Genomic DNA, 57671 nt, shown 5'->3' on the forward strand with positions numbered 1-57671 from the left:
CACTACCGCCGCCATCATGATAAACAGATGATCGGAGAGGCCGATGGCGGTAATCACCGAGTCGAGGCTGAAAATAATATCCAGCAGCATGATCTGTACGATCGCGCCGAGGAACGAATGGACGTTGGATTTCTGTTCCGCTTCGTTACCTTCGATGGTTTCGTGGATCTCCATGCTCGATTTCCACAGCAGGAACAGACCACCGAACAGCAGAATCAGATCGCGGGCAGAGAAGGCGTGGTCCATCAGCGTAAACAGCGGATTGGTCAGTCTGGCCACCCAGGCGATAGAGGCCAGCAGTCCCAGACGCATTAACATCGCGCCCAGTAAACCGATGCGGCGTGCGCTGGCTTGCTGGTGCTTAGGCAGTTTAGCGACCACTAACGACAGGAAAATAATGTTATCAATACCCAGCACCACCTCAAGGATGGTCAGGGTTCCCAGTGCCAGCCAGGCGTTGGGATCGGCAATCCACTCAAACATACCTACATTCAATCCTAAACGAAAATTAAACGGGGATTATACGCACTGAATTTGCTTCTCTCCCACAAAATTGCGCCACGTCAGGTGAGAATGTCATTGCTACAGCAGAAAGTGGCGCGCCAGCAGCGGTCCGGTAAAACTCTTCTTCAGGTAAAAGCCGCGCGGTAAGGTTAGGATCGGTTGACCCTGATCGCCAATCCCTTCGGTCAGCGCTTTACTGTTGGCGGCTTTGGGACGGATCTGCAGCCAGGCGCCGTGGCGGGCGGTGATCTGATCTACCTGACCCAGCACGATCATATCCATCAACTCTTCCCAGTCCTGACGCAGCATCTCATCTTCTTCTGCGTTCGGGCTCCATAACAGCGGTGCCCCGACCCGACGCTGCCGCAGCGGAATATCACGCTGGCCTTCGACCGGGATCCACAACACCCGCGCCAGTTTGTGACGTACGTGGCTGGTCAGCCAGGTAACGCCACTGTTACCGGTAAGCGGGGCAACGCAGACAAAGGTGGTTTCCAGCGGTTTCCCTGTGGCATCAATCGGAATGGTTTTTAGCTCAATACCGAGATGGGCGAAGTCCTGCTCGGCTTTGCTGCCGGCACTGGCCCCGAGCAGCAGTTCCAACAGCATACCGACCCAGCCTTTATCGCGTTTCAGGTCGGGAGGCATCGTCAGACCGGCCCGATCGGCCAGCGTTTCCAGCGTTAATCCGGCTAACGCCTGCGCCCGGGCCAGCAGGATAGCTTCATCTTCAGGCGGTGCTGGCAGGTGGCTCATGGTGATTACTCATGTTGCTTAAAATTTGTACAGGATGTTGCGCAGTGGGGTTAACTGAACAATTCACTGCGCTGAGTGAGGATAATAACATGATAGATCGTGCTTTTTTCAGCGGATCTCGCGGGCAATGAAAGGGGTGCTTGCAGGTTATCCCAACTTACTCGCAACAATGAACAGGATCTCATACCCGGTTATCCACAGAAAAGTGGGATAACCCGCCAGCCTGTGCGGTACTGGTTCCATTTACAGCCTTGACTTTGCCGTTTTTGACGCTAATTTCACCGCTCTGACCTAAGGCTGAGCGATCTGTTGTGGATAACCTGCTAAGCGCTTAAAATTCATCCAACTGTAAAGAGTGGACAGTTTTGTCGGGGGTTAATCGCCGTGATAATTTGTTTATTTTTCAATTTTATCTATTATAATCAATCTTATATGGAATAATGGATTTTTCATCTGCCTGAAACGTTCAGCAAGGTTATTCAGTTAACTCCCGCGTTCTGCACAAAGCTATCCACAGAAAAGGTGAATAAGATCGATTTTTCTGACGGGGATTGTTCATAACTAGCGGCTTCTCTGTGAGTTATCCCGGAGTTTTACGCTTAACACCCCGTGAATCCAGTGGTTTACCGCCTGTAAGGAGTGTGAAACAATCAGCCTATTCAAATTTAGCTTTGAGGTAGTCCGGTGATCGATGATGATGGCTACCGCCCGAATGTTGGTATCGTAATTTGTAACAGGCAGGGACAAGTGTTATGGGCCAGGCGCTTTGGACAGCACTCCTGGCAATTTCCTCAGGGAGGCATCAATCCCGGTGAAACCGCTGAACAGGCGATGTATCGCGAACTGTTCGAAGAAGTGGGGTTACACCGTAAAGATGTTCGAATACTTGCATCTACCCGTAACTGGTTGCGCTACAAGTTGCCAAAACGTTTGGTGCGTTGGGACACAAAGCCGGTATGTATCGGCCAGAAACAAAAGTGGTTTCTTCTGCAGTTAATGTCTAATGACGCGGATATCAATGTGCAGCACAGCAGCACGCCTGAGTTTGACGGCTGGCGCTGGGTGAGCTTCTGGTATCCGGTGCGTCAGGTTGTCTCCTTCAAACGCGACGTCTACCGTCGGGTGATGAAGGAATTCGCTGGCGTGGTGATGTCTATGCAGGAGAGTGCGGGGCAGCGAAACAATCCTGCCCATCGACGTAAGAGAGGATAGGCCACGCCCTTTATGCTCACTCAGTTGCGCGAAATTGTAGAAAAAGTGGCGAGTGCGCCGCGTCTGAATGAAGCACTCGACATTCTGGTCAATGAGATCTGTCTGGCGATGGAAACGGAAGTCTGTTCCGTTTACCTCGCCGATCACGATCGTCGCTGCTATTACCTGATGGCGACGCGCGGCCTGAAAAAGCCGCGTGGCCGCACCGTGACGCTGGCGTTCGACGAAGGCATCGTCGGTTTAGTCGGTCGTCTGGCCGAGCCGATCAACCTCGCCGACGCGCAAAGTCATCCCAGTTTTAAATATATCCCCGCGGTGAAAGAGGAGCGCTATCGCTCCTTCCTCGGCGTGCCGATTATCAGCCGTCGCCAGCTACTGGGCGTGCTGGTGGTACAGCAGCGTGAACATCGTCAGTTTGATGAGAGCGAAGAGTCGTTTCTGGTCACGCTGGCCACGCAGATGGCGGCGTTGCTGTCGCAATCCCAGATGGGGCAGCTGTTTGGTCAGTTCCGTCAGACCCGGATACGTGCCATCGCCGCCGCGCCAGGCGTGGCGGTAGCACCGGGCTGGGTCGATGAGACGCAGCCGCTGCTCGATCAGGTCTCCGCGGCCTCAACGCTGGATGTTCAGCGTGAGCGTGAACGCCTGTCGCTCGCCATGAGCGAAGCCGCCAGCGAATTTCGCCGTTTCAGCAAGCGTTTCAGTGCCAGCGTGCAGAAAGAGAGCGCGGCGATCTTTGACCTCTATTCCCACCTGTTAACCGATGCCCGCCTGAAGAAAGATCTGTTCGATGAGATCGAACGCGGATCGGTGGCGGAGTGGGCGGTTAAACAGGTGATCGAGAAGTTTGCCGAACAGTTCGCCAGCCTGACCGACAGCTATCTGCGGGAACGCGCGGGTGATCTGCGCGTGCTGGGTCAGCGTCTGTTATTCCATCTCGATGATTCGCTGGTCGGCACCAACGCCTGGCCGGAGCGGTTTGTGCTGGTGGCGGATGAACTGACTGCCACCTCGCTGGCGGAGCTGCCGCACGAGCGGCTGGCTGGCGTGGTGGTGCGCGACGGTGCCGCTAACTCCCATGCGGCGATCCTGACGCGTGCCATGGGTATCCCGACGGTCATGGGTGCCGATATCCTGCCGCATCAGCTGAATAAACGGCTGCTGATCGTCGATGGTTACCGTGGCGAGCTGTTAATCGATCCCGAACCGGTGCTGGTGCAGGAGTATCAGCGGCTGATCAGCGAAGAGAACGCGCTGAGCAAAACGGCCGAAGGGGTCGTCGATCAACCCGGTGAGCTGAAAAGCGGCGAGCGGGTGCAGGTGATGCTGAACGCCGGATTAAGTCCGGAGCATGAACAGGCGCTCGGCAGCTGGGTTGACGGCATCGGCCTCTATCGCACCGAAATCCCCTTTATGCTGCAGAACGGCTTCCCGTCAGAAGAGGAGCAGGTGGCACAGTATCAGGGCATGTTGCAGCTGTTTCACAACAAGCCGGTCACGCTGCGCACCCTTGATGTGGGCGCGGATAAACAGCTGCCCTACATGCCGATCAGTGAAGAGAATCCCTGCCTGGGCTGGCGCGGTATCCGCCTGACGCTCGACCAGCCGGAAATTTTCCTGGTCCAGGTGCGTGCCATGCTGCGGGCGAATGCGGCCTCCGGCAACCTCAGTATTCTGTTGCCGATGATCAGTCATATCGACGAAATCGACGAGGCGAAACGGCTGATCGAACGCGCCGGTCGCGAAGTGGAAGAGATGCTGGGCTACACCATCCCCACGCCGCGCATCGGTATCATGATTGAAGTGCCGTCGATGCTGTTTATGATCCCGCATCTGGCGTCGCGCGTCGACTTTGTCTCGGTCGGCACCAACGATCTGACCCAGTATCTGCTGGCGGTGGACCGCAACAACACCCGCGTGGCCAATCTCTACGACTCGCTGCACCCGGCGATGCTGCGCGCCCTGCACGCTATCGCCCGCGAAGCCCGTCAGGCCAATCTTGAACTCTGCCTGTGTGGTGAAATGGCAGGCGATCCGATGTGTGTCGCGCTGCTGGTGGGGATGGGGTATCACCATCTCAGCATGAACGGTAAAAATGTGCCGCGCGTGAAATACCTGCTGCGCCATCTGGATCAGGAAGAAGCGCAGAAGCTCAGTGAACAGGGAATGAATGCGCATACCGCTACCGAGGTTCGCCATCTGGTCTCTACCTTTATGGAGCGGCGTGGACTGGGCGGTCTGATCCGCGGAGGCCGCTAAGCGTTATCCGCATTTACATTTCGGCGTCAACTGACAAAACCGGCTGTGCTATGATGCGCAGCCTTAATTTATGTGCCTGTTAACGCCCTTTTTTCAGGGCCGAAGAATAGACGGTGAATGATGAATAACGGCTATATTGCATTTCCGCAGTTCGATCCGGTGATCTTCTCGATCGGACCGGTTTCGCTGCACTGGTACGGTCTGATGTATCTGGTCGGCTTTGTTTTCGCCATGTGGCTGGCGGTGCGTCGCGCCAACAAGCCCGGCAGCGGCTGGAAAAAAGAGGAAGTGGAAAACCTGCTGTATGCCGGTTTCCTCGGCGTGTTCCTTGGCGGCCGTATCGGTTACGTGCTGTTCTACAATTTACCGCTGTTCCTGGAAAATCCGCTCTATCTGTTCAAAGTCTGGGATGGCGGCATGTCATTCCACGGTGGCCTGATTGGGGTGATTGTGGTGATGCTGGTCTTCGCTCGCCGCACTAAACGCCATTTCTTCCAGGTGGCTGATTTCATCGCCCCGCTGATCCCGTTTGGTCTCGGTGCAGGCCGTCTTGGCAACTTCATTAACGGCGAGCTGTGGGGCCGTGTCGATCCGGGGTTCCCGTTTGCTATGCTGTTCCCGGGCTCACGCAGCGAAGATGTCGCGCTGGCCGCCACCAACCCACAATATCAGGCGCTGCTCAATACCTACGGCGTGCTGCCACGTCATCCTTCGCAGCTTTATGAACTGATTCTTGAAGGGGTGGTGCTGTTCATCATTCTTAACCTGTTTATTCGTAAGCCGCGCCCGATGGGCAGCGTCTCTGGCCTGTTCCTGATCGGTTACGGCGCATTCCGTATTATCGTCGAGTTCTTCCGCCAGCCGGATGCCCAGCTTGGCCTGTTTGAAGGCGGAATCAGTATGGGGCAGATTCTCTCCGTCCCCATGATTATTGCCGGTATCGCCATGATGATCTGGGCCTATCGTCGTCGTCCACAGCCACAATTTCGTGAGGAAAAATGAAACAGTATCTGGACCTGATGCAACATGTGCTGAATGAAGGCACGCCAAAAGCTGACCGTACCGGAACCGGCACGCTTTCAATTTTTGGTCACCAGATGCGTTTCAATCTGCAGGATGGGTTTCCGCTGGTCACCACGAAAAAATGCCATATCCGATCCATCATTCATGAGCTGCTGTGGTTCCTGAAAGGTGACACCAACATCGGTTACCTGAAGGAGAATAATGTCTCAATCTGGGATGAGTGGGCGGATGAACAGGGCGATCTTGGCCCGGTTTATGGCAAGCAGTGGCGTAGCTGGGGCACCGCCAGCGGCGAAGAGATTGACCAGATCAGCAAAGTGATCGAGCAACTGAAACGCGACCCTGACTCACGGCGGATCATCGTCTCAGCCTGGAACGTGGGTGAACTGGATCAGATGGCGCTGGCACCGTGCCACGCCTTCTTCCAGTTCTACGTGGCTGACGGCAAGCTCTCATGCCAGCTTTATCAGCGCTCCTGCGACATCTTCCTGGGTCTGCCGTTCAACATTGCCAGTTATGCGCTGCTGGTGCATATGGTGGCGCAGCAGTGCGACCTGCAGGTCGGTGACTTCGTCTGGACCGGCGGAGATACTCACCTCTACAGTAACCATCTGGAGCAGGCGCGCCTGCAGCTGACCCGCGAGCCGCGTCCGCTGCCGAAGCTGGTCATTAAGCGTAAACCCGCTTCGTTGTTTGACTATCAGTTCGATGATTTCGACATTGAAGGTTACGATCCGCATCCGGCCATTAAGGCGCCGGTCGCGATTTAACCCATGCAAATGAAAAAGCCCCGGTGATGCTCTGCACGCCGGGGCTTTTTTTATGCCTGAGCGGTAAAAATATGCGGCACGGCTCGCAGCGTCATGCCACTGAATGTCTGATGATCGTTTTCTCTGCGATGTCGCTTCCAGCCTCCCAACAGCCCGCTTGTTCCCGCTTTCATCACCCGGCACGCTAGCGCCATGAAAAGATACCCGTTACGCGGTTTTACCCTGCCGGAACTGCTGGTGGTGATGGTGATCGCCGGCATCCTGAGCCTCGGTGCACTTCACGGCTGGCAGCGCTGGCAGCAACGGCAGCAGCTGCGCGATACCGCCCAGCAGCTGCAGGGATTTCTGTTGCGGCTGCGTGCTCAGGCGTTCCGGCAAAATCGTGACCTGATCCTCTGGTCACGTGCGGGCCAACCCTGGTGTCTTGGCAGCGGCAGTCCGCCATCAGGGCCATGTCAGGCAGGAAAGCGGCTGCATTTCGTCGCACCGTACTCTGACGTAACCTTGTACGAATTACGCGGTGAGCCGGGTTTTTACGGTCGTCGCAACGTAGCCAGAGCAGGCAGCCTTGAGCTGGGTAATGACGCAGGCCGGCTGCGGCTGATTATTTCGGCCCGGGCGCGCATCCGTTTTTGCTTTACCGAAGATGAGGCGTGCCGTTGAAAGCGGCCGGATTCAGCCTGCTGGAGATGCTGATCGCAATGGCGATTGGCGCGGTGCTGATGGTCAGCGCCGGACGTTTCTTGCCGCTGCTGCTGGGCGAAAACGTCGAATTGTTGCAGCGGGCGCAGCTGCGTCAGGAGCTTCAGCAGATCATGGCCACGCTGGAAAAGGCGGTGCGGCGTGCCGGCTATTGCCACGGCGAGTGTGGCAGCGGCGCGCTGACAATCAGTGAAAACTGTCTGCTGCTGCGCTGGGATGAGAACAGCAACGGTCAGTGGGAAGGCGTTAACCAGGCGGACAGCGATCACTACGGCTATCGCCTGCGGTTGCAACAGCTGGAGATGCAGCGTGGGGTTGGTGACTGCGGTTCTGGCGGCTGGGAACGGCTCTCCGATCCGGCTTTCCTGACGCTGGAGCAGTTCAGTGTGACCCGCCAGCAGAAGCTAATCCGGTTACGGTTGCAGGGACGAGCCGGACGCTGGCTGGAAACGGTGGAAAGCTGGGTAGAGGGTGAAAACCTGTGAAGCAGCGGGGCAGCAGCACGCTGGGCATGGTGTTAATGCTGTTAGTGATCGGCAGCCTGACGCTGCATGCCAGCCGGAAAATGCTGGAGCAGGGGATGCTGTTACTGGCTGACGAGCAGCAGTTCATACAGGATTTCTGGCGGGCGCAGTCGGCACTGCAATGGGGCTTAACCCAACGCTGGCCGGCGGGCGAAACGGCCGGTTGCCAGCTTAACGAAGGCGAGGGCTGGCGCAGTTGTCTACAGCGAGGTGAAGATGGAAAAGGGCTGCTCAAAGGTGAGGCCAGCGGCAGTGGCACCGCGGTGTGGCAGTGGGTCACACGCCAGCAGGGCCAGATTCAGGCGCTGCCGCACGGCTGGATTGACTACTGTCCGCTCACCAGGCCAGGCGACTGTCTCTGAGAACGGCGGATTCAGCCTGCCGGAAGCGTTATTTGCTCTGCTGTTAATGGCATTAAGCAGCAGTGCGCTTTTACAGTATCATCGCGCGCTGGTTCGCGGGTTCAGCCAGCAGTGGGAGCAGCGCGAGGCGTGGCGGGTAGCGGAACAACGTCTGGTCGGGCAGGCGGTCGCAGGCTGGCATTCCACCCTGCAACGCCAGAGCAGCCCGACAGGCTGTGTGCAGGAACGGGCCGATGTCCAGGGGCCGCAGCAGCGTACGGCTACCCTGACGCGATTACGCTGTTAAACCGCAGTCGCAAACGCCCTTTTGATGGGCTTCAACCACGATCCGCGGTAGAGTTACCGGGCCGCAATACCGCAGTTATGTTCTGAGTTACCACAGGAGTTTTCATGTTTCACGTTTATCACTCAAATCAGCTTGATGTGCTGAAGATTCTGGCGGCTGCGGTGATTAAACATGATCCACTGGATGACCCTTTCGCCTCAGAGATGGTGCTGGTGCAAAGCCCGGGGATGGCGCAGTGGCTGCAAATGGAGCTGGCCCAGACCTTTGGTATCGCCGCCAACATCGAATTTCCACTGCCGGCCAGCTTTATCTGGGAGATGTTCGTTCGGGTGCTGCCCGACATTCCGGTAGAGAGCGCGTTCAGCAAAGCCAGCATGAGCTGGAAGCTGATGCATCGTCTGCCGGAAATGCTGGAGCACGAGGAATTTATCTCGCTGCGCCACTACCTGCATGACGATGGCGACAAACGTAAACTGTTCCAGCTGAGCTCGCGGGTGGCGGATCTGTTTGACCAGTATCTGGTCTATCGCGCCGACTGGCTCAACAGCTGGGAGCGCGGTGAAACCATTGAGGGACTGGGCGAGGCGCAGCGCTGGCAGGCGGCGCTGTGGCGCGATCTGGTCAGCTATACCGAAACCCTGCGCCAGCCTAAATGGCATCGTGCCAACCTCTATGCGCGTTTTATTCAGACGCTGGAGCAGGCGCAGCACACGCCAGAAAATCTGCCGAAGCGGGTCTTTATCTGTGGCATCTCCGCCTTGCCACCGGTCTATCTTCAGGCGTTGCAGGCGCTGGGACGCCATATCGATATCCATCTGCTGTTTACCAATCCCTGCCGCGATTACTGGGGCGATATTCAGGATTATGCCTTTCTGGCGAAGCTGCAAAGCCGTCAGCGTCGGCGTCATGGCGCGGATGAACAGCGCGGACTGTTCCGTGACGTGGAACAGGCGCCTGCGCTCTTCAATGAGGCGGGTGAACAACAGCTGACGAACCCTCTGCTTGCCTCATGGGGCAAGCTGGGGCGTGACAATCTTTTTCTGCTCAGCCAGATGGAAGATAATGACGACATCGACGCCTTTGTTGAGGTGGAAGAAGACAATCTGCTGCACTGCCTGCAGTCCGATCTGCTCAACCTGCAGGACAACGCGGTCATCGGGCTGAACGCCGCCGAACTGGCGCACAGCGATCAGAAACGCCGGCTCGATCCCGCCGATCGCTCAGTGGCGGTACAGGTGTGCCACAGTGCCCAGCGTGAAGTTGAAGTGCTGCAGGATCACCTGTTAGCGTTGATGGAGGCCAACCCGGCGCTGAAAGCGCGTGACATTATTGTCATGGTGGCCGATATCGACGCTTATGCGCCCTTTATTCAGGCCGTTTTCGCCAACGCGCCTGCGGACCGTTATTTACCCTTTGCCATTTCAGATCGCCGCGCCAGCCAGGCACATCCGGCGATTGTCGCGTTCCTGCACCTGCTGGCGCTGCCGGATAGCCGCTTTGTCTCAGAAGATGTACTGGCGCTGCTGGATGTGCCGGCGCTGGCCAGCCATTTCGCCATCGATGAAAGCGGTCTGCGCCTGCTGCGACGTTGGGTTAGTGAGTCGGGGGTGCGCTGGGGGCTGGATGACGCCAGCGTGGAAGCCCTGTCATTACCGATTACCGGCCAGCACACCTGGCGCTTTGGTCTGCAGCGTATGCTGCTGGGCTATGCGATGGAAAGCCACAACGGTGACTGGCAAGGCATTCTGCCGTATGACGAATCGAGTGGTCTGGTGGGCGAACTGGCCGGGCATCTGGCGGAGCTGTTGTCGCGGCTTAACCACTGGCGGCAGCGGCTGGCCGAACCACGACCGCTGCAGGCCTGGCTGCCGCTATGCCGCGAGTTGCTGAACGCCTTTTTCAGCCCGGATGCGGAGACCGAAGCGGCGTTGCTGCTGGTTGAAGAGCAGTGGCAGGCGCTGATTGAATATGGCATGGACGCCCGCTTTGAAGAGGCGATACCGGTCACCCTGCTGCGTGACGATCTCCGCAGCCGGCTGGATCAGCAGCGTATCAGCCAGCGTTTTCTTGCCGGACAGATCAACTTCTGTACCCTGATGCCGATGCGGTCGATTCCGTTCCAGGTGGTTTGTCTGCTGGGGATGAATGATGGCGTTTATCCGCGCACCTTAGCGCCGTTAGGTTTTGATTTGATGCAACAAAAGTCACGCAAAGGCGATCGCAGCCGCCGTGACGATGACCGTTATCTGTTTCTGGAAGCGCTGATCTCTGCACAGCAGCAGCTCTACATCAGCTATATCGGGCGGGCTATTCAGGATAATACGGAACGCTACCCGTCGGTGCTGGTCACAGAACTGCTGGACTATATCGGTCAGAGTTTTTATCTGGAGGGTGATGAAGAGCGCGATCTGGATGAGAGTGCGGCGCGGGTGCGGGAGCATCTGCAGCATCTGCACAGCCGGATGCCGTTTGCTGCCGATAACTTCCAGCCAGCCGCCAGACTGCAGAGCTTTGCCCGCGAATGGCTACCGGCCGCGCAGGGAACGGGAGAGCCACAACCCGATTTTGTCCAGCCGCTGGCGGCACCGACGATTGAGACGCTGACGCTGGAGGCGTTTCTGCGCTTCTGGCGCCATCCGGTGCGGGCATGGTTTCATCAACGGCTCGGGGTCAATTTCTGGCTGGAAGAGAACGAACTGCCCGACAGCGAACCCTTTGCTCTTGATAATCTGGAGCGTTATCAGATTAACGCGCAGCTGCTGAATGCGCTGGTGGAAGGGGAGGATACCCAGCGGCTCTATGCGCACCACCGTGCGGCGGGTAATCTGCCTTACGGTGCGTTTGGTGAACTGTTCTGGCAGGCGCAGCGTGACGAGATGCAGGAAGTGGCGGCAGAAGTGGTTACCCAGCGCAGCGAAGGCGAGAGCTGGGAAGTCAATCTGCAGCTGGAACAGGTCAGCCTGACCGGCTGGCTGACGCAGGTGCAGAGTGACGGACTATTGCGCTGGCGGCCAGGTGTGCTGAACATGAACGACGGCCTGCTGCTCTGGCTGGAGCATCTGGTCTACTGCGCACTGGGCGGAACCGGCAGCAGCCGGATGTATGGCCGGCAACACAGTCGCTGGTGCTTTCTGGCGGTAAGTCAGCAGGAGGCTCTTACGGCGCTGAATGATTATGTCGCGGGCTACCTGGCCGGTATGCGCCAGCCGCTGATGCTGCTTAACAAAAGCGGCGGCGCCTGGTTAACGGCCAGCTATGACAAAAAAAACCAGCAACTTCTGACTGATGAGGCGACCCAGCTTAAAGCGCGTAATCGCCTGCTGACGGCGTGGTCAGGCAGTTATCAGGTAGAGGGTGAAGGCAGCGATCCCTACCTGCAACGCCTGTGTCGCGTGCTGGAAGAGACACAGCTACACCAGATAACTGAGGCGGCACAGCGCTGGTATTTACCGGTGCTGGCTGCACATCAGGATGATGAATAGCAGGCCAGGCAGCAGATTTGTTTACTGGCTAATTACACAGAAAGTTTGCTCTGCGTTGAGCCGCGGTGTCAGACACTGACGGTTTATTGGGTAAGGTAAGGGGTTTACATGCGGATATACGCACGCTGGCTGGCAACGCTGCTGATGAGTCTGGTGGCTTTCACAGCACTGGCGCAGACAGAAACGGGCTGGCAGCCGATTAATGAAGTCATTCGCAAGAGTGAACACGATCCTCGTCAGTATCAGGCCATCCGGCTCGACAACGGAATGACGGTATTACTGGTTTCCGATCCGGTGGCACCTAAGTCGCTGGCGGCGCTGACCTTACCGATTGGCTCTCTGGACGATCCCGATCAGCAGCTTGGTCTGGCGCACTATCTGGAGCATATGGTGCTGATGGGCTCTGCCCATTACCCGCAGCCGGACAATCTGGCTGAGTTCCTGAAAAAGCACGGTGGCAGCCACAATGCCAGCACCGCCTCTTACCGCACCGCCTTCTATCTGGAAGTGGAAAATGCTTCGCTGGAGCCAGCAGTGGATCGCCTGGCCGATGCAGTTGCCGCGCCGCTGCTGGACCCGGTGAACGCTGATCGGGAACGCCATGCGGTCAATGCTGAACTGACGATGGCGCGCTCGCGCGATGGTTTACGTATGGCGCAGGTTGGGGCGGAAACCCTTAACCCGGCTCATCCTGCTTCGCGCTTTTCCGGCGGTAACCTCGACACGCTGAAAGATAAGCCCGACAGTAAACTGCATCAGGCGCTGCAGGACTTTTACCACTCGCATTACTCCGCCAATCTGATGAAGGCGGTCATTTACAGCAATAAAACGCTGCCCGAGATGGCATCGATTGCCGCGAAAACCTTTGGTCGGGTCGCTAACCACAACGCCACTGTGCCGGCGATTACCGTGCCGGTGGTGACCGCGGAACAGCAGGGCATCCTGATCCACTATGTTCCGGCTCAGCCGCGCAAACAGCTTAAAATTGAGTTTCGTATTGGCAATAACAGCGATCGTTTTCGCAGCAAAACAGACACCCTGATCAGCTACCTGATCAGCAATCGCAGTAAAAATACCCTGACCGACTGGTTGCAAAAGCAGGGACTGGCCGATGGCGTCAATGCCGGTGCAGACCCGATGACCGATCGTAACGGCGGCGTTTTTGCCATTACCGCCTCGCTGACCGACAAAGGTCTGGCGCAACGTGACGAAGTGGTTGCAGCTATTTTTAGCTATATCAATCTGTTGCGTGAGCAGGCGGATGATAAGCGCTATTTCGATGAGGTCTCGCGCGTCCTGGCGCTCGATTTCCGCTATCCCTCCATCACCCGGGATATGGACTACATCGAATGGCTGGCCGACACCATGCTGCGGGTACCGGTTGAACACACGCTGGATGCGCCCTATCTGGCGGATCAGTACGATGCTGCGGCGATCAAAGCACGGCTCGATGAGATGACGCCGCAGCAGGCGCGTATCTGGTATATCAGTCCGCAGGAACCGCACAATAAACAGGCTTACTTTGTGGATGCGCCGTATCAGGTTGAAAAAATAGCGCCACAGATGTTTGCTGACTGGCAGCAACGCGCCAGCCAGATTGCGCTGTCGATGCCGACGCTGAACCCCTATATTCCGGATGACTTCACCCTGCTGCCAGCGGACGGGAAACAGTATCCGCATCCGGTCAGGCTGGAAAATGATGCCGGGATGCGCATTTACTGGATGCCCAGTCAGTTTTACGCCAGTGAGCCAAAGGCTGCGATCACGCTGGCGCTGCGCAACAAACATGCCATCAGCGACGCGCGCCAGCAGGTCCTGTTTGGCCTGAATGACTATCTCTCCAGTCTGGCGCTGGATGAGCTTAATTCACAGGCGTCGGTGGGCGGCATCAGTTTCTCCACCGGCGAGAATGAGGGGCTGGTATTCAGCGCCAGCGGCTTTACCCAGCGTCTGCCCACTCTGCTGAAGAAGCTGGTGGAAGGGTATGCCACTTTCCAGCCCACGCCACAGCAACTGGAGCAGGCCAAATCCTGGTATCTGGAACGGCTTGACGCGGCAGAGAAAGGAAAAGCCTTTGAACAGGCGATTCAGCCGATGCAGCTGCTATCACAATTGCCCTATACCCAGCGCGAGACGCGTCGCAAGCTGGTGAGCACGATCACACTTAACGACGTCACGGCTTATCGCGATCAACTGTTCCGCGCGGCAACGCCGGAAATGATGGTGGTAGGCAACCTCAGCGCCGATAGCGTGATTCAGCTGGGTCGCGAACTGAAACAGCAGATGCAGAGTAACGGGACCGACGCCTGGCGCAGCAAATATGTGACCTTCGAAAAACCGCTGAAAGCGAACCTGCAGCAGAAGGGCAGCAGTACCGATTCTGCCCTGGCGGCGCTTTATATTCCGCTGGGCTATGGCGAATATCAGAGCATGGCGAACAGCTCGATGCTGAGCCAGATTGTGCAGCCGTGGTTCTACAACCAGTTACGTACTGAAGAGCAACTCGGCTATGCGGTATTTGCCTTCCAGATGCCGGTGGGACGCCAGTGGGGAATTGGCTTCCTGCTGCAGAGCAACAGCAAACAACCCGCCTTGCTGCTGCAGCGTTATCAGGCCTTCTATCCGCAGGCGGAAAAACGCTTACGCAACATGAGCCAGGCCGACTTTGCTCAATACCAGCAGGCGATGATCAACGATCTGCAACAGCGGCCTCAGACCCTCGACGAGGAAGCGGATCGCTACAGTCGCGACTTTGACCGCCAGAACGACGCATTTAATACGCGCCAGAAAGTGATCGCCCAGATTAAACAACTGACGCCCGCCAGCCTGGCCGATTTCTTCCAGCAGGCGGTGATAGATCACACGGGTATGGTGATGACCTCGCAGATTGCGGGCAACAGTGATGAAAAAGTGGCCTTTGCCGCGTTGCCAGGCTGGAAAACCTGGAGCGAAGTGGCACAGTTGCAGCAGTCGCTGCCGGTAAAGAGTGAGACCCAATGACGCAGTTACCGCCTGAATCGCTGAACCCTTTAACACTGCCGCTCAGAGGCGAGCGGCTGATTGAGGCCTCAGCGGGCACCGGAAAAACCTTTACCATTGGCTTACTCTATCTGCGCCTGCTGCTGGGCCTTGGCGGTGAGAACGCCTACAGCCGGCCTCTGTCGGTTGAAGAAATTTTAGTCGTAACCTTTACCGAGGCCGCCACCGCTGAACTGCGCGGGCGTATCCGGGAGAATATCCATCAGCTGCGGCTGGCCTGCATCCGCGGTAAAAGCAGCGATTCGATGCACCAGTTGCTGCTTGATCAGATACCCGACTTAACGCACGCCGCCGCGCAGCTGCTGGCGGCAGAGCGACAGATGGATGAAGCCGCCATCTTTACCATCCACGGCTTCTGCCAGCGGATGCTCAACCTCAATGCGTTTGAATCCGGCATGCTGTTTGAGCAGGAGCTGATTGAGGATGAACAGGCGTTGCTGAAGCAATCCACCGCTGATTTCTGGCGTCGGCAGTGTTATCCGCTGTCGCTTGACGTGGCGCGAGTGATTGCCGCGGAATGGAGCGGACCGGACAGTCTGCTGACCACGCTGCGCCCCTGGCTCCAGGGCGAATCGCCCAGCCTGAAACGTCCGCCAGCCGCCGATGAAACGCTGGCGTCACGTCACGCCCGCAATCTGGCACGCATCACCTCAATCAAGCAGCAGTGGCAGTCGCTCAGTGCTGATGTTGAAGGCATCATCGGCGCTTCCGGCGTCGATAAGCGCAGCTACAGCAGCAAGAATCTGCCGATCTGGGTTGCGAAAGTGACACAGTGGGCCAACAGCGAAACGCTGGATTACCAGTTGCCGAAAGAGCTGGAGCGATTTGGTCAGCAGCAGCTGGAGGAGAAAACCAAAAAAGGCGAAGCGCCACGCCATCCGGTGTTTGAGGCGATCGATCAGTTTCTGGCGGAGCCTTTATCGCTGAGGGATGTGATCATTGCCCAGGCGCTGACCGACGTGCGCGCCACTGTTCAGCGTGAGAAACGGCTGCGGGCGCTGTTAGGCTTTGATGACCTGCTGAGTAAGCTCGATGAGGCGTTGCAGCAGCCGGGCGGTATCCTGCTGGCTGAGACCATTCGGGCGCGCTTTCCGGTCGCCCTGATCGATGAATTTCAGGATACCGATCCGCAGCAATATCGCATTTTCCGCACGCTCTATATCAACCAGCCGGAACAGGCGCTGCTGTTAATCGGTGACCCTAAGCAGGCAATTTATGCGTTTCGCGGCGCGGACATTTTTACCTATCTGCGGGCGCGAAACGAAGTTAGTGCTCACTACACGCTCGATACTAACTGGCGCTCATCGCCGGAAATGGTCGATAGCGTAAATCGCCTGTTTTCACAGCTGGAATCGCCGTTTCTGTTCTCCGCCATTCCGTTCCTGCAGGTGAAACCGGCCGCGCCGAATCAGGCGCTGAAACTGATCTATGACGATCGGCCACAACCGGCGCTGCGCTTCTGGTTACAGCCGGGTGCAGGCGTCGGCAGCAGTGATTATCAGCAGTTTATGGCGCGTCAGTGTGCGGCGGATATCAGCCGCTGGCTGGTGGCCGGGCAGCAGGGTCGGGCATTGCTGGGAAAAGGCGAGGCACTGCAACCGGTGCGTGCGTCTGACATCACGGTGCTGGTCCGCAGCCGCAACGAAGCGGGATTGATCCGCGATGCGCTCAATGCATTGTCGATTCCTTCCGTCTATCTCTCCAGTCGCGACAGCGTCTACACCACGCCTGAAGCGCGAGAGTTGCTGTGGCTGCTGCAGGCGATTCAGGCACCGGAGCAGGAACGCCTGGTGCGCAGCGCGCTGGCGACCTCGATCTTCGCCATTGATGCCGCCACGCTGGATGCGCTGACCCAGAATGAGCGCGAGTGGGATGCGCTGGTCGAGCAGTTTGCCCTCTGGCAGCAGCTCTGGCACCAGCGTGGCGTGTTACCGATGCTGCGCGACGTGATGATCAAGCGTCAGCTGGCTGAGAATATGCTCGCCTCCGAAAACGGTGAGCGCCGTCTGACCGACCTGATGCATCTGGGCGAACTGTTGCAGGAAGCCTCAGTGCAGCTCGACAGTCCGCATGCGCTGGTGCGTTTTCTGGCCCAGCAGATTGCCCGGCCCAATAGTCAGTCGGCCAGCCAGCAGCTGCGGCTGGAAAGCGATCGTCACCTGGTGCAAATCGTCACCATCCATAAATCGAAAGGGCTGCAATACCCGCTGGTCTGGCTGCCGTTTGCCGCTGGCTACCGTGAGGCGGCCAGTGCGCTTTATCACGATCGTGAAAGTTTTGCTGCCTTACTGGATGTGCAGGGCGATGCTCAGAGCATGGCGCTGGCCGAAGAGGAGCGCCTGGCCGAAGATTTACGTCTGCTCTATGTGGCCCTGACCCGTTCGGTTTATCACTGCAGCGTCGGTATTGCCCCGTTGATAAAGGGAACGCGTAAAAAAGAGGGCGAAAGCGATCTGCATAAAAGTGCGCTGGGTTATCTGGTGCAGCGGGGCGAAGCGGCCGATGCGGAGCAACTCAGCCAGCGTCTGGCGGCGTTAAGCGGTAACGGGATTGAGGTTATCGCAGATGATTTGCGGCCAGGCGAAACATGGCAGGATCGGCCAGCCGGCGATCAGGCATTAAGCAGCCGTGAAGTCACGCGTGCGCTGGCAGATGCCTGGCGGGTCACCAGTTATTCAGGGCTGCAACAGCACCACAGCTCGGCGCTGCTGGATGCGCTGCCCAATTTTGATATCGACGCGGCAGGTGAAGAGGAGGGCAGTGAAGACGCGGCGCTCACGCCCCACCATTTCCCGCGCGGTGCCGCACCCGGCACCTTTTTACACGGTTTGTTTGAATCGATCGATTTTGCCGAACCGCCGGATGAAATCTGGCTGGAAGATCAGTTACAGCACCACGGCTATCCGCTGAGCTGGTTACCGGTCATCCAGCAGTGGATCGAACGGGTCCTGCATACGCCGCTTAACGCTGACGGCCTGACGCTGTCGGCAATAAAAAGCAGTGACCGGCTGATCGAGATGGAGTTTTATCTGCCGATTAATCATCTGCTGACCGCGGCCGATCTCGACGATCTGTTGCGCCGTCACGATCCGCTGTCACGACAGGCGGCAGCGCTCGATTTCCGCCAGGTGCGGGGCATGCTGAAAGGTTTTATCGATCTGGTGTTCCGCTGGCAGGGAAAATATTATCTGCTCGACTATAAGTCGAACTGGCTGGGGGAGAGCCACGCGGCATATACGCCCGAGGCGATGGCGCAGGCGATGATCGACCACCGCTATGACCTGCAGTATCAGTTATATACCCTGGCGCTGCATCGCTATCTTCAGCACCGCCTGCAGGATTATGATTATCAGCGCCACTTCGGCGGGGTGTTTTATCTGTTTTTACGCGGGATGGATGGCAGTTCGCCGGATAACGGTATTTTTGCCACCCGTCCCGGCGAAGCCTTTATTGAAGAGATTGATGCGTTGTTTGGTCATACCACGGAGTTGTCATGAGTGAAATGCTGAGCCTGCTGCTTCAGGCGGTTGAGAAGCGTCTCCTGCGGCCGTTAGATATTCAGTTTGCCCGCCTGCTGGCGGAAGAATCACAACCGGCACTGCTGCTCGCGGCGGCCTGCGTTAGCGCGGAAGCGGGGGAAGGTCACGTCTGTCTGCCGCTGGATAACCTCAGCGAAGCGGGTCTGTTTGCGGGCCGTCAGCCCGCGCTGGCGCAGGCACTGTGGCAGGCTGCCGGTGCGCCGGATGACTGGTTATCACTGCTGGCCGACTGGGCAGCCGTCAGTGACGGCAGCCTGATTACCCCGCTGGTGCTCAGTAATCGCCGTCTCTATCTGCATCGCCTGTGGCACAGCGAGGGCCGGGTCGCGAGCTTCTTTGCCCTGCAGGAGGTGAAGTCGGCATTTGACGCCCAGGCGGCAAGTGAAGTGCTGAATACGCTGTTCGGCACGCGTCCGGATGACTGGCAGAAAATTGCCGCCGCGGTGGCGCTGACCCGCAAGACCGCGGTGATTTCCGGCGGACCCGGAACCGGTAAAACCACCACGGTGGCGAAATTACTCGCCGCGCTGATCCGGCTGAATCCTGGCAACTTACGGATTCAGTTAGCCGCTCCGACCGGCAAAGCCGCGGCGCGCCTCACCGAGTCGCTGGGTAACGCGCTGCAGAATTTAGCCGTTAGCGAGGAAGAGCGCCGACGCTTCCCGACGGAAGCGACCACACTGCATCGGCTGCTGGGCGCGCAGCCAGATACCCAGCGTCTGCGCTATCACGCCGGTAATCCCCTGCATCTCGATGTGCTGGTGGTTGATGAAGCCTCAATGGTCGATCTGTCGATGATGGCGAAGCTGATCGCCGCACTGCCGGCCCATGCGCGGGTGGTTTTTCTTGGCGATCGTGACCAGCTGGCGTCGGTTGAGGCGGGTGCCGTGCTGGGCGATATCTGTCGCTGTACCGAGAGCGGCTACAGCCTGGCGCGTGCGGAACAGCTCGCGTTGCTGACCGGATGTGCGCTGCAGGGCAGTGACGATCGGCTGGCACCCGCGGTACGTGACAGTATCTGTCTGCTGCAAAAAAGTTACCGTTTTGACGCCAAATCAGGCATTGGTCAGCTGGCTCAGGCCATTAACCTGGGGGATGCGCAGCAGGTGAAAGCGGTTTTCGCCGCAGGCTTTCAGGATCTCTGCTATCAGCCGTTAACCAGTGGCGAGGCTTATCAGGCGATGCTGGATGAGGTGGCACAGGGCTATCAGCCTTATCTGCAGCTGATCAGGCAGCAGGCGTCACCTGCCGAAGTGCTGACGGCCTTTGGTCGCTATCAGCTGCTGTGTGCGTTACGTGACGGGCCCTTTGGCGTGCACGGGCTAAACCAGCGTATTGAACAGCGGCTGACGCAGCTGCAGCGTATTCGTCGTCCCGCTATCGGCGGGCGCTGGTACCTGGGCCGGCCGGTTATGATTACCCGTAACGACAGTGCGCTGGGGCTGTTCAACGGCGATATCGGCATTACGCTGCGCGACGAAGAGGGCAACCTGAAGGTCTTTTTCCCGTTGCCGGATGGCAACATCAAAGCGATTCAGCCGAGCCGCCTGCCATCGCATGAAACCGCCTGGGTGATGACGGTACATAAATCACAGGGATCGGAGTTTGATCATACCGCGCTGGTAATGCCAACGCAGTTCCTGCCGGTACTGACCCGTGAGCTGGTCTACACCGCGATAACGCGCGCCCGTAAACAGCTGACGCTCTACAGCGATCCGGGCGTATTCCAGCGGGCCGTGCAGCTGCAAACCCAGCGGCGTAGTGGTCTGGTAGAGCGACTGGGCGAGGCAGGATAATCCCCCGTCAGCGCGGGCCGGCGGCATCAGTCGCCCGGCCCGTTCAGCCCTTACAGCGTATGGCGGGTCAGATCGGCCATCAGGACCTTGGAGCGGCGCTGATAGTTATACATCTCTTTTTTACTCTCAGGCAGCGACTCAATATCGACCGGCGTAAAGCCGCGCTCCTGGAACCAGTGGATGCTGCGGGTGGTTAACACAAACAGCTTCTGCAGCCCCATCTGACGCGCCTGTAACGCCACACGCTGCAGCAACATTTCGCCGCGCGATGAGCTGCGATAGTCAGGATGAACCGCCACGCAGGCCATTTCACCGATCTTCTCATCCATAAAGGGATAGAGCGCGGCACAGGCTATCGTCAGGTTGTCGCGCTGGATGATAGTGAATTTATCAATCTCCATCTCCAGTTGTTCGCGTGAGCGACGCACCAGAATCCCCTGTTGCTCCAGCGGCCGGATCAGTTCGAGAATGCCGCCGATATCATTGATATTGGCGCGCCGGATCTGCTCGGCAGACTCCATCACGATCTGCGTGCCGATACCGTCACGAGAGAAGAGCTCCTGCAACAGCGCGCCATCTTCCTGATAGCTGATTAAATGGCTGCGCCGTACGCCACTGCGGCAGGCTTTGACCGCGCCGCGCAGGAAACGAACGGTGCCGGAGAGGTAATCGCCATCGCTTTCCATCTCGTCAATACGCGCCTGGGCATCATTCGGGAACAGCTCGGAGATAATGTTGCCTTCGCTATCCAGTGCGCCCTGTTCTGAGCAGAAGCCGATCATTTTTTCCGCTTTAAGTTTAATCGCCAGTTGGGTCGCCACCTCTTCCGAGGTCAGGTTAAAACTCTCACCGGTCACCGACACCGCCACCGGACCGAGCAGCACAATCGCGTCGTTATCCAGCTGACGATGAATAGCCTCTTCATCGATACGACGAATACGCCCGCTGTGACAATAATCGACGCCATCATCCACACCCAGCGGCTGCGCAATGATGAAGTTGCCGCTGACTACATTGATATGCGCGCCCTGCAGCGGCGTATTGTTGAGGCTCATGGAGAGACGGGCAGTAATATCTAACTGCAGACGACCGGCCGCCTGCTTCACGAGTTCCAGCGATTGCGCATCGGTAACGCGGGTAAACTTGTGATAAACCGGCTCAAGCTGATGTTCCGCCAGGCTGGCATCAATTTGCGGACGGGCGCCATAGACCACCACCAGGCGGATGCCGAGGCTGTGCAGCAGACCAATATCGTTGACGATGCCTGAGAAGTTCTCATGCTCAATCGCTTCGCCGCCCAGCATGATGACAAAGGTCTTGTTCCGGTGGGCATTGATATAGGGAACGGTATGGCGAAAACCCTGAACCAGTTCAGTACTACGTTCCTTCACGGCCAGTCCTCAGTGAATGATTATTCGAATTTTTTGTATTTTTATGCTTTTAGCCGCGATTTTGCAAGCGTTAATCCTGACGAAAATTTACGTTTTTTCGGGTGCCAAAGCCGCTAACAGCCTGCATTATTTAGGATTTCCGGGGTGACATCACCTTGCGGATTGGATAAAGTTTTCGCCGCCATTTTATTAACTGGCGCTTTTTTAGACATTACACAGCAGCTGGAGCGGCATGTCGGATTTTAATTCCCCCTTTTCACGCAGACGATTTTTACAAGGAAGCGGTGCCTTACTGCTGTTAAGCGTTAGCCGGGTCGGTTTGGCGGCGAAAAGCCATATCGTCGCGGTGCGTATCTGGCCGTCATCGACCTACTCGCGTATGACGCTGGAGTCGAATGTGGCGCTGAAATACAGGCAGTTTGCGCTGAGCAATCCGGAACGGCTGGTAATTGATATTGAAGGGCTGCATCTCAATCCGGTACTGAAAGGGGTCGACAAGCAGGTGAGGGTGGATGATCCCTTTATCAAAAATGCGCGCGTCGGCCAGTTCGACAGCAACACGGTGCGGGTGGTGCTGGAGCTAAAGCGCAGTGTCGCACCCAAAATTTTTAATCTGTCGCCGGTGGCAGGCATTAATCACCGGCTGGTGGTGGATCTCTATCCCAGCCAGAATCAGGTGGAGGACGATCCCCTGCTGGCGCTGCTGAAGGATTATAACCAGGGCGATCTGGAAAAAAATGAAACGGTGCAGGCACCGTTGCCGGGCAAAGCCGGACGTGATCGTCCAATCATTATCATGATCGATCCCGGCCATGGCGGTGAAGATCCCGGTGCACACGGCAAACATAAAACCCGCGAGAAAGATATTGTGCTGAAGATTGGCCGGCGGCTGAAAGCGTTGATCGATAAAGAAGCCAATATGAAAGCCTACATGACGCGCAACGAGGATGTGTTTATTCCGCTGCGCGTCAGAGTCGCCAAAGCCCGCAAGCAGCGCGCCGATTTGTTCGTTTCGATTCATGCTGATGCGTTTACCAGCCGGGCGGCGCGCGGCTCTTCGGTGTTTGCTCTCTCAACCAGCGGCGCCACCTCGGCCGCAGCCCGCTTCCTTGCCCAGACCCAGAATGAATCTGACCTGATTGGCGGCGTCAGCAAGAGCGGCGATCGCTATCTCGACCACACCATGTTCGATATGGTGCAGCGGCAAACCATCCACGACAGCCTGAAGTTTGGCAAAGAGGTGCTGCACCGCATGGGGCGCATCAACCATCTGCACAAACGAACGGTGGATCAGGCCGGATTTGCGGTGCTGAAAGCGCCTGATATCCCGTCAATCCTGGTGGAGACGGCTTTTATCAGTAATGTCGAAGAGGAACGTAAGTTGCGCACCACGCGCTATCAGCAGCAGGTAGCGGAGGCGATTCTGCACGGCATCAAAGCGTATGTGGAGAGTGGGGCGGCACTGGCGCATCGGTAAATGGCAGCGGGTAGCCTGCGCTATCCGTTGAGCTCCGATGACGAAGAGGATGTTCAATGAAGAAGAGGATGTTCAATGAAGAAGAGGATGTTCAATGAAGAAGAGGATGTTCAGACGGCAGAAACAAAAAAACACCCTTTCAGGTGTTTAAATGATTGGTTGCGGGGGCCGGATTTGAACCGACGACCTTCGGGTTATGAGCCCGACGAGCTACCAGGCTGCTCCACCCCGCGTCCGTGTCGTACTTTTTGCGCTTAGCGACTTTCAGATTATCACTTCTGTAAACTGCACAGAAGTATTGGTTGCGGGGGCCGGATTTGAACCGACGACCTTCGGGTTATGAGCCCGACGAGCTACCAGGCTGCTCCACCCCGCGTCCGTATCGTACTTTTTGCGCTTAGCGACTTTCACATTGTAACTTCTGTAAACTGCTGCAGAAGTATTGGTTGCGGGGGCCGGATTTGAACCGACGACCTTCGGGTTATGAGCCCGACGAGCTACCAGGCTGCTCCACCCCGCGTCCGTGGATGCGCACTATACTCCGCGCGTTATTTGATGCAACCCCTTTTTGCACACAAAGGCCAAATTTACAGTCAGTTGCTGAAGGATTCAACCATCTGATGAATTATTGAACTGATAGCCGGAGGCAGAAAGCGGATGGATTTCATTCTGCCGGGGGCTTTGCTATCGTCGCGGGACGAACATTTATAAAAAGAGACCATAATGAAAGCACACTGGGCCAGGATTGCTGTGACCGGCGCGTTGATCGCCCTGCTGGCGAGCTGTAGTTCTAAACCGACCGATCGCGGTCAGCAATATAAAGATGGCAAACTGGAACAGCCGCTGGCGCTGGTGAATCAGCCGAATGCCAAAGGCAGCCCGGTCAATGGCCGCGACTTTGGCGAGCAGGTGCGCCAGATTCAGACCGCATCATCCGGGCTGTACAGCCGCCAGAATGGAACCTACAGCGCGATTGAAAGCTGGCTGATGGCCGGTGCAGATACCCGCCAGCTGCAGCAGTTTGGCCTGAATGCCTGGCAGATGGAAGGTACGGATAACTACGGTAACGTGCAGTTCACCGGTTACTACACGCCGGTGGTTGAAGCGCGCTATACCCGTCAGGGTGAATTTCAGTATCCGATCTACCGGATGCCACCGCGTAAGCGCGGCGAGAAACTGCCAAGCCGCGCCTCTATCTATAGTGGCGGCCTCGATGACCGCTACGTCATCGCCTACAGCAACTCGCTGATTGATAACTTCATGATGGATGTGCAGGGCAGTGGCTACGTTGATTTTGGCGATGGTCGTCCGATGACCTTCTTTGGTTACGCCGGTAAAAATGGCTGGGGTTATCACAGTATCGGTAAAGAGCTGATCGATCGTGGTGAAGTGAAGCGTGAAGATATGTCGATGCAGGCGATTCGTCAGTGGGCGCAGGAACACTCGCCGCAGGAAGTCCGCTCGCTGCTGGAAACCAACCCATCTTTTGTCTTCTTTAAGCCGGAGCCGTTTACGCCGGTGCGGGGCGCCAGCGCGGTGCCGCTGGTTGCCAAAGCCTCGGTAGCGTCTGACCGTTCAATCATTCCGGCCGGAACGGCACTGCTGGCGGAAGTGCCGCAGCTAAATGAAAAAGGCAAATTCAACGGCAAATATGAGATGCGCCTGATGGTGGCGCTGGATGTGGGTGGCGCGATTAAAGGCCAGCACTTCGACATCTATCAGGGGATCGGGCCGGACGCCGCCCATCTGGCGGGCTTCTATAACCATTATGGCCGCGTCTGGGTACTGAAAGCCGCGCCGGGTGCCGGACAACCGCTGTTCTCCAGCCCGCAAAACGGTAATAATGGCTCACTGCTACTCGGTTCCAACTAATTTCTTCTCTGCGGGCCTGCGGGCCCGCACGACGTTACAGGTTCAAATATGAAAGTGTTAAATGATGCCTGGCACCAGCGGTTTGGTGGCACGGCGCGTCTGTATGGTCAGGATGCGTTGCAGCGTTTTGCTGATGCGCATTTCTGCGTCATCGGAATTGGCGGCGTCGGCTCCTGGGCGGCTGAAGCGCTGGCGCGCACCGGTATCGGCAAAATCACCCTGATTGACATGGATGATGTCTGTATCACCAATACCAACCGGCAGATTCATGCGCTCAACGGCAACGTCGGCAAAGCCAAAACAGAGGTGATGGCGGAGCGGCTGCGCGCAATAAATCCCGACTGCGAAGTGATCTGTATCGACGACTTTATTACGCCGGACAACACCGCCGAACTGATGGCGGCGGGTTTCGATTATGTGATCGATGCGATCGACAGCGTGCGGCCTAAAGCGGCGCTGATCGCCTGGTGTCGCCGCAACAGGATCCCCCTGATCACCACCGGCGGCGCGGGCGGTCAGATCGATCCGACGCAGATCCAGGTAGCCGATCTGGCGAAAACCATTCAGGACCCGCTGGCGGCTAAGTTGCGCGAACGGCTGAAAACTTTTGGCGTGGTGAAAAACAGTAAGGGGAAACTCGGCATCGACTGCGTCTTTTCTACCGAGGCGCTGGTCTATCCACAGCCTGACGGCAGCGTGTGTGCTTCACGCAGCACCGCTGAAGGGCCGAAAAGAATGGACTGCGCCGCCGGTTTTGGCTCAGCCACGATGGTGACCGCAACTTTTGGTTTTGTCGCCGTCTCACACGCGCTGAAGAAATATCTGGCACGCGCTGCCCGTCAGGCCGAACCCAGCGCCTGACGCGCCGACTGCTGGACCGCGGTTGAGAGCGCCTGTAATCCGCTGCTGCGTGAGGCGCTGAGCTGGGCGCGCAGACCCAGCTCATCGAACAGCGCCAGCGGATCGTTTTCCAGCAGCGTTTGCGGCGTCTGACCTTCCACCGCGGTAAGCAGTACCGCCAGCAGACCGCGAACGATGCGGCCTTCACTGTCACCATAGAAGTGCAGCGTGCCGTCCGGACGCAACTGGCTGCTCAGCCAGACCCGGTTTTCACAGCCGCTTAACTCAATCCCGGCTTTTTTAAGCGTCTCCGGTAACGCGGGCAGCTGACGACTCAGCTGAATCAGCTGGCGATAGCGATCTTCCCACTGGTGAAAGCGGCTAAAGGTCTCCTTCAGGCTTTCAACCGTAATCAACTCGCCAAATGGATGTGGCGCTAACAGCGGTGAACTCATCTCAACACTCCGATAACAGCGAAATGGCGCTGCGCATGGCGCGCACCAGGGCATCAACATCCTGCAAATTATTATAGGGCGCAAATGAGGCGCGGAGCGTCCCGCTGACCCCCAGCGCTGCCAGTAGTGGCTGGGCGCAGTGCTGACCGGCACGCAACGCAATGCCCTGTTCCGCCAGCAGAGTGACAATATCGCTGTGGTGCAGGCCACTAAATTCAAACGCTAACAGGCTGGCATGGCCGCAGCGAAAACTACGAAAGCCTGGCAGTTCCGCCAGCTGCTCTTCCGCCAGACTGGCGAGCTGCTGGCTCCACATTTCGGCTTTGGCCTGATCGTGCTGACCCAGCCAGCTAAGTGCCGCACTTAATCCGACCACGCCGGCGACGTTTGGCGTACCCGCCTCGAAGCGCCACGGCACCGGTTGCGGGGTAAAACCGTTGAAATCGACCGCCGTCAGCATTTTTCCGCCACCCTGCCACGGCGCCATCTCTTCCAGCAGCTCCGCTTTGCCATACAACACGCCAATGCCCATCGGGCCATAAATTTTATGGCCGGAAAAGGCGTAAAAATCGATATCCAGTGCCTGCACATCGGGTGGGCAGTGCACTACGCCCTGCGCACCGTCCACCATCACCCTGGCACCGACCGCATGTGCCAGCTGGATTGCCTGGGCGATATCGGGACAGCCGCCGGTCACATTGGACATCTGGCTCACCGCCAGCAGGCGGGTTCGGCTGTTGAGCAGGGCGGGTAGTTGAGCGATATCCGGCAACCGATCGACACCCAGCGGCCATTTGACGACCCGCGCGCCGCACGCCTGTGCTGCCATCAGCCACGGCACCAGATTGGCGTGGTGCTCGGCTTCGCTCACCACAATCTCATCGCCCGGCTGCAAGCGTGGACGCAGCCAGCTGTTAGCCACCAAATTAATGGCTTCCGTGGTGCCACGCGTCCAGACAATCTGATGACCATCAGCGGCGTTAAGCCAATGGGCGACCTGGCTTCGCGCCTGCTCATATCGCTCGGTTAAAGCGCGTGCGGCGGCAAACTGGCTGCGGTGTACGGTGCCAGCGCTCAGGCTGTAGAACTGCTGAATGCTGTCGATCACCGCCTGCGGTTTCAGGGTGGTCGCGGCGCTGTCAAGGTAGACACCGGCATCGGCGAGTGCGGGAAACTGCTGGCGAAACGCCGTTGGGTTAAATACGGTCATGCTCGGCCCATGATGAGAATAAATAGGACCAGACTGAAAGAATGGTCTCTGTCTGGCAAAGCTGGAAAAGCGCGTTATGCTGATTATTGCAAGGTTTAAACCAAACCCGCACAACGATCGAACAATATTTGGTCGATCACACTTATCTGCTGCCTCTGGTTAGCGTAACGCGGGTGGTTTGATGCAATCAATCTGCAAGGAGATAGAAGATGAAAAAACTCACCGCAGTGCTGGCCGTATGTACCCTGGCCTTTACCCTGACTGCCTGTTCCAGCAACTATGTGATGCACACTAATGATGGCCGTACCATTGTTGCCGACGGTAAACCAAAGGTAGACGATGAAACCGGTATGATCAGCTATAAAGATGCCAATGGCAACGAGCAGCAGATCAACCGTTCAGATGTCAAAGAAATGGTTGAGATGGGCCAGTAATTGAGCAAAAAAAAAGCACCGCATTTTGCGGTGCTATTTAAAAATCACTATGGACAGACAGGGTAAATCTACAGGAATTAAGAGCTTGATCCGCAATCGTCGGATCAAAAATTGCAAACACAACATCACGACCACAAGCCAAAAGCTTTCAGAAAATCTGCGAACTCACTCACAATTCTAAAAACTTTTCGTTCCGGCTCAGGAAGTGCGGCAACTATAGGTATTTGCTGGAGGTTCCTCAACGGACAAATTATAATGTCTCGGATTAAAAATTCTAATACGTAAAGGGTAAGTATTAGCCCGCGTGTTTTTTGCCGATCCGGATACGGAAAACCATGTCGAAACGCCTTCCTCCTCTTAACGCCCTGCGGGTATTTGATGCCGCCGCGCGCCATTTAAGCTTTACCAAAGCCGCTGAAGAGCTTTTCGTCACCCAGGCAGCTGTAAGCCATCAGATTAAATCTCTGGAAGATTTTCTCGGTCTGAAGCTGTTTCGCCGGAGGAATCGTTCGCTTTTGCTGACTGAAGAAGGTCAAAGCTACTATCTGGATATCAAAGAGATCTTCTCGGCGCTCAACGAAGCCACGCGTAAATTGCAGGCACGCAGCGCCAAGGGTGCGCTGACCGTCAGTTTACTGCCGAGCTTTGCGATTCAGTGGCTGGTTCCACGCCTCTCCAGCTTTAATATGGCTTATCCGGGGATCGATGTACGGATTCAGGCGGTTGACCGTGACGAAGAGAAACTGGCCGATGATGTCGACGTGGCGATTTTTTATGGTCGCGGCAACTGGCCAGGCCTGCGGGTTGAGAAGCTCTACGCTGAATATTTATTGCCCGTCTGCTCGCCTTCGCTGATGACCGGCGACAATCCGCTTAAAACACCGATGGATCTGGCGCGCTTCACGCTACTGCATGATGCCTCACGGCGTGACTGGCAATCCTATATCCGCCAGCTCGGCTTGCAGCATATCAACGTTCAGCAGGGTCCCATCTTCAGCCACAGCGCGATGGTATTACAGGCTGCGATTCACGGTCAGGGCGTCGCGCTGGCCAATAACGTGATGGCGCAGAGCGAAATCGAGGCCGGGCGTTTAATCTGTCCGTTTAACGACGTATTAGTCAGTAAAAATGCTTTTTATCTGGTTTGTCATGACAGTCAGGCAGAACTGGGTAAAATAGCCGCCTTTCGACAGTGGATCCTGGAAAAAGCTGCAACTGAACAAGAAAAATTCCGCTTTCGATACCAACAATAACGTCTTGATTTTATTGCATTGCGATGCAAACGCACTCTGAGGATCGTTTCATGTCCAGTCGTGCCATGTTTATCTTTGCTGCCATTAGCGGATTTTTGCTGGTGGCGTTTGGTGCTTTTGGTGCCCACGTATTGAGTAAATCGCTCGGACCGGCTGAGATGGCCTGGATTCATACCGGGCTGGAATATCAGGCTTATCACACCTTAGCGGTGATGGGTCTGGGTGCTGCGATGCTGCGCCGCGCCAATATCTGGTTTTACTGGAGCAGTGCGCTGATGGCGCTCGGCACCGTACTCTTCAGCGGCAGCCTCTACTGTCTGGCGCTGTCGCATCTGAAGTTTTGGGTTTTTATCACCCCAGTGGGAGGATTATGCTTCCTCGCCGGTTGGGTATTGATGTTGATTGGCGCGCTGCGTCTTAAACGAAGGGCAGAACGCCATGAATAAAGTTTTACTCTATTGCCGTCCCGGTTTTGAAAAAGAGTGTGCGGCAGAAATCAGCGCTAAAGCTGCTGAACGCGAAGTCTACGGCTTCCCGCGGGTTAAAGAGGATTCCGGCTATGTGCTGTTTGAGTGTTATCAGTTTGAGGACGCCGAACGACTGGTACGTGAATTACCCTTTGACGATCTGATTTTTGCACGACAGATGCTGGTGGTGGGCGAACTGCTGCGCGATCTGCCGCAGGAAGACCGGATTACACCGATTGTCGGTATGCTGACCGGCGTGGTGGAAAAGGGCGGCGAACTGCGCGTTGAGGTGCCGGACACCAACGAAGCGAAAGAGCTGACTAAATTCTGCCGCAAGTTCACCGTACCGCTCCGTTCCGCGCTGCGCGAAAGCAAAATTTTGCTCAACTATGAAAGCCCGAAACGTCCGGTCGTGCATGTGTTTTTCATTGCGCCGGGTACCTGTTATGTCGGCTATTCGCTGCCGGAAAACAGTTCTGCTTTCTACATGGGTATTCCGCGGCTTAAATTCCCGTCTGATGCGCCGAGTCGTTCAACCCTGAAACTGGAAGAGGCGTTTCACGTCTTTATTCCGGCAGATGAATGGGATGAACGTCTCGCCAGCGGCATGTATGCCGTCGATCTCGGTGCCTGTCCTGGCGGCTGGACCTATCAACTGGTGCAGCGCAGCATGATGGTCTATGCGGTCGACAACGGTCCAATGGCACCGAGCCTGATGGATACCGGGCAGGTGATGCACGAACGCGCCGATGGATTTAAATTCCGTCCGCCGCGCACCAACATCAGCTGGCTGGTGTGCGACATGGTTGAGAAACCGGTGCGGGTAGCGAATCTGATGACCGACTGGCTGGTAAACGGCTGGTGCCGTGAGGCGATCTTCAACCTCAAGTTGCCGATGAAAAAGCGCTACGAAGAGGTGACGCAGAATCTGGCGATGATTCAGGAGCGGTTTGATGAGAACGACATCAATGCGCAGATCCGCGCGCGCCAGCTCTATCACGATCGCGAAGAAGTCACGGTACACATTCGCCGAATCTGGGCCGCAGTGGGTGGCCGTCGCGACGAGCGCTGATTAACCGGCTGAGTGTTCGCGGCTGAGGGTTTCGGCACTCAGCCGCTGTATCGTAACGTATTCAGATTGCCCTGCAGAACCAGATCCCGTTTCAGCGTCGCCACCTCGCGACTCAACTCCGCCATCTGCTGACCGTTGGCTAATTTGTCGCGCCATTTTGGCGGCACCTGATCCAGGTGCTGATAGATCCCGTCGAGCGAATGAAAGTCTGACAACAGCTGTTTAGCACTTTTTGGCCCGATGCCGGTAATGCCAGGGATCTTACTGCTGCTGATGCCACACAATCCCCAGAAATCGGGTAGCAGCTGCGGTGCCACGCCAAACTCAGCTTCGATAAAGGGCAGATCGAGCCAGCGCTTCTGAAAGTAGTCACGAATGCGGATTTCGGGTGCCAGTAGCTGACAGTAACCTTTGTCTGTAGAGACGATGGTGGCCTGATGTCCGGCCTGCGCCATTTTTACCGCCAGCGTCGCGGCTAAATCATCCGCCTCATCCTGTTCGGCAATCCAGCAGCTGACGCCAGCGTCACGAAACGCCTGCTGCAACGCCGGCATTTCCGCCTGCAGATCGTCGGGCATCGGCGGACGGCCGCTTTTGTAATCCGGCAGGCGCTGATGACGCCAGCCATGATGGCGGGCTTCGCCATCAAATACCGCCACGACGTGGGTGGGACGGGTATGCCCTAATAGCTGGCGCAGTGCCGCCACGCAGCCATCGACGCAGGGCGATCCCTGCACCGCATGTAGCCGGCGTATCAGGTTTAACGCATCCACGATAAGAAGATGTAGAGCCATGAGCATCCTGGCAGCCTGACGGCTGCCTCCTGGTTTATTTGATGATTTCGTAGCAGGGGATGTAGGCGGTGCCCGGCAGCTTCATACGTTGCTGCGCAACAAATCCCTGTAGCAGTTCGTCCATGCGATGCATGATGTCGGCGTCGCCATGCAGTTTATAGCGACCTTTTTCGCGGATTTCGCGGATTCCCATCTCTTTCACGTTACCGGCGACGATGCCTGAAAAGGCGCGACGTAAATCGGCGGCCAGTTTTTCCGGCGGCTGGTTGGTGTAAAGGTTGAGGTTGGCCATATTTTCATGGGTCGGCAGGAAAGGCACCTGCAGATCCGGCGCGATGCGAATCGACCAGTTAAAGCTGTAGGCATCGCCCGTTTCACGACGATACTCTTTCACCTGCGGCATCGCTTTCTTCATCAGACGCGCCACTTCAGCGGCATCGTTGATAATAATCTGATAGTGCTTACGCGCCTGCTCGCCCAGCGTGCTGACGATGAAGTCATCCAGCACCCGGAAGTAATCCGCGCTCTCTTCAGGCCCGGTCAGGATCAGCGGTAACACCTGATCGCTGTTGTGCGGATTCATCATGATGCCGAGCAGATAGAGCAACTCTTCTGCGGTGCCGACCCCGCCAGGGAAGATAATGATGCCGTGGGCGATGCGGACAAAGGCCTCAAGGCGCTTCTCAATATCCGGCATGATGATCAGCTCATTCACCAGCGGATTAGGCGGCTCGGCCGCAATGATTGAGGGTTCTGTCAGACCAATAAAGCGGCTGTCCCGGTAGCGCTGCTGAGCATGGCCCACCGCGGCCCCTTTCATTGGCGCTTCCATCACGCCTGGCCCACAGCCAGTACAGATGTTCAGTTCACGCAGCCCCAGCTGGGTACCGACATTACGGCAATACTGATATTCCACCGCATTAATGGAATGGCCGCCCCAGCACACCACGGTGTTGGGATACTCGCCGATGTGCAGCGCACGGGCATTACGCAGAATGGAAAACACGGTGTTGGTGATGGCGGCAGAATCGTTCTCTTCTGCGGCGCTTAAACGGCCCGGCGCATTAAGCTGACCGCTGACAAACAGAATGTCGCGCAGTACGGCAAACAGGTTGGCCTGCAATGAACGAATGATGCGTCCATCAACGAACGCCTCTTCCGGTGGGTTGATCAGTTCCAGTTTGACGCCGCGCTCACGGCGCAGCACGTTGATATCAAAATTCTCAAAGCGGGAGAGTAATTCCTGGCTGCTGTCGGTCTGACTGCCGGAGTTCAGCACCGCCAGCGAGCAGTTGCGAAACAGTTGGTACAGGTCGCTGCTGGCCGTGCGTTTCAGCATATCGACTTCCAGCTGCGAGAGCAGATCCATTGAGCCAAGAGGGCTGATATGGGTAATCAAATGAACTCCTTTACACCCGCCTGGGTGACTGTTGACACTGCAAACGCAGTGACGAAAATCCCTGGTCGGCAATCCGCAGAATGCCGCCATCTCCAGAGTAGCCTTGTCGGCCCGCGTAGCTCAAGTGGAACCACGTCTGTCGCGCACAGCCTGCGAGAGATCTCGCAAACTACTGACGCACCAGACGCGAATAACCGGGAGAGAAGGGCACATTACTGCGCCACGGATTAATGTCGAGCCCGCCACGCCGCGTATAGCGCGCATAGACCGTCAGCGTCTCAGGATGACAGAAACGCAGCAGATCATTAAAGATACGCTCAACACACTGCTCATGAAATTCGTTGTGCTGGCGGAACGACACCAGATAGCGCAGCAGCGCTTCGCGGTCGATACGCGGGCCTTTATAACGAATCATCACCGAACCCCAGTCGGGCTGATGGGTAATCAGGCAGTTCGATTTGAGCAGATGGCTGACCAGCGTCTCTTCAACGATTTCGCTGCCAGCCGCATCAGCCAGATAGTCAGCATTGAAGCGGTAATCCTCGATGGCGATATCCTGCTCATCAATGCAGTAACCGTCGAAGTGGCCGATCGGCTGTCCTTCAATTTCATTGAGCCGGAACAGCGCGACCCGCACTTCACCGTCAGCACAGGCGCTGAGATCGCGCTCCAGCGTCTGGCGCACCTCGCCCCAGTCGGCGAAGCGGGTCTGATTAAAACTGTTCAGGTAGAGCTTAAAACTTTTCGATTCGATCAGGTTGCGGCTGTGCGCATCCAGCACCACTTCACCGACGGCCACCTGTGGCAGCCCTTTGCTGTTCAGCCACGACAGTTCATATAATGTCCAGATATCGCTGCCGCTGAACGGCAGGCTTTCAGGAAACAGGCCGAGCGGTTCACGGTTCAGGCTACGCGGTACCGCCTGCAACAAACTGTTGTCGTAGCGATCGTGATAGGCTGTGGGTTTGCCCAGCGTCAGGTTACTGAGGGCCTGATCCTGTTCGTGAGTAGTCATTGCGGTTACCACCAAAATTAATCAAAGTGGCTAAGTGTAACCTATCAGAAGTGAGAATATGAATGACGCAGCACACTGCCGCCGCATTGCGCGACTTTACTACCCGCTATTGTCAGTACTGGCAACAGCACGCTGGCCATGCGCCCGCCAGCAGCGATCTTTATGGCGTACCGTCGCCCTGTGCGCTGGAAGACCGCGACCAGCAGGTTCTGTGGCAGCCACAACCTTTTACGCTACCGCCCAGCCTGGATGCAGTGGGGCGAGCGATCGACCTGCAGTTACAGCCGCAGATAACCGCGTTTTATACCACCCAATTTGCCGGAGACATGCAAGCCCGCTTCGGCCAGCAAAACCTGACGCTGTTGCAGGTCTGGAGTGAAGAGGATTTTCTGCGGTTACAGGAGAATCTGATTGGTCATTTACTGATGCAGCGCCGGTTACGTCAGTCACCCACCCTGTTTATCGCCACCACCGAGTCAGAGCAGGCGATTATCTCGTTATCAAATCTCAGTGGGGAAGTGATACTTGAGCAGCCTGGTGGTAAGAAGCGCGAGGTTTTAGCGGAAAGTATTGAGATATTTCTTAAATCATTACAGCCGGTTAGCGCGTGATATGCAGTGATCACCCTGAGTTGTTGTGAGATATCTCTTACAAGCTGTGTGAGAGATCGTCAGATATCACTTGAGACATCCGGATGGCCCGGATGTAAAAAGATTGTGAATCATCGACTTAATGGCGTTAATCTGAAATTGTGTCACTAAGACACTGAACTTACGCTTTTAGTCACTTGTATGCACAAAACGTTCTGTCAGAATGTTTCGCACTGGCAGGATGCTGGGGACAACAGATATTCTCAGGATCGGGGATAAGCCATGAGGCAGGAACGTAACGGAGTTTACGTCACAGGGAAGGTTTCAGGACGAAACAGGATCGCTCAGGATTGAGTAAGGGACACCTCCAGGATGGAGAATGAGAGCCCCTCAGAAGAGGTGGTGGGCCAGGATGCTAAGGATTCATCAGGATGATGCGCGACTGGAGTTCGCACTGGAAAAGTTGTCAGGGAAGAGCAGGGAGCATTAACGTAGCGGGATGGCTGCAAACGAACCGGGAGCACTGTTTATACAGTGCTCCCTTTTTTTGTGCCTGCGCCAACAAGTGATATGCTTGCCGCCCGTTTTTTACTGCCCGCTGGAGGTGGCGCATGACCCCTGAACAATTGATTATGCAACGGCTGGAGCAGGTTGAAGCGGTGTTGCGTGAGCACGATCTCTGGCAAAGCACGCCCCCTGAAGCCAGCGCCTTCGACAGCCGCGAACCGTTTTGCCTGGATACCCTTGAACCGCTGCAATGGCTGCAATGGGTGTTGATTCCCCGTATGCACGCCCTGATTGCTGCCCGGCATCCGCTGCCGAAAAACTTTGCGGTTGCCCCCTATTATGAAGTGGCACTGGTGCCTGACCAGCCCGGCGTTGCGCCGCTGTTGCTGACGCTGCGTCAGCTTGATGCGTTACTCAAGGATGCGGCTGTCTGATGCTGGAAATCATTTATCAGGACGAGTGGCTGGTGGCGGTCAACAAACCCAGTGGCTGGCTGGTGCATCGCAGCTGGCTGGACCGGCATGAAACGGTGTTTGTGATGCAGACGGTGCGCGATCAGATCGGTCAGCATGTCTTTACCGCGCACCGGCTGGATCGTCCCACTTCCGGCGTATTGCTGATGGGATTATCCAGTGAAGTCGGACGCCTGCTGTCGCAGCAGTTTGAGCAGCACCAGATGCAGAAAACCTACCATGCGGTGCTACGCGGCTGGCTGGAAACCGGCGGTACGCTGGACTACCCGCTGGTGGAAGAGCTGGACAAAATTGCCGATAAGCACGCCACTGAAGCGCGCACCGCGCAGCCAGCGGTCACGGATTATCAGTCGCTGGCTACGGTGGAGATGCCGGTGGGCATTGGCCGTTATCCTGCGTCGCGCTATAGCCTGGTGGAACTGTCACCGAAAACCGGTCGCAAGCATCAGTTGCGGCGTCACATGTCGCACCTGCGTCATCCGATTATCGGCGACTCCGCCCACGGCGACCTGCGCCAGAATCGCGGCGCGGCAGAGCACTTCGGGGCTAACCGCCTGATGTTGCACGCCAGCAGTCTGGCGCTGACCCATCCGGTGACCGGCGAGCCGCTGCTGATTCGAGCCGGTCTGGATAGCGTCTGGCAGAATCTGATGACGCAGTTTGGCTGGCAGGATTGCATTCCTGAGGTACCGCGGGTTGAGTTTGCTGCGGCGCCAGGAGAGGATAAGGTTTCAGAATAACGGAGAAGGCAGATGGCAAAGATTGGCATTTTTGTAGGCACGGTATATGGCAATGCGCTGTTAGTGGCGGAAGAGGCAGAGCCGATTCTGCAACAGCAGGGCCACAGCGTGACGGTATTTGAAGATCCGACGCTGGCAGACTGGCAGGCTTACGCCAGCGACGTTGCGTTGATCGTGACCTCCACAACCGGACACGGCGACTTTCCGGATACTATTTCCGGGCTGTTTCACGCGGTAAAAGATCAGCTGGGTCATCAGCCAACGCTACGTTATGGCGTGATTGCGCTGGGTGACAGCAGCTACGACCACTTTTGTGGCGCGGGTAAAACTTTTGATGCATTGTTGCAGGAGCACAGCGCCCAGCGCGTTGGCGACGTTCTGCTGGTCGATGCCAGTGAGAATCCGGAACCGGAAGCGGTGACCTCTCCCTGGGTTGAGGCCTGGGGCGCGCTGCTGTAATTCCGCCAGGCCTGCTCTCTTATCCCAGCCTCTTTAGCTGATGCGGCTGGCCCGGTCCGCCGTCACGGCCAGCCGGGTCCGGCTCCGATCAGGTCACCGGTGCCGGATTGAACACCGCCAGCTGATTGCGGATTCCCCAGCGATCTGACCAGGTCTGTTTGCGACCGCTGGCGATATCCAGAATCAACTCAAACAGCCGCCAGCCTACCTGCTCAATGCTCTCTTCGCCGGTGGCGATCGTACCGGCATTGATATCCATCAGATCGTGCCAGCGCTCGGCCAGCGCATTACGCGTTGCCATCTTAATCACCGGAATGGCCGCCAGTCCGTACGGCGTACCGCGTCCGGTAGTGAACACCTGCAGAGTAATGCCGGAAGCCATCTGCTGGGTGCCACAGACAAAATCGCTGGCTGGAGTCGCGGCATAGATTAAGCCGCGTCGGGTAGGGCGCTGACCCGGCGACAGCACTTCGACAATCGCACTGCGACCCGATTTAGCGATCGAGCCGAGCGCTTTTTCCACCACGTTTGCCAGTCCGCCTTTTTTATTACCAGGCGACGGGTTGGCGCTGCGATCGGTCTGCCCCTGATTCAGGTAGTCATCATACCAGGCCATCTCCTCCAGTAAGCGCTTACCAACCTCTTCATTAATGACGCGCGGCGTCAGCAGATGAATCGCATCACGCACCTCAGTGACCTCCGAGAACATCACCGTAGCGCCACAGCGCACCAGCAGATCGGAGGCGAAACCAACCGCAGGATTGGCCGTCACGCCCGAAAAGGCATCGCTGCCGCCGCACTGCATGCCGACAACCAGCTCAGAAGCCGGACAGGTTTCGCGCTGGCGCTGATTCAGTCGCTTCAGGTGGCGCTCGGCGACCTGCAAAATTTCGTCAACCATCGCGCCGAACCCAACCAGCTTCTCATCCTGCAGCCGCACAATGTCATGCTCCTCCAGCGAGATCGGCTGCACGTCTGGCGTGCCGGTCAGCAGCCGTTCCGGCTGTAATTTTTCACAGCCGAGACTGACAATCATCACTTCGCCGCCGAAGTTGGCGTTCAGCGCCAGGTTGTGGATGGTGCGAATCGGCACCACTGCCGCCGGCGCATTGATCGCCACGCCGCAGCCATAAAGATGGTTCAGTGCCACCACGCCATCGACATTGGGATAGCGCGGCAGTAAATCGCGTTCAATCAGCTGTACCACATGGTCAACCACGCCTGCCACGCAGTGTACGCTGGTGGTGATGCCGAGCAGGTTACGGGTGCCGACGCTGCCATCGGCGTTGCGATAGCCTTCAAAGGTATAGCCTTCCAGCGCCGGCAGTTCGGCAGGCACCTGGGTCGCCAGCGGCAGGCTCTCAAGCGGCGGGGCTTCCGGCAGAGCCACCAGCGACTCATCTATCCAGCTCCCTTCGGCGATGTCGCGTAGCGCATAACCGATCACTTCACCGTAGCGCAGAATGGGGGCGCCCTGCGCAATCGCGCTCAGCGCCACTTTATGACCCTGAGGCACATGCTCCGTCAGCGTCAGGCCATCAGCGAAACGGGTGCCGGCGGGCAAGCCCAGGCTGTTGACCACAATCGCGACATTGTCGAGCTCATGGACTTTGATATAGAGCGGTTGTTCGGTTGTAGTAGGGGTCATCGCTCACCTTCCGGTCTGTCGCACCGTACTTTTGCGGTGCGTTGTTGTGATAGTCGCTGTCACAGTTTGCCAGTTTCAGTATAAGGAGGCGCTGCAGGCTGTGCATTGTGCAATTGACCGGCTTTGAAAAGATTTGTCGCGGCGTTTTGGGTCGATTATCCAAAAGCAAGTGAAGAACCTCACAAACAGCGGGGGAAAACGGCTTTCCGGCCTGTTGAGAGGCGGTTATTTACAGGTTCCGTGAGCCATGCCGCAGGATTCTGTGCAAACGCCAAATAATCCAGTAAACATCAATCCTATTCCAGGGCGATGCTCCAATGTCATCGCCGCAGGGTGTTCTTATACTGATTTCCGTTAGCCAAAGTCAGGTTATCCGTCACGACGCTTTACCCATTCTGTCGCAGGTTGCACCGGCCGCGGTTCCCCGGTCAGCACCCTTTACCGGCAGGCTGCCGCAAAACAGTAAGGGTAAAGAAAAGTTTGCCAAAACAAAAAGATCGCCGTGTTTAACCCAACTTCTCTCTGATACCCAACGCGATGTGTATGCAGTCAGAGCGAATGTAGCTCACGCTATATTTCAGGAGTGCATCATGAATAGTTTCAGCCAGACCGCGGAAACGGTGCAGAAGCGCACCAATGCCCGATACTGGATTGTGGTGATGTTATTTATTGTCACCTCATTCAACTACGGCGACCGCGCAACCATTTCGATTGCCGGTTCGGCGATGTCCAAAGATATTGGCCTCGATTCAGTCGGACTGGGTTATATCTTCTCTGCCTTCTCATGGGCGTACGTTATTGGTCAGATTCCGGGCGGCTGGCTGCTCGATCGTTTCGGCTCAAAACGCGTCTATTTCTGGAGCATCTTTACCTGGTCGCTGTTTACCTTCCTGCAAGGGTTCGTCGATCTGTTCAGCGGCTTCGGTATCATCATGTCTCTGTTTATCCTGCGTTTCCTGGTCGGACTGGCCGAAGCGCCTTCCTTCCCTGGCAACAGCCGCATTGTTGCAGCCTGGTTTCCGGCGCAGGAGCGCGGCACGGCGGTGGCGATCTTCAACTCAGCGCAATACTTCGCCACCGTGATCTTCGCACCGATTATGGGCTGGCTGGTCTCCTCCGTGGGCTGGGCGCACGTCTTCTGGTTCATGGGCGGACTCGGCATCATCCTCAGCTTCATCTGGCTGAAAGTCATTCACGATCCCACCGATCATCCGGGCGTGAATAAAGCCGAGCTGGAGTATATGGAGCAGGGCGGTGCGCTGATCAACATGGATGCCAAAAAAGAGGGCCGCAAAGTGGGCTGGAGCGAGAAGTGGTTCCAGATCAAACAGCTGCTGACCTCACGCATGATGCTGGGTATCTACCTCGGTCAATACTGCGTTAACGCCTTAACCTACTTTTTTATTACCTGGTTCCCGGTCTATCTGGTGCAGGCGCGCGGCATGTCGATTCTTAAAGCGGGCTTTATTGCCTCGATTCCTGCGGTGTGCGGCTTTCTCGGCGGCGTGCTGGGCGGGGTGATCTCCGACTGGCTGATGCGCAAAACCGGCTCGCTGAATATCGCGCGTAAGACGCCGATCGTGCTTGGCATGCTGCTCTCTATTTCGATGGTGATGTGTAACTACACCGAAACCGAATGGGTGGTGGTGTTCTTCATGGCGCTGGCCTTCTTTGGTAAAGGGATTGGTGCGCTGGGCTGGGCGGTGATGGCGGATACCGCACCGAAAGAGATCAGTGGCCTGAGCGGCGGCCTGTTCAATATGTTCGGTAACTTTTCTGGCATTGTTACGCCGATCGCTATCGGTTACATCATCGCCACCAGCGGTTCCTTTGAAGGCGCGCTGATTTATGTCGGTATTCATGCCTTTGTCGCTGCCTTCAGCTTCCTGGTGATTGCGGGCGATATTAAACGTGTCGAACTGAAAACCTGGCCCGGTAAGGACGCATTATGAATACGCAAAGTTCGCCGGTGATCACAGAGATGCAGGTTATCCCGGTTGCCGGTTATGACAGCATGCTGCTTAACATTGGCGGTGCGCACAGCGCCTGCTTCACCCGTAACATTGTGGTGCTCACCGACAGCGCCGGGCATACCGGCGTCGGCGAAGCGCCCGGCGGCGACACCATCTATCAGACCCTGATCGAGGCGATTCCGCAGGTGAAAGGCCAGCAGATTGCCCGGATGAACCGGCTGGTGCAGCAGGTGCATAAGGGCAACCAGTCGGCTGACTTTACCACCTTCGGCAACGGTGCCTGGACGTTTGAACTGCGGGTCAATGCGGTGGCGGCGCTGGAAGCGGCACTGCTCGATCTGCTGGGCCAGTCGCTGGGCGTCCCGGTGGCGGAGTTACTCGGTCCCGGCAAGCAGCGTGATGAAGTCACGGTGCTGGGCTATCTGTTTTACCTCGGCGATCGGCGCAAAACCGATCTGCCCTATCTGAGCGGAGATCAGGCCAGCCATGAGTGGTATCACCTGCGTCATCAGGAAGCGCTGACCAGCGAAGCGGTGGTACGGCTGGCGGAGGCGGCTGCGGATAAATACGGATTTAAAGATTTCAAACTCAAAGGCGGCGTGCTGCCGGGCGAGCAGGAGATTGCCACCGCGGCGGCGCTGAAGCAGCGCTTTCCCGACGCCCGCATTACCGTCGATCCCAACGGTGCCTGGTTACTGGAAGAAGCCATCGCGCTCTGTAAAGGGATGCAGGATGTGCTGACTTACGCTGAAGATCCCTGTGGTGCCGAGCAGGGCTATTCGGGACGCGAGGTGATGGCGGAGTTTCGCCGCGCCACCGGTCTGCCGGTCGCCACAAACATGATCGCCACCAACTGGCGCGAGATGAATCATGCGGTGATGCTCAACGCGGTCGATATCCCGTTAGCCGATCCCCATTTCTGGACCATGAGCGGTGCCGTGCGGGTGGCGCAGCTGTGCGACGACTGGGGCCTGACCTGGGGCTGCCACTCCAATAACCACTTCGATATTTCGCTGGCGATGTTCACCCATGTGGGTGCCGCCGCGCCAGGCAATCCTACCGCGATTGATACTCACTGGATCTGGCAGGAGGGCGATCAGCGCCTGACCAAAAATCCGCTGCAAATCCGCAACGGCAAAATTGCCGTGCCGGACGCGCCGGGCCTCGGCGTTGAGCTTGACTGGGACCGCGTGCATCAGGCCCACCAGCTTTACCAGTCACTGCCCGCTGGCGCCCGCAACGACGCCACGGCGATGCAATATCTGATTCCCGGTTGGACATTCGACCGTAAGCGCCCGGCTTTTGGCCGTGCAACAGCATAAGGAGCAGGAGATGAGTTCAACACCTAAAGTGACCGCCATGCAGGTGATTCCGGTTGCCGGTCACGACAGCATGTTGCTGAACCTCAGCGGCGCGCATTCGCCGTTTTTTACCCGCAATATTGTGATTATCAAAGATAACGCCGGTCATACCGGCGTCGGCGAGATTCCGGGCGGCGAAAAAATCCGTCAGACGCTGGAAGATGCGGCTTCTCTGGTGATCGGTAAAACCGTGGGCGAATACAAAAATATTCTCAGCCTGGTGCGCACTACCTTTGCGGATCGCGATGCCAGCGGGCGCGGCATGCAGACCTTCGATCTGCGCACCACCATCCACGTCGTGACCGGCATTGAAGCGGCGATGCTGGATCTGCTGGGGCAGCATCTGGGCGTTAACGTGGCGACCCTGCTGGGCGACGGGCAACAGCGCGACCGCGTTGAGATGCTCGGCTATCTGTTCTATGTCGGCGACCGCCGCAAGACCTCTCTGCCCTATCAGAGCCAGGAGAGCGATCCCTGCGACTGGTATCGCCTGCGTCACGAAGAGGCGTTAACCCCGGACACGGTGGTGCGGCTGGCAGAAGCAGCGTATGAAAAATATGGCTTCAACGATTTCAAACTCAAGGGCGGCGTACTGCGCGGTGGCGAAGAAGCCGAAGCGGTTACCGCGCTGGCGAAGCGTTTTCCTGAGGCGCGCATTACGCTCGATCCTAACGGTGCCTGGTCTCTCAACGAAGCGATCATGCTGGGTAAACAGCTGAAAGATGTGCTGGCTTACGCTGAAGATCCCTGTGGCGCGGAGCAGGGCTATTCGGGCCGCGAAGTGATGGCGGAGTTCCGCCGGGCGACCGGCATGCCGACCGCCACCAACATGATCGCCACCGACTGGCGGCAGATGGGGCATACGCTGTCGCTGCAGTCGGTCGATATTCCGCTGGCTGACCCGCATTTCTGGACCATGCAGGGCTCGGTGCGCGTGGCGCAGATGTGCCACGACTTCGGCCTGACCTGGGGCTCGCACTCCAATAACCACTTCGACATTTCACTGGCGATGTTTACCCACGTTGCCGCCGCCGCGCCGGGCGCCATCACCGCGATTGATACCCACTGGATCTGGCAGGAAGGCAATCAGCGCCTGACCAAAGAGCCGTTCCAGATTAAAGGCGGCATGGTGCAGGTGCCGCAGAAATCGGGTCTCGGCGTTGAGCTGGATATGGATCAGGTGATGCAGGCCAATGCGCTGTATCAGAAACATGGCCTTGGTGCGCGTGATGATGCGCAGGCGATGCAATTTCTGGTGCCAGGATGGACCTACGACAATAAATGTCCCTGCCTGGTACGTTAACCTTTTCGGCTCCCCTTGCGGAGCCACCGCCACAGGAGTTAACCATGAGTAATGCAGCCTGGCCGAATGGATTTCGTCGTCGTTTATTAGCGGGTGAAACCCTGATTGGTAGCTGGTGTGCGCTGGCCAGCCCGATCTCAACAGAGATTTTAGGACTGGCCGGTTTTGACTGGCTGGTTCTGGATGGCGAACATGCGCCCAACGACATCACCACCTTTGTGCCGCAGCTGATGGCGCTCAAGGGCAGCCACAGCGCGCCGGTGGTACGTCCGCCCTGCAATGAGCCGGTGATCATCAAGCGCCTGCTTGATATCGGCTTCAGTAACTTCCTGGTGCCGTTTGTTGAGACTGAAGAGGAAGCGCTGCGCGCAGTGGCCTCCACCCGCTATCCGCCTGCCGGCATTCGCGGCGTGTCGGTCTCTCATCGCAGCAACATGTACGGCACCCTGCCGGATTACAACAGCAGCATCAACGACAACATCACGGTGCTGGTGCAGATCGAAACCCAGCAGGCGGTGGACAACATTGACGCCATTGCTGCGGTTGAAGGCGTTGATGGCATCTTCGTGGGTCCCGGCGATCTCTCCGCCGCGCTCGGTTATCTCGGCCAGCCGGCGCACCCGGAAGTGCTGAAGGTGATTAAACATATCTTTGAACGCGCCAAAGCCGCCGGTAAGCCGAGCGGCATTCTGGCACCGGTAGAAGCGGATGCACGGCGCTATCTGGAATGGGGCGCGACCTTCGTAGCGGTCGGCAGCGATCTCGGTGTGTTCCGCAACGCCACGCAGGCGTTATGCGACAAATTTAAGCGTTAATCAATCAAGGGGAAACGCAATGAAAATTGGATTTATCGGCCTGGGTATTATGGGCAAACCCATGAGTAAAAACCTGGTGAAAGCCGGTTATTCGCTGGTAGTGCGCGATCATAACGCTGAAAACGAAGCGGAACTGACTGAACTGGGCGCGACCGTGGCGAAATCGCCAAAAGAGGTGGCTGAGCAGTGCGATGTGGTGATTACCATGGTGCCCAACTCGCCGCAGGTCATCGAAGTCTGTCTGGGTAAAAATGGCATTATTGAAGGGGCGAAGCCAGGCCTGGTGGTCATCGATATGAGCTCCATTGCGCCGCTGGCGAGCCGTGAAGTCCATGATGCGCTGGCAGAAAAAGGGATCAAAATGCTGGATGCGCCGGTCAGCGGTGGCGAGCCCAAAGCGATTGAAGGCACGCTCTCTGTGATGGTGGGCGGCGATAAAGCGGTATTCGATACCTGCTACGACATCATGAAAGCGATGGCGGGCTCGGTCGTTCATACCGGCGATATCGGCGCGGGCAACGTCACCAAACTGGCGAACCAGGTGATTGTGGCGCTGAACATTGCCGCGATGTCTGAGGCGTTATCGCTGGCAACCAAAGCGGGCGTGAACCCGGATCTGGTTTATCAGGCGATCCGTGGCGGCCTGGCGGGCAGTACCGTGCTGGATGCCAAAGCACCGATGGTAATGGATCGCAACTTCAAACCCGGCTTCCGTATCGATCTGCATATCAAGGATCTGGCGAATGCGCTGGATACCTCACACGGCATTGGCGCGCATCTGCCGCTGACGGCGGCGGTGATGGAGATGATGCAGGCGCTGCGTAATGATGGTCAGGGTTCCGCCGACCACAGTGCGCTTGCCTGCTATTATGAGAAGTTAGCGAAGGTTGAAATCGCCCGCTAAAACCCGGTGCCGGTGTCTGGGGATGCCGGACTGGTTTCAGAGCATTTCAATCACTTAACAGCGCTCGGATTGCCTATGAAAATCGTAATCGCACCGGATTCATATAAAGAGAGTTTATCCGCCCTGGAGGTGGCATCGGCGATTGAAGCGGGTTTCCGTGAAATCTTTCCCGATGCGCACTACCTGAAAATACCGGTCGCCGACGGTGGCGAAGGCACGGTAGAAGCGATGGTGGCGGCGACGAAAGGAAAAATCGTCAGGTTGAAGGTTACCGGGCCGCTTGGCGCGCAGGTTGACGCGTTTTATGGTTTGTCCGGTGATGAACGCACCGCCTATATCGAAATGGCGGCGGCCAGCGGCCTTGAACGGGTGCCTGCTGCGCAGCGCGATCCGCTGGTGACCACCTCCTTCGGCACCGGCGAACTGATCAAGAGCGCGCTGGACAAGGGCGTTGATCATATCATTATCGGCATCGGTGGCAGCGCCACCAACGACGGCGGCGCGGGCATGATGCAGGCGCTGGGGGCGCGACTGCTGGACGCGCAGGGCGGTGAAATCGGTTATGGTGGCGGCGCGCTGCCCGATCTCGCCAGCATTGATATCAGCCAGCTGGATAGCCGCATTGCCGAGTGTCGCATCGAGGTGGCCTGTGACGTGACCAATCCGCTGACCGGTAAAGAGGGGGCATCGGCGATTTTTGGTCCGCAAAAAGGCGCGACGCCCGCGCTGGTGCAGCAGCTCGATCGGGCGCTGACCCATTACGCAGCGATTATTCAGCGCGATCTCGATATGGATGTGCTGCATATTCCCGGCGGCGGTGCAGCGGGTGGTATGGGCGCGGCGCTGCACGCATTTTGTCAGGCAGATTTACGCCGCGGGATTGAGATTGTCACCGAAGCGCTGGGGCTGGCAGAGCAGGTGAAGGATGCCGATCTGGTGATTACCGGTGAAGGACGCATCGACAGTCAGAGTATTAATGGCAAGGTGCCGATTGGTGTGGCCAGCGTGGCAAAGCGCTTTAATAAACCGGTGATTGGCATTGCCGGCAGCCTGACGGCGGATGTCGGCGTAGTGCACCAGCACGGTCTGGATGCGGTGTTCAGCGTGCTCTACAGCATCTGCTCATTGGAAGATGCGCTGGCCAGCGCCGGAAATAACGTTCAGCTGACCGCACGTAACGTTGCGGCTACGCTGAAGCTGGCCGGTTTCCGCTAGCCTGCGTGCGAGGGCGGGCGTGATCTGCGTCGCTGAGAGTGATGGCGCAGCACGCGGCCGCCGTCCTGCGCGCCATATTGCCGTCCGGCAGGCCATGATGCCGCCTTGCAGGCCACGACGCCGGCCTGAGCCGCCGCCGCATCAACGGCCGCTATTCGACGCCCAGCACCCGCCGGGCTTCTCTGGCAACGTTCTCCATCTCATCCTGCAATTCCAGCAGTTCAGGTTCCAGCGCAGCAATATCGCTGGCATGGTGCAGTTCACGCTCCAGCTGATGACAGAGCTGCTTCATGCGTGGCACGCCGCTGTAGCTGGCACTGCCGTGCAGTTTATGAATGATCTCACGCAGCGCACTGACCTCATTACTGGTCATAAACTGCGCCATCTTTGCATGGACTTCCGGTAAAAACTCCAGCAGCATCCGCAGCAGATCGCGCGCCAGATCCGGCTTGTTTGCCGCCTGTCGCAGCGCCAGCTGCCAGTCGAGCGTCGGCAGTATGTTGGGCAGTTCCGGCACGACCACCGGCGGCGGCGGCGTGTAGCGTGCCAGCAGCTGGCTTAATTTGCTTTCATCAATCGGCTTCGCCAGATAGTCATTCATCCCCGCCTTAATCAACTGCTCCCGCTCGCCATCAATCGCATGGGCGGTAACGGCGACAATCGGCGTGCTGGCATGGTGCGGCAGGCTGCGGATGATTTCACTGGCGCGAATACCATCAATGTCCGGCATCTGAATATCCATCAGAATCACGTCCAGCGCCTGCTGGCGGGCTTCGCGAATCGCGTGTTCGGCGCTGTTACACAGCACGATGCGCTGCACCTGCTCCTCCAGCAAGGCGCCGATCAGCTTGAGATTGGCCGGATTGTCATCCACCGCCATGACGGTCAACGGCAAGCGTGGCGACAGCGGCAGTTCGCTGATCTGGCGGGTATGCAAATCAACCAGCATCGGCAGCAGACGGGTCAGGGAAACCGGTTTGGCGATACAGCCATCAATGCCACGGACTTTCAGCTCATCGGCCAGCAGCATCATCGGGCTGGGCAGCGCCATCAGGACATGATCGGCCCGATCCAGCAGCGCATTAATCTGGCTTTCAGCCAGCAGCTGATGCTGGCTGACCGTAACCGGCATTGCCATCAGCAGCAGCGGATAGTGCGTCTCGCTTAATCCTTCCAGCGTTTCGCTGTAATCGATCTGCAGCGGCGTCGCGCTTAACATCTCCAGCGCCGCCCGGGCGACAGCGGGATTGGCTTCCACATAGGCGATACGCGCATGGGACAGCGCCTCCAGCACCCGCGGCATACCGGGCGCATTCGGATTGAGATCCAGCTGTACCCGAATCACAAAGGTCGAGCCGTGATCCGGCTCGCTGCTAAAGGTGATTTCGCCGCCCATCTCCCGTACCAGCTTCTGGGTGATCACCAGCCCCAGTCCGGTACCGCCGTGACGGCGTGAAATGCTGGCGTCCGCCTGACGAAACGCCTGGAACAGTTGGGTCTGCTGCTGCTCAGAAATGCCGATGCCGGTATCCTCGACCTGAATCTCCAGCTCGACCCGGGTATGGGTGATCACCCGCTGTCCGACGCGCAGGCCAATGGTGCCCTTTTCGGTAAATTTAATGGCGTTGCCAATCAGGTTGATCAGGATCTGCTGCAGCCGCAGCGCATCACCAATCACGTTATCCGGCACGCTGCTGTCGCACACCACCGTCAGCTCCAGACCTTTGTCATGGGCCGAAGGTGCCAGCAGCACCAGGGTTTCATCCAGCGTGGCGCGCAGCGGGAAGGGGATCGCTTCCAGCATCAGCTTGCCCGCTTCCAGCTTCGAGAAGTCGAGCACGTCGTTGATAATGCTGAGCAGATTGTTGGCCGAGCGTTCGATGGTCTGCATGTAATCACGCTGGGTGGCGCGCAGCTGGGTCTTGAGCATCTGACGGGTAAAGCCCAGCACGCCATTCAGCGGGGTACGCAGTTCATGCGACATATTGGCTAAGAACTCTGACTTGATGCGGGCCGCTTCCTGGGCCCGTTTTTTCGCCAGGTCCAGCTCGACGTTCTGAATCTCCAGCTGCTCGAGCGTCTCACGCAGGTCATAAGTGGCCTGATCGATATTGTGCTGCATCTCTTCGTGATAGGCGGTGAGCGACATCGCCATCGCATTAATGCCGTTTTTCAGAATGCTCAGTTCGCCCAGCATGTAACCCTCAACCCGGCTGTCGAGCTGACCGCGACGAATCCGGTCCACGGTGGTGACCATGTTGCGGATCGGGCCGGTGACGTCGCGCATCAGGCGATAGGCGAACAGCATCGCAATACAGAGGCAAAACAGCAGCATCAGCGTGGCGACAAACACCTCTTTGTACTGCTGCAGCCGTACCGATTGCAGATCGAGTTCGATGGCGACATAGCCGAGTGGATTACCGGCCGGTTTGGCATCTTCGTCCGGCAGTTCATCGACGTCATAACGTTCAGTGGTAATCGGGGTGCGCAGAATCAGCACGCTGCCGTGACGTTCCATCGAGACATCATCAGGCAGAGCGCGGATATCATCCTGTTGCAGCAGGCTCAGGTTCTGTTTGTTATTGGAGGTGACGTAGAGCTGGTTATGGTTGTCGAACACCGAAATTGCCCGGACGATACCGGAGTGACGGCGATGCAGCAGGCTGACCAGTTCGCGCATCGCATCGCGGTTATGCCAGGTCATGCTGTATTCGCTGGAGATCGCCAGCGGTTCGATAATGTTGGCGCCGGCATCCATCACCTGCCGCTGCAGTTCGTTGTAGCGATGCACCACAAAAAATGAGCTGAGCAGCAGGCCAACCATCAGGGTGGGTGCCAGAATTAAAATCATCATTCGCGCCCGCAGGCTGTATTTGGTCATAATAGTCGCCTGGCTACTCCGGCATTAACATCCCTGTGCATCCGTCGACAAACCTGTGCACATCGTTTCAGAGAAAGAGAATTAACAATACTATGGCGCAATTTTACGCGGCAAAACAGCGCAGCACCCCGCAACAACGCATAACCGTCACCATCGACGAGCTGGACCCGTTCGGTCAGGGCGTGGCGCGTCATAAAGGCAAAACCATTTTTGTCAGCGGTGCGCTGCCTGGTGAACAGGCCGAAATTATGCTGACAGAGGATAAACGGCAATTTGCCCGAGCGAAAGTGACGCGGCTGTTAAACAGCAGTCCGGCACGCGTCACGCCGCGCTGTCCCCATTTTGAGCGTTGCGGCGGCTGCCAGCAGCAGCATGTGGAGGTGGCTCTGCAACAGCAAAGCAAAGCCCAGGCGCTGAGCCGGATGCTGAGTCAGGCCGCACAGCAGCCGGTGGCGGTCGATGAAGTGATAGCCGGTGAACCCTGGGGCTATCGCCGTCGTGCCCGGCTGGGCCTGCAGTGGCAGAACAAGCAGCAGCGCCTGCAGATGGGTTTTCGTCAGGAAGCGAGCAACGATCTGGTCGATATCCAGCAGTGCCCCATTTTGATGCCCGAACTTGAGGCGTTAATTCTCCCGCTACGCCACTGTCTGAGCGGCTTACGTGCCGTCAGGCGTCTCGGCCACGTTGAACTGGTGCAGGCGGACAACGGTCCGCTGATGATCCTGCGACATCTTGATGCGTTGCAGGCTGACGATCGTGAAAAACTGGAACAGTTTTCGCATAAGCATCAGCTGATGCTGTTTCTGGATGCGGGTGATGAGAAATTAACGCCGTTAACCGCAGCGACGCCGTTCTATCACTCTCATCAACTTAAGCTAACCTTCAGTCCACAGGATTTTATTCAGGTTAACGATAGGGTGAATCAGCAGATGGTGGCGCAGGCGATAAGCTGGCTCGATCTGCAGCCGGAAGACCAGGTACTGGACCTGTTTTGCGGGATGGGGAACTTCACTCTTCCTATCGGAATCTTCGTACAAAATGTGGTTGGTGTGGAGGGCATTGCAGCATTAGTGCGGCAGGCAGCGTATAATGCTGAATTGAATAATCTTAAAAATGTCCGCTTTTTCCAGCATAACCTGGAGGAAGAGGTGTCGCGCCAGCCGTGGGCGGCACAGGGATTTAACAAGGTATTACTCGATCCGGCCCGTGCCGGGGCTGCAGGTGTGATGGCGCATGTGGTTAAACTTGCACCAGAACGCGTGGTCTATGTTTCGTGTAATCCCACCACACTCGCGCGCGACAGCCAGACATTGCTGTCGGCGGGCTACCAATTGGAAAGGGTCGCGATGCTGGATATGTTCCCACATACCCGTCATCTCGAATCCATGGTGCTGTTCAAGAAAACATAAGCGATGGGCTAAGTCGCTGTGCAGGAGAGGATATGGTTGCGGTCAGAAGTGCGCATTTAAATACTGAGGGGGAATTTGCCCTCGACCAGTGGATCGCCAGTCTCGGTATTGCTAACCCGCAATCATGTCAACGCGTCGCCGAAACCTGGCGCTACTGTGAAGCGCAAACCCAGGGCCATCCCGATCAATCGCTGCTGCTGTGGCGCGGCATCGAGATGGTCGAAATCCTCTCGATGCTCAGTATGGATATTGAAAGCCTGTGTGCGGCGCTGATCTTCCCGCTGGCTAACGATGAAGTGGTGAGCGAAGAAGATCTGGAAAAAACGGTGGGCAAAGGCATTGTCTCGCTGGTGCATGGCGTGCGCGATATGGATGCGATCCGTCAGCTGAAAGCGATTCACAATGATTCGATGGCCTCCGAGCAGGTGGATAACGTTCGCCGGATGCTGCTGGCGATGGTAGAAGATTTCCGCTGCGTGGTGCTCAAACTGGCCGAGCGCATCATGAACCTGCGCGAAATGAAAGACGCGCCGGAAGATGAGCGGGTACTGGCCGCCAAAGAAAGCACCAACATCTATGCGCCGTTGGCCAACCGGCTCGGCATTGGTCAGCTGAAGTGGGAGCTGGAAGATTACTGCTTCCGCTATCTGCATCCCGATGAATACAAACGCATCGCCAAACTGCTGCATGAGCGGCGCATTGACCGTGAGCAGTACATCGACAACTTCGTCAGCAACCTGCGCAAAGAGATGGCCAAAGAGGGCGTACGCGCCGAAGTCTATGGCCGACCGAAACATATCTACAGCATCTGGCGCAAGATGCAGAAGAAGTCGCTGGCGTTTGATGAGCTGTTCGACGTGCGGGCGGTGCGCATCGTGGCCGAACGCTTACAGGATTGTTACGGCGCGCTGGGCACGGTACACACGCTTTATCGTCATCTGCCGAGCGAGTTTGATGACTACGTGGCAAATCCTAAGCCCAATGGTTACCAGTCGATTCACACCGTGGTGTTAGGCCCGCAGGGCAAAACGGTGGAGATTCAGATCCGTACCCGCCAGATGCATGAAGATGCCGAACTGGGCGTGGCAGCGCACTGGAAATACAAAGAAGGCCCGACCTCCAGCAGCGCACGCGGCGCGGCGGGTCACGAAGAGCGTATCGCCTGGCTGCGTAAGCTGATCAGCTGGCAGGAAGAGATGGCGGATTCCGGTGAACTGCTGGAAGAGGTGCGCAGCCAGGTATTTGACGATCGGGTTTACGTCTTTACGCCGAAAGGGGATGTGGTGGATCTGCCCGCCGGCTCAACGCCGCTCGACTTCGCTTACCACATCCACAGTGATATCGGTCACCGCTGCATCGGTGCCAAAATCGGCGGTCGCATCGTGCCGTTTACCTATCAGCTTCAGATGGGCGATCAGGTTGAAGTGATCACCCAGAAACAGCCGAACCCGAGCCGTGACTGGCTCAATCCTAACCTCGGTTACATCACCACCAGCCGTGGCCGCTCGAAGATTCACAACTGGTTCCGTAAGCAGGATCGCGATAAGAACATCATCGCCGGACGACAGATTCTGGATAACGAGCTGAACCAGCTCGATATCAGCCTGCGTGAAGCCGAGAAGTTGCTGCTGCCGCGCTATAACGTCACCTCTCTGGAGGAGTTACTGGCGGCGATTGGCGGTGGCGATATTCGCCTTAATCAGATGGTGAACTTCCTGCAGGCGAAGCTCAACAAGCCGAGCGCCGAAGAGGAAGATCGCGAAGCGCTGCGCCAGTTAACCCAGAAATCTTACACTCCACCGTCACGCAAAGAGAGCGGGCGCGTGGTGGTGGAAGGCGTGGGCAACCTGATGCACCACATTGCGCGTTGCTGCCAGCCGATTCCGGGTGATGATATCGTCGGCTTCATCACCCAGGGGCGCGGTATTTCGATTCACCGTGCCGACTGTGACCAGCTGGCGGAGCTGATCTCCCATGCGCCGGAACGCATTGTTGACGCAGTATGGGGCGAAAGTTACTCCAGCGGTTACTCGCTGGTGGTACGGGTGACGGCCAACGATCGCAGCGGATTGCTGCGGGATATCACCACCATCCTCGCCAATGAAAAGGTCAATGTGCTGGGCGTGTCGAGCCGCAGCGATACCAAAAAGCAGCTGGCAACCATCGACATGGATATCGAGATTTATAACCATCAGGTGCTGGGACGGGTGCTGGCGCGGCTGAACCAGGTCTCTGATATCATCGACGCCCGCCGTTTACACTGATGCTTCTGGCCGTCTGCCCGCTATTCGCCGCTGATGTGAATCGCCGGGCAGACGCGCCGCACCACCGGCGCTATTGATGCGCCTCCTCACGACCAACCGCAAAGGATTTCCAGAATGAACGCCATTGATCGCCTGCTTGGCATTATGAAAACCCTGCGCGATCCGCAACACGGCTGCCCGTGGGATCGTGAGCAGACCTTCGCCACCATCGCCCCGTATACGCTGGAAGAGACCTATGAAGTGCTGGACGCCATCCAGCGGGAAGATTTTGACGATCTGCGCGGCGAGCTGGGCGATCTGCTGTTTCAGGTGGTGTTTTATGCCCAGATGGCCAGCGAGCAGGATCGCTTTACCTTTGAGGATATCTGCCACGCCATCAGCGACAAGCTGGAGCGCCGTCATCCGCACATTTTTGCTGACGCCAGCGCGGAAACCAGCCGCGAAGTGCTGAAAAACTGGGAAGCGATCAAGACCGCTGAACGGGCGGAGAAGGCCCAGCATTCGGCGCTGGACGACATCCCCAGAGCGCTGCCGGCGCTGATGCGCGCCCACAAAATCCAGAAGCGCTGCCACAACGTCGGTTTTGACTGGACCACGCTGGGGCCGGTGGTGGCAAAAGTGCATGAAGAGATCGATGAAGTGATGCACGAGGCACAGCAAAGCGTGGTGGATAGCCAGAAGCTGGAAGAGGAGATCGGTGACCTGCTGTTTGCGACGGTGAACCTGTCGCGCCATCTGGGCAGTAAAGCTGAAACCGCGCTGCAAAAGGCCAACGACAAGTTTGAGCGCCGCTTCCGCCAGGTGGAGGCGATCATCGCCGCACAGGGATTAAGTATGCCGGGTGCTACGCTGGAACAGATGGAAGCGGCCTGGCAGCAGGTGAAAACCGGCGAGAAGTGCTGATTATTCCAGCGCTGCGCATAAATTCGCCATCTGAGCTTACACGATTCAGCGTGGCGACAACTTTGTGACGTACATCAACATTTCATTAACGGCTATCCGCTATGTTAGCCGCAGCAATGCGTTGGAGGATGGCAGTGATTCATCAATTGTGGCTGATAGCGGTTTCCAGTATACTGTTTTCCCGTCCTGGTTATTCCACCGTCTTTAAACCTAAACTCTCAGGTTCAGCATGACAACGAATTATATTTTTGTGACCGGCGGGGTCGTATCCTCTCTGGGTAAAGGCATTGCCGCAGCCTCCCTCGCAGCCATTCTCGAAGCCCGTGGTCTTAACGTGACCATCATGAAGCTGGACCCGTATATCAACGTGGATCCAGGTACCATGAGCCCGACTCAGCACGGTGAAGTTTTCGTCACTGATGACGGGGCTGAAACCGATCTCGATTTGGGTCACTACGAGCGCTTCATCCGCACTAAAATGTCGCGTCGTAACAACTTCACCACTGGCCGTATCTACTCAGAAGTGCTGCGCAAAGAGCGCCGTGGCGACTATCTGGGCGCCACCATTCAGGTGATTCCGCACATCACCAACGCCATCAAAGAGCGCATTATTGAAGGCGGCGAAGGCCACGATGTGGTGCTGGTCGAAATCGGCGGTACGGTCGGCGATATCGAATCCCTGCCGTTCCTGGAAGCGATTCGCCAGATGGCGGTGGATGTGGGCCGCGAACACACCATGTATATGCACCTGACGCTGGTGCCCTATATGGCCGCTGCCGGTGAAGTGAAAACCAAACCGACCCAGCACTCGGTTAAAGAGCTGCTCTCCATCGGTATTCAGCCAGACGTGCTGATCTGCCGTTCCGATCGCGCTGTGCCAGCCAACGAACGCGCTAAAATCGCGCTGTTCTGTAACGTGCCAGAGAAGGCGGTTATTTCACTGAAAGACGTGGATTCCATTTACAAGATTCCTGGCATGCTGAAGTCGCAGGGCCTGGATGACTATATCTGCAAACGCTTCAACCTGAATGCGCCGGAAGCCAATCTGGCCGAGTGGGAACAGGTGATTTACGAAGAAGCCAATCCGGGTGGGGAAGTCACCATCGGGATGGTCGGCAAATACGTTGAATTGCCGGATGCCTATAAATCAGTGATTGAAGCGCTGAAGCACGGCGGCCTGAAAAATCGCGTCACCGTGAACATCAAACTGATCGACTCGCAGGATGTCGAATCACGCGGTGTCGAATTACTGAAAGATTTGGATGCGATTCTGATTCCGGGTGGCTTCGGTTACCGTGGCGTCGAAGGCAAGCTGATGACCGCGCAGTACGCACGTGAAAACAACGTGCCGTATCTCGGCATCTGTCTTGGTATGCAGGTGGCACTGATGGAGTTCGCCCGTAACGTCGCCGGGATGGAAGGCGCCAACTCCACCGAATTTGTGCCAGACTGTAAATATCCGGTAGTGGCATTGATTACCGAATGGCGTGACGAAGACGGCAACGTCGAAGTTCGCAGCGAGCAGAGCGATCTGGGCGGCACCATGCGTCTGGGCAGCCAGCAGTGTCAGTTAACGCCGGGCAGCCAGGTTCGCCAGCTGTACGGTTCTGACACCATCGTTGAGCGCCATCGCCACCGTTATGAAGTCAACAACATGCTGCTGAAACCGATTGAAGCAGCCGGTCTGCGCGTAGCGGGTCGTTCTGGTGATGATCAACTGGTTGAGATTATTGAAATCCCGAACCATCCGTGGTTTGTGGCCTGCCAGTTCCACCCGGAGTTTACCTCGACCCCTCGTGATGGCCATCCGTTGTTTGCCGGCTTTGTGAAAGCGGCACATGAGCATCAGAAGCGTTTAGCGAAGTAAGATTCACGAGCAGCGCGCGAACTTTTCGCGCGTTGTTTGTCTTAGGATTGACTAACTTGTACTGAGGAAAAACGTAATGTCCAAAATCGTAAAAGTCATCGGTCGCGAAATTATCGACTCACGTGGTAACCCGACTGTTGAAGCAGAAGTGCATCTGGAAGGCGGTTTCGTTGGTCTGGCAGCAGCGCCATCAGGGGCTTCTACCGGTTCTCGCGAAGCACTGGAACTGCGTGACGGTGACAAATCTCGTTTCCTGGGCAAAGGCGTGACCAAAGCCGTTGCTGCGGTAAACGGCCCGATTGCTGAAGCGGTAAAAGGCAAAGACGCGAAAGATCAGGCGAACATCGATAAAATCATGATCGACCTGGACGGTACTGAGAACAAATCCAACTTCGGTGCGAACGCCATTCTGGCCGTCTCACTGGCGGCGGCGAAAGCCGCTGCGGCCTCTAAAGGTCAGCCGCTGTATGAGCACATCGCTGAACTGAACGGCACCCCAGGCAAATACTCTATGCCACTGCCAATGATGAACATCATCAACGGTGGCGAGCATGCCGATAACAACGTTGATATCCAGGAATTCATGATTCAGCCGGTTGGCGCTTCAAGCGTGAAAGAAGCGATCCGTATGGGTTCAGAAGTGTTCCACAACCTGGCAAAAGTGCTGAAAAGCAAAGGCATGAGCACCGCAGTCGGTGACGAAGGTGGCTATGCGCCAAACCTGGGTTCTAACGCCGAAGCGCTGGCCGTTATCGCTGAAGCAGTAAAAGCAGCGGGCTACGAGCTGGGCAAAGACATTACGCTGGCGATGGACTGTGCGGCCTCTGAGTTCTACAAAGATGGCAAATACGTGCTGGCCGGTGAAGGCGGTAAAGCGTTCACTTCAGAAGAGTTCACCCACTTCCTGGAAGATCTGACCAAACAGTATCCGATCGTTTCTATCGAAGATGGCCTGGACGAATCTGACTGGGATGGCTTCGCTTACCAGACCAAAGTCCTGGGCGACAAAATCCAGCTGGTGGGTGACGACCTGTTCGTGACCAACACCAAAATCCTGAAAGAAGGTATCGACAAAGGTATCGCTAACTCCATTCTGATCAAATTCAACCAGATCGGTTCTCTGACCGAAACCCTGGCAGCGATCAAAATGGCGAAAGACGCGGGCTACACTGCCGTGATCTCTCACCGTTCAGGCGAAACCGAAGATGCAACCATCGCTGACCTGGCGGTAGGGACTGCAGCGGGCCAGATCAAAACCGGTTCAATGAGCCGTTCTGACCGTGTGGCGAAGTACAACCAGCTGATTCGTATCGAAGAAGCGCTGGGTTCAAAAGCGCCATTCAACGGCCTGAAAGAAGTTAAAGGTCAGTAATGACCTGTGCAGATGTCGCGTAAAGCGGCATCGCATCATCTGAAAGCCCCGCCTTGTGCGGGGCTTTTTGTTGGCGGCGGTGTGCAGACGCGGATGGCAAATCCCGATCGCAAAGAGGCAAAAGCGGCATCTCTTTCTGCTCGCCCGTGCGATTACGCACCTCATCACTGAGGTGCGCCCGTTACCGGGCCAACGTTTTGCGTTGTTCAAAAACGCTCCCGGTATTTTTGTCCTAAGCGCGGGTTCTGTCCTGGCCATCTATATTTTGAACCTGTCAGCCGTCTGAAGCCTCTCTTTTGTGACGTTTTGGCTTTTGCCCGGCGCGGAGAAAAGGCACAACGCGTGGTTGAGCTGTGCGGCAAATCTGCCATAATCAGCGCCCTGTTTTTTTCAAGCGAGTCCGTAATGCAATACCCGATTAACGAAATGTTCCAGACACTGCAGGGCGAAGGTTTTTATACCGGCGTACCCGCCATTTTCATCCGCTTACAGGGATGTCCGGTGGGCTGTAGCTGGTGTGATACCAAACATACCTGGGAGAAGCGGGCGGATCGGGAAACGTCGCTGGGCGATATTTTAATTAAAACGGTAGAGAGTGACGCCTGGGGCGATGCCGATGCGGCAACCTTACTTAACGCCATCCAGCAGCAGGGCTGGACCGCGCGCCATGTGGTGATCACCGGCGGCGAACCGGCGATCTACGATCTGCGTCCGTTAACTACGACGCTGGAGCAGCACGGTTTTCAGTGCCAGATTGAGACGAGCGGCACCCATGAGATTCGCTGTTCCGATCGGACCTGGGTGACGGTTTCGCCTAAAGTGAATATGCGTGGCGGCTATGATGTGCTGCCGCAGGCGCTGGTCCGCGCGGATGAGATCAAGCACCCGGTGGCGCGTATGCGTGATGTCGAGGCGCTGGATGAACTGCTGGCCGCTCTTGATGACGATAAAGCCCGTATCATCGCCTTACAGCCGATCAGCCGCAAAGATGAGGCAACCCGACTCTGTATCGAGACCTGCATTGCGCGTAACTGGCGTCTGTCGATGCAGACTC

Annotated in this window: 45 protein-coding genes and 3 tRNA genes (2 of these 48 running past the window's edge); 35 read left to right on the forward strand and 13 right to left on the reverse strand. The window is 57.0% G+C overall.

Going from position 1 to position 57671, the window contains the following annotated elements:
• Both LZU96_RS04455 and mutH read right to left on the reverse strand, forming a co-directional pair.
• On the reverse strand, positions 1-483 hold the 5' portion of the coding sequence (locus LZU96_RS04455; RefSeq protein ID WP_233987238.1) for a TerC family protein. The gene continues 228 nt to the left of window position 1, outside the view; the window shows 483 of its 711 coding nt (coding positions 1-483); the start codon lies at positions 481-483; its stop codon lies off the left edge, out of view.
• A 99-nt stretch (positions 484-582) separates the two neighbouring features.
• Entirely contained in the window at positions 583-1260 is a 678-nt protein-coding gene (gene mutH / locus LZU96_RS04460; protein WP_233987239.1) for a DNA mismatch repair endonuclease MutH, read from the reverse strand.
• A gap of 684 nt (positions 1261-1944) precedes the next feature.
• Here mutH and rppH point away from each other — a divergent pair.
• The 12 genes from rppH to recD all read left to right on the forward strand — a co-directional run bounded on the left by rppH (position 1945) and on the right by recD (position 20254).
• On the forward strand, positions 1945-2472 hold the full coding sequence (gene rppH, locus LZU96_RS04465; protein WP_031376193.1) for an RNA pyrophosphohydrolase: 528 nt from the start codon (positions 1945-1947) through the stop codon (positions 2470-2472).
• Between the two features lie 12 nt (positions 2473-2484).
• Entirely contained in the window at positions 2485-4731 is a 2247-nt protein-coding gene (gene ptsP / locus LZU96_RS04470; protein ID WP_233987240.1) for a phosphoenolpyruvate--protein phosphotransferase, read from the forward strand.
• Positions 4732-4851: 120 nt separating this feature from the next.
• Positions 4852-5733 carry a prolipoprotein diacylglyceryl transferase gene (gene lgt, locus LZU96_RS04475; RefSeq protein ID WP_094120945.1) on the forward strand — a complete coding sequence of 294 codons (882 nt, stop codon included), beginning with the start codon at positions 4852-4854 and terminating at the stop codon, positions 5731-5733.
• Positions 5730-6524: a thymidylate synthase gene (gene thyA / locus LZU96_RS04480; protein ID WP_233987241.1), complete on the forward strand. Its 795-nt coding sequence runs from the start codon at positions 5730-5732 to the stop codon at positions 6522-6524. Before lgt ends, thyA begins: the two co-directional genes overlap by 4 nt.
• A 192-nt stretch (positions 6525-6716) precedes the next feature.
• Complete coding sequence (locus LZU96_RS04485; RefSeq protein ID WP_233987242.1) at positions 6717-7187, forward strand: prepilin-type N-terminal cleavage/methylation domain-containing protein; 471 nt, start codon at positions 6717-6719, stop codon at positions 7185-7187.
• Complete coding sequence (locus LZU96_RS04490; protein ID WP_233988129.1) at positions 7184-7711, forward strand: prepilin peptidase-dependent protein; 528 nt, start codon at positions 7184-7186, stop codon at positions 7709-7711. Before LZU96_RS04485 ends, LZU96_RS04490 begins: the two co-directional genes overlap by 4 nt.
• The gene (locus LZU96_RS04495) at positions 7708-8112 is read left to right on the forward strand and encodes a DUF2509 family protein (protein ID WP_233987243.1); all 405 of its coding nucleotides are present in this window, start codon (positions 7708-7710) and stop codon (positions 8110-8112) included. Before LZU96_RS04490 ends, LZU96_RS04495 begins: the two co-directional genes overlap by 4 nt.
• Positions 8072-8398, forward strand: coding sequence for a prepilin-type N-terminal cleavage/methylation domain-containing protein (locus LZU96_RS04500; protein ID WP_233987244.1), 327 nt, complete (start codon positions 8072-8074; stop codon positions 8396-8398). Before LZU96_RS04495 ends, LZU96_RS04500 begins: the two co-directional genes overlap by 41 nt.
• A 104-nt stretch (positions 8399-8502) precedes the next feature.
• A complete protein-coding gene (gene recC, locus LZU96_RS04505) occupies positions 8503-11880 on the forward strand; it encodes an exodeoxyribonuclease V subunit gamma (protein WP_233987245.1) in 3378 nt (1125 codons plus the stop codon).
• Between the two features lie 108 nt (positions 11881-11988).
• A complete protein-coding gene (gene ptrA, locus LZU96_RS04510; RefSeq protein ID WP_233987246.1) occupies positions 11989-14880 on the forward strand; it encodes a pitrilysin in 2892 nt (963 codons plus the stop codon).
• Positions 14877-18416, forward strand: coding sequence for an exodeoxyribonuclease V subunit beta (gene recB, locus LZU96_RS04515; RefSeq protein WP_233987247.1), 3540 nt, complete (start codon positions 14877-14879; stop codon positions 18414-18416). The genes ptrA and recB overlap by 4 nt, the downstream gene beginning before the upstream one ends.
• Entirely contained in the window at positions 18413-20254 is a 1842-nt protein-coding gene (recD, locus tag LZU96_RS04520) for an exodeoxyribonuclease V subunit alpha (protein WP_233987248.1), read from the forward strand. The genes recB and recD overlap by 4 nt, the downstream gene beginning before the upstream one ends.
• A gap of 50 nt (positions 20255-20304) precedes the next feature.
• Here recD and argA read toward each other — a convergent pair whose 3' ends face one another.
• Complete coding sequence (argA, locus tag LZU96_RS04525) at positions 20305-21645, reverse strand: amino-acid N-acetyltransferase (RefSeq protein ID WP_233987249.1); 1341 nt, start codon at positions 21643-21645, stop codon at positions 20305-20307.
• A 232-nt stretch (positions 21646-21877) separates the two neighbouring features.
• Here argA and amiC point away from each other — a divergent pair, with 232 nt between their 5' ends.
• On the forward strand, positions 21878-23122 hold the full coding sequence (gene amiC, locus LZU96_RS04530; protein WP_233987250.1) for an N-acetylmuramoyl-L-alanine amidase AmiC: 1245 nt from the start codon (positions 21878-21880) through the stop codon (positions 23120-23122).
• A 156-nt stretch (positions 23123-23278) separates the two neighbouring features.
• Here amiC and LZU96_RS04535 read toward each other — a convergent pair.
• The 3 genes from LZU96_RS04535 to LZU96_RS04545 all read right to left on the reverse strand — a co-directional run bounded on the left by LZU96_RS04535 (position 23279) and on the right by LZU96_RS04545 (position 23642).
• A tRNA-Met gene (locus LZU96_RS04535) sits at positions 23279-23355 on the reverse strand.
• A gap of 66 nt (positions 23356-23421) precedes the next feature.
• A tRNA-Met gene (locus LZU96_RS04540) sits at positions 23422-23498 on the reverse strand.
• A 67-nt stretch (positions 23499-23565) separates the two neighbouring features.
• Positions 23566-23642 (reverse strand) — tRNA-Met (locus LZU96_RS04545).
• Between the two features lie 203 nt (positions 23643-23845).
• Here LZU96_RS04545 and mltA point away from each other — a divergent pair.
• Both mltA and tcdA read left to right on the forward strand, forming a co-directional pair.
• Positions 23846-24994, forward strand: coding sequence for a murein transglycosylase A (gene mltA / locus LZU96_RS04550; protein WP_094120825.1), 1149 nt, complete (start codon positions 23846-23848; stop codon positions 24992-24994).
• Positions 24995-25042: 48 nt separating this feature from the next.
• Complete coding sequence (gene tcdA / locus LZU96_RS04555) at positions 25043-25855, forward strand: tRNA cyclic N6-threonylcarbamoyladenosine(37) synthase TcdA (RefSeq protein ID WP_233987251.1); 813 nt, start codon at positions 25043-25045, stop codon at positions 25853-25855.
• Here the strand turns inward: tcdA and csdE are convergent.
• Together csdE and csdA are read right to left on the reverse strand one after the other, a co-directional pair.
• Positions 25834-26289 carry a cysteine desulfurase sulfur acceptor subunit CsdE gene (gene csdE, locus LZU96_RS04560; RefSeq protein WP_233987252.1) on the reverse strand — a complete coding sequence of 152 codons (456 nt, stop codon included), beginning with the start codon at positions 26287-26289 and terminating at the stop codon, positions 25834-25836. The genes tcdA and csdE overlap by 22 nt on opposite strands.
• Position 26290: 1 nt before the next feature.
• Positions 26291-27499 (reverse strand): cysteine desulfurase CsdA, encoded by a 1209-nt coding sequence (csdA, locus tag LZU96_RS04565; protein ID WP_233987253.1) that lies wholly within the window; start codon positions 27497-27499, stop codon positions 26291-26293.
• A 209-nt stretch (positions 27500-27708) separates the two neighbouring features.
• Here csdA and LZU96_RS04570 point away from each other — a divergent pair, with 209 nt between their 5' ends.
• The 4 genes from LZU96_RS04570 (at position 27709) to rlmM (ending at position 30725) form a co-directional block, all read left to right on the forward strand.
• A complete protein-coding gene (locus LZU96_RS04570; protein WP_233987254.1) occupies positions 27709-27933 on the forward strand; it encodes a YgdI/YgdR family lipoprotein in 225 nt (74 codons plus the stop codon).
• 335 nt (positions 27934-28268) lie between these two features.
• Positions 28269-29186 (forward strand): transcriptional regulator GcvA, encoded by a 918-nt coding sequence (locus tag LZU96_RS04575; RefSeq protein WP_233987255.1) that lies wholly within the window; start codon positions 28269-28271, stop codon positions 29184-29186.
• 50 nt (positions 29187-29236) lie between these two features.
• Entirely contained in the window at positions 29237-29632 is a 396-nt protein-coding gene (locus LZU96_RS04580) for a DUF423 domain-containing protein (RefSeq protein WP_031374718.1), read from the forward strand.
• Positions 29625-30725: a 23S rRNA (cytidine(2498)-2'-O)-methyltransferase RlmM gene (gene rlmM / locus LZU96_RS04585; RefSeq protein ID WP_233987256.1), complete on the forward strand. Its 1101-nt coding sequence runs from the start codon at positions 29625-29627 to the stop codon at positions 30723-30725. Before LZU96_RS04580 ends, rlmM begins: the two co-directional genes overlap by 8 nt.
• A 38-nt stretch (positions 30726-30763) precedes the next feature.
• Here rlmM and xni read toward each other — a convergent pair whose 3' ends face one another.
• From xni to queF, 3 genes are all read right to left on the reverse strand, one after another.
• Positions 30764-31519, reverse strand: a complete 756-nt coding sequence (gene xni / locus LZU96_RS04590) for a flap endonuclease Xni (RefSeq protein ID WP_233987257.1) — start codon at positions 31517-31519, stop codon at positions 30764-30766.
• 34 nt (positions 31520-31553) lie between these two features.
• On the reverse strand, positions 31554-32918 hold the full coding sequence (gene ppnN / locus LZU96_RS04595) for a nucleotide 5'-monophosphate nucleosidase PpnN (protein WP_233987258.1): 1365 nt from the start codon (positions 32916-32918) through the stop codon (positions 31554-31556).
• A gap of 169 nt (positions 32919-33087) precedes the next feature.
• Positions 33088-33933 carry an NADPH-dependent 7-cyano-7-deazaguanine reductase QueF gene (queF, locus tag LZU96_RS04600; RefSeq protein WP_233987259.1) on the reverse strand — a complete coding sequence of 282 codons (846 nt, stop codon included), beginning with the start codon at positions 33931-33933 and terminating at the stop codon, positions 33088-33090.
• A gap of 62 nt (positions 33934-33995) precedes the next feature.
• On the opposite strand from queF, the gene syd reads away from it, so the two are divergent.
• The 4 genes from syd (at position 33996) to LZU96_RS04620 (ending at position 36702) form a co-directional block, all read left to right on the forward strand.
• A complete protein-coding gene (syd, locus tag LZU96_RS04605; protein WP_233987260.1) occupies positions 33996-34544 on the forward strand; it encodes a SecY-interacting protein in 549 nt (182 codons plus the stop codon).
• A 590-nt stretch (positions 34545-35134) separates the two neighbouring features.
• Complete coding sequence (locus tag LZU96_RS04610) at positions 35135-35464, forward strand: YqcC family protein (protein ID WP_233987261.1); 330 nt, start codon at positions 35135-35137, stop codon at positions 35462-35464.
• Positions 35464-36243, forward strand: coding sequence for a tRNA pseudouridine(65) synthase TruC (gene truC / locus LZU96_RS04615; RefSeq protein WP_233987262.1), 780 nt, complete (start codon positions 35464-35466; stop codon positions 36241-36243). The genes LZU96_RS04610 and truC overlap by 1 nt, the downstream gene beginning before the upstream one ends.
• Before the next feature lie 12 nt (positions 36244-36255).
• Positions 36256-36702, forward strand: a complete 447-nt coding sequence (locus LZU96_RS04620; protein ID WP_094120838.1) for a flavodoxin — start codon at positions 36256-36258, stop codon at positions 36700-36702.
• An 88-nt stretch (positions 36703-36790) separates the two neighbouring features.
• Here the strand turns inward: LZU96_RS04620 and garD are convergent, their stop codons facing one another.
• Positions 36791-38350: a galactarate dehydratase gene (gene garD / locus LZU96_RS04625; RefSeq protein WP_233987263.1), complete on the reverse strand. Its 1560-nt coding sequence runs from the start codon at positions 38348-38350 to the stop codon at positions 36791-36793.
• A 590-nt stretch (positions 38351-38940) separates the two neighbouring features.
• Here garD and LZU96_RS04630 point away from each other — a divergent pair.
• The 6 genes from LZU96_RS04630 to LZU96_RS04655 all read left to right on the forward strand — a co-directional run bounded on the left by LZU96_RS04630 (position 38941) and on the right by LZU96_RS04655 (position 45921).
• The gene (locus LZU96_RS04630) at positions 38941-40302 is read left to right on the forward strand and encodes an MFS transporter (RefSeq protein ID WP_233987264.1); all 1362 of its coding nucleotides are present in this window, start codon (positions 38941-38943) and stop codon (positions 40300-40302) included.
• On the forward strand, positions 40299-41645 hold the full coding sequence (locus LZU96_RS04635) for a glucarate dehydratase family protein (protein ID WP_233987265.1): 1347 nt from the start codon (positions 40299-40301) through the stop codon (positions 41643-41645). Before LZU96_RS04630 ends, LZU96_RS04635 begins: the two co-directional genes overlap by 4 nt.
• Before the next feature lie 10 nt (positions 41646-41655).
• Positions 41656-42987: a glucarate dehydratase gene (gene gudD, locus LZU96_RS04640; RefSeq protein WP_233987266.1), complete on the forward strand. Its 1332-nt coding sequence runs from the start codon at positions 41656-41658 to the stop codon at positions 42985-42987.
• 44 nt (positions 42988-43031) lie between these two features.
• Positions 43032-43802: a 2-dehydro-3-deoxyglucarate aldolase gene (gene garL, locus LZU96_RS04645; protein ID WP_233987267.1), complete on the forward strand. Its 771-nt coding sequence runs from the start codon at positions 43032-43034 to the stop codon at positions 43800-43802.
• 19 nt (positions 43803-43821) lie between these two features.
• Positions 43822-44706: a 2-hydroxy-3-oxopropionate reductase gene (gene garR / locus LZU96_RS04650; protein WP_233987268.1), complete on the forward strand. Its 885-nt coding sequence runs from the start codon at positions 43822-43824 to the stop codon at positions 44704-44706.
• Positions 44707-44781: 75 nt separating this feature from the next.
• The gene (locus LZU96_RS04655) at positions 44782-45921 is read left to right on the forward strand and encodes a glycerate kinase (RefSeq protein ID WP_233987269.1); all 1140 of its coding nucleotides are present in this window, start codon (positions 44782-44784) and stop codon (positions 45919-45921) included.
• A 151-nt stretch (positions 45922-46072) separates the two neighbouring features.
• Here LZU96_RS04655 and barA read toward each other — a convergent pair whose 3' ends face one another.
• Positions 46073-48802, reverse strand: coding sequence for a two-component sensor histidine kinase BarA (gene barA, locus LZU96_RS04660; protein WP_233987270.1), 2730 nt, complete (start codon positions 48800-48802; stop codon positions 46073-46075).
• Between the two features lie 92 nt (positions 48803-48894).
• Between barA and rlmD the strand changes: the two genes are divergently transcribed.
• The 6 genes from rlmD to queE all read left to right on the forward strand — a co-directional run.
• Positions 48895-50211 carry a 23S rRNA (uracil(1939)-C(5))-methyltransferase RlmD gene (gene rlmD, locus LZU96_RS04665; protein WP_233987271.1) on the forward strand — a complete coding sequence of 439 codons (1317 nt, stop codon included), beginning with the start codon at positions 48895-48897 and terminating at the stop codon, positions 50209-50211.
• Positions 50212-50243: 32 nt separating this feature from the next.
• Complete coding sequence (gene relA, locus LZU96_RS04670) at positions 50244-52475, forward strand: GTP diphosphokinase (RefSeq protein WP_233987272.1); 2232 nt, start codon at positions 50244-50246, stop codon at positions 52473-52475.
• A 114-nt stretch (positions 52476-52589) separates the two neighbouring features.
• A complete protein-coding gene (gene mazG, locus LZU96_RS04675; RefSeq protein WP_233987273.1) occupies positions 52590-53378 on the forward strand; it encodes a nucleoside triphosphate pyrophosphohydrolase in 789 nt (262 codons plus the stop codon).
• Between the two features lie 229 nt (positions 53379-53607).
• On the forward strand, positions 53608-55245 hold the full coding sequence (gene pyrG, locus LZU96_RS04680; RefSeq protein ID WP_233987274.1) for a glutamine hydrolyzing CTP synthase: 1638 nt from the start codon (positions 53608-53610) through the stop codon (positions 55243-55245).
• 76 nt (positions 55246-55321) lie between these two features.
• Entirely contained in the window at positions 55322-56617 is a 1296-nt protein-coding gene (gene eno / locus LZU96_RS04685; RefSeq protein ID WP_094120850.1) for a phosphopyruvate hydratase, read from the forward strand.
• Between the two features lie 405 nt (positions 56618-57022).
• Positions 57023-57671, forward strand: the 5' portion of a protein-coding gene (gene queE / locus LZU96_RS04690) for a 7-carboxy-7-deazaguanine synthase QueE (RefSeq protein ID WP_233987275.1). Its footprint extends 23 nt past the window's final position; only the first 649 of its 672 coding nucleotides appear in the window; its start codon is at positions 57023-57025; the stop codon falls past the right edge of the window.

Origin of the sequence: Pantoea agglomerans (genome assembly GCF_021397715.1) — a bacterium.
GTDB classification, from domain to species: Bacteria; Pseudomonadota; Gammaproteobacteria; order Enterobacterales; family Enterobacteriaceae; genus Pantoea; species Pantoea astica.

Excerpts from the sequence above, each read along its gene's own strand:
- ptsP (WP_233987240.1), top strand. The coding sequence starts at position 2,485 with ATGCTCACTCAGTTGCGCGAAATTGTAGAAAAAGTGGCGAGTGCGCCG.
- LZU96_RS04580 (WP_031374718.1), top strand. The coding sequence starts at position 29,237 with ATGTCCAGTCGTGCCATGTTTATCTTTGCTGCCATTAGCGGATTTTTG.
- rlmM (WP_233987256.1), top strand. The coding sequence starts at position 29,625 with ATGAATAAAGTTTTACTCTATTGCCGTCCCGGTTTTGAAAAAGAGTGT.
- amiC (WP_233987250.1), top strand. The coding sequence starts at position 21,878 with ATGTCGGATTTTAATTCCCCCTTTTCACGCAGACGATTTTTACAAGGA.
- xni (WP_233987257.1), bottom strand. The coding sequence starts at position 31,519 with ATGGCTCTACATCTTCTTATCGTGGATGCGTTAAACCTGATACGCCGG.
- pyrG (WP_233987274.1), top strand. The coding sequence starts at position 53,608 with ATGACAACGAATTATATTTTTGTGACCGGCGGGGTCGTATCCTCTCTG.
- LZU96_RS04610 (WP_233987261.1), top strand. The coding sequence starts at position 35,135 with ATGACCCCTGAACAATTGATTATGCAACGGCTGGAGCAGGTTGAAGCG.
- LZU96_RS04570 (WP_233987254.1), top strand. The coding sequence starts at position 27,709 with ATGAAAAAACTCACCGCAGTGCTGGCCGTATGTACCCTGGCCTTTACC.
- garR (WP_233987268.1), top strand. The coding sequence starts at position 43,822 with ATGAAAATTGGATTTATCGGCCTGGGTATTATGGGCAAACCCATGAGT.
- syd (WP_233987260.1), top strand. The coding sequence starts at position 33,996 with ATGACGCAGCACACTGCCGCCGCATTGCGCGACTTTACTACCCGCTAT.
- csdA (WP_233987253.1), bottom strand. The coding sequence starts at position 27,499 with ATGACCGTATTTAACCCAACGGCGTTTCGCCAGCAGTTTCCCGCACTC.
- lgt (WP_094120945.1), top strand. The coding sequence starts at position 4,852 with ATGAATAACGGCTATATTGCATTTCCGCAGTTCGATCCGGTGATCTTC.
- truC (WP_233987262.1), top strand. The coding sequence starts at position 35,464 with ATGCTGGAAATCATTTATCAGGACGAGTGGCTGGTGGCGGTCAACAAA.
- garL (WP_233987267.1), top strand. The coding sequence starts at position 43,032 with ATGAGTAATGCAGCCTGGCCGAATGGATTTCGTCGTCGTTTATTAGCG.
- LZU96_RS04575 (WP_233987255.1), top strand. The coding sequence starts at position 28,269 with ATGTCGAAACGCCTTCCTCCTCTTAACGCCCTGCGGGTATTTGATGCC.
- rlmD (WP_233987271.1), top strand. The coding sequence starts at position 48,895 with ATGGCGCAATTTTACGCGGCAAAACAGCGCAGCACCCCGCAACAACGC.
- mutH (WP_233987239.1), bottom strand. The coding sequence starts at position 1,260 with ATGAGCCACCTGCCAGCACCGCCTGAAGATGAAGCTATCCTGCTGGCC.
- tcdA (WP_233987251.1), top strand. The coding sequence starts at position 25,043 with ATGAAAGTGTTAAATGATGCCTGGCACCAGCGGTTTGGTGGCACGGCG.
- queF (WP_233987259.1), bottom strand. The coding sequence starts at position 33,933 with ATGACTACTCACGAACAGGATCAGGCCCTCAGTAACCTGACGCTGGGC.
- recB (WP_233987247.1), top strand. The coding sequence starts at position 14,877 with ATGACGCAGTTACCGCCTGAATCGCTGAACCCTTTAACACTGCCGCTC.
- LZU96_RS04485 (WP_233987242.1), top strand. The coding sequence starts at position 6,717 with ATGAAAAGATACCCGTTACGCGGTTTTACCCTGCCGGAACTGCTGGTG.
- mazG (WP_233987273.1), top strand. The coding sequence starts at position 52,590 with ATGAACGCCATTGATCGCCTGCTTGGCATTATGAAAACCCTGCGCGAT.
- mltA (WP_094120825.1), top strand. The coding sequence starts at position 23,846 with ATGAAAGCACACTGGGCCAGGATTGCTGTGACCGGCGCGTTGATCGCC.
- recC (WP_233987245.1), top strand. The coding sequence starts at position 8,503 with ATGTTTCACGTTTATCACTCAAATCAGCTTGATGTGCTGAAGATTCTG.
- recD (WP_233987248.1), top strand. The coding sequence starts at position 18,413 with ATGAGTGAAATGCTGAGCCTGCTGCTTCAGGCGGTTGAGAAGCGTCTC.
- garD (WP_233987263.1), bottom strand. The coding sequence starts at position 38,350 with ATGACCCCTACTACAACCGAACAACCGCTCTATATCAAAGTCCATGAG.
- barA (WP_233987270.1), bottom strand. The coding sequence starts at position 48,802 with ATGACCAAATACAGCCTGCGGGCGCGAATGATGATTTTAATTCTGGCA.
- LZU96_RS04635 (WP_233987265.1), top strand. The coding sequence starts at position 40,299 with ATGAATACGCAAAGTTCGCCGGTGATCACAGAGATGCAGGTTATCCCG.
- thyA (WP_233987241.1), top strand. The coding sequence starts at position 5,730 with ATGAAACAGTATCTGGACCTGATGCAACATGTGCTGAATGAAGGCACG.
- ptrA (WP_233987246.1), top strand. The coding sequence starts at position 11,989 with ATGCGGATATACGCACGCTGGCTGGCAACGCTGCTGATGAGTCTGGTG.
- csdE (WP_233987252.1), bottom strand. The coding sequence starts at position 26,289 with ATGAGTTCACCGCTGTTAGCGCCACATCCATTTGGCGAGTTGATTACG.
- LZU96_RS04630 (WP_233987264.1), top strand. The coding sequence starts at position 38,941 with ATGAATAGTTTCAGCCAGACCGCGGAAACGGTGCAGAAGCGCACCAAT.
- relA (WP_233987272.1), top strand. The coding sequence starts at position 50,244 with ATGGTTGCGGTCAGAAGTGCGCATTTAAATACTGAGGGGGAATTTGCC.
- LZU96_RS04620 (WP_094120838.1), top strand. The coding sequence starts at position 36,256 with ATGGCAAAGATTGGCATTTTTGTAGGCACGGTATATGGCAATGCGCTG.
- LZU96_RS04655 (WP_233987269.1), top strand. The coding sequence starts at position 44,782 with ATGAAAATCGTAATCGCACCGGATTCATATAAAGAGAGTTTATCCGCC.
- gudD (WP_233987266.1), top strand. The coding sequence starts at position 41,656 with ATGAGTTCAACACCTAAAGTGACCGCCATGCAGGTGATTCCGGTTGCC.
- eno (WP_094120850.1), top strand. The coding sequence starts at position 55,322 with ATGTCCAAAATCGTAAAAGTCATCGGTCGCGAAATTATCGACTCACGT.